Below are 57,472 nucleotides of genomic sequence, written 5' to 3'. Positions count from 1 at the left end.
ACGAGGGCCCGCGCGCCGGCCGCGATCGAATCGGACACCTGCTTGGCGAGTCCGTCACGAACACTCTCGGTGGCGATCGGGCCGATCTGCGTGGCTTCGTCGCGCGGATCCCCGACGCGCAAGGCGCGCATACCGTCCACGAATCGTGCGAGGAATTCATCGTATACGGCGTCGCACACGATGAACCGCTTGGCCGCGATGCACGACTGTCCCGAGTTCACGGTGCGGGCGGCCACGGCGTGGGCGGCCGCCCGCGCGACGTCGGCGTCAGGGAGCACGAGAAACGGATCGCTCCCGCCCAACTCGAGCACGACTTTCTTGAGATACCGTCCGGCCACGGCCCCCACATGACGGCCAGCGCGATCGCTCCCCGTGAGCGTGACGCCGGCGATGCGATCATCCGCGATCACGGCATCGAGCGCTTCCACCTCGATGAACGCCACGTGACAGGGTGCGTCCGGCATGGATGCGTCGGCAGCGCGTGCCGCGGCCCGCGCCTCGGTGAAGCAGCGATCGAGCAGGCGGGCACCACCGGGCACCGAGCCCGCCGGCTTGATCAACACGCCGTTGCCGGCAAGCAGCGTGGGCACGGCAAATCGCAGCGCTTGCCAGTACGGGAAATTCCACGGCATGATGGCCAGCAGTGTTCCCAGTGGAGCGTACCGAAGGCGCACCTCGCTCACGCCGTCCAGCAGAATCATCTCGTCGGCGAGCGCGCGCTCGGCCAGCGCCGGCGCCTGTTCGCAGAGCGACACGCACTTGTCGACTTCTGCGCGGGCTGCCACGATCGGCTTGCCCATCTCGAGCGAGAGCCACTCCGCGAGTTCTTCCCGATGCGCCTGCAACGCCACGCCGAGGGCCAGAACGAAGCGGGCGCGCTGCCCCTGATCGGTGCGACGCCAGTACTGCTGTTCGCGATGCACGCGGTCGATCAGGGCGGCGCGCTCGGACGGCGTGAGCGGCGGGAATTCATGGACGACGATGCCGGTCGCCGGATTGACTGCGCGGAATGTCATGCGCAGAAGCTCGGCGCCTGCCCCCATGAGGGTCAAGCGCCGAGGGCGACGGAGCCGCGTACCCCGTCGAGGTTACGCCGCGTGCGTGGGCCGGAACACCCCCGAAGCGTCGGGCGCCGTGCTCGGCATCGGGGGCTTCAAGGCGGTCACCGTGGCCGATGTCAGCGGCGCGGCGTTTGGGCGGGTTGTCGCCGCGGCACGTGCCATGGCGGTAAGCTCGGCCGGTATGGGAAGCGGCGCCAAGCGCGGCGCGCGGCGTGACGGGTTATGCGATACGCGTTCGCGCTGATGCGATTCGGACACCTTGGTCAGCTGCCGACGACGCTTTCGCGCGTACAGCAACTGGTCGGCCCGGGCCAGCAATTCACTCACCGATGCGGTGTCACTCGGGCGGACCCGCGTATGGCCAACGGTCAACGAGAGCGGCATCGGCAACGCACCCGACGCATTGAACCGGTCGAGGTGTTGCTCGAGACGCCGTTGGATCGCCCGGGCGCCCGCTACGTCGGCGTCGAGCGCGAGGATGGTGAACTCGTCACCCCCCATGCGCCCGACCACATCGCAGTCTCGCACGGTGAGGCGAAGCAGGCGTGACACGGCTACCAGCGCCTGATCACCCACCGCGTGGCCGTGGCGGTCATTGAGCTGCTTGAAGTCGTCCATGTCCACGTACATGACCACCGCGTCGCTGCCTTGTCGGCGTGCGATGCGCAGATGCTGCTCGGCGAGCGTCATGAAGCCGCGACGGTTGTACAGCTGCGTGAGCTCGTCGGTCAGGCAGGCCTTGCGTAAGCGGAGCTCATCGCGCTTGCGCGACGAGATATCGCGCACGGTCACCGCCAATCCTTCAGCGGTCGGCGTGGCCTGATGCATGAGCCAACTGGCAGCGACGGCGCGGCGACTGACGCGAAGCTCCTCCACCACCGGAGTGCGAAACGTGATCGCGTCGACGTAACGTTCGAAGAGCAGGTCGGCCATCGGGGCCGGCAGCACGTCGCGGAGGCGGTGGCCGACGAGTTGCTCGCTGGTGCGATATAAGGTCGCGGCGCCGCTGCGGTTCACGTCGGCGATCGCGAAGTCGGTGATCTCACCGTCCGCCGTGCGAACGGCGCGCAGCAGGAACATGCCATCCACGTTCGCGTGCATGGCATCCTGCAGCCGGCCGACCCGGTCGCGCAGCGCCGCATCCTCCTGCATGCGATGGAGCAACTCGCGGTGCAGCAGACGCCAGCCAGCGATCGCGATGATGAGGGAGGCGGCCGACAACAGTGGTGCCGCGTCCACGAAACTCGGCATGACGCCGGGCACCCTCGTCGCCGACAGGCCGACGGCCGTGAGGGCGAGCAGGGCAATGACGCCCCAAAACGGGGGGCGAAGCGCGAGGCGATCGAACATCAGCAAAGGGGTTGATGCGTGTCGGGATTCCCGAAAAGCAAGCGGTTCGGGAGCACCCGCCTAGGTCGCACGCGGTGTGCGATGTCAGCATCTCCCGCAAAACACATGCCGATGACGGTTGGCCACCCGGTCAGCGGGACGTCGGCTGCGTCATGTGTTCCATAAACATTTACATAGCAACAGTTTACGGAGCTGCGCGACGTTCGGCTCGAGGCCGGCCCTACCGCGAATCGGTACGGCGTCCCGGTCCATCCGACCGGTCCCGAACGGGTATTCCCGCCGGGACCGGTGCGGCACGTCCTGCCGAGCTCGGCTAATCCGCGCCGAGCAGCAAGCGCGTTTCGATCGCCTCGTGCCGGGCTTCACTGGCCCGGTCCGGGCGCAGCAACGACACCAGAATGCCCGTCGCAAACGACAGGGGAATGGTGACCAGCGCCGGATTCTTGAGTGGGAACATGGCGGTCGCGTGGTGCAACAGATCGACCTGCACGGCCGGCGACAGCGCGATGAGCACGAGGGTGGAGGTGGCCCCCACGACCATGCTGCTGGCGGCGCCCGCCGTGGTGGTACGCCGCCAGAAGACGCTGAGCACCAGCGCCGGGAAGTTCGCGCTGGCCGCGATGGCGAAGGCGAGCCCCACCATGAAGGCCACGTTCTGGCCCTTGAAGGCAATCCCGAGCGCCATCGCTACAATGGCCAGCCCGATCGTCGCGATGCGCGCCACCTTGATCTCTTCGCCGGGCTTGGGGTGCCCTTTGCGGATCACACTGGCCCAGATGTCATGCGAAATCGCCGCGGCGCCCGAGAGGGCAAGGCCGGCCACGACCGCCAGGATCGTGGCGAAGGCGACGGCGGCGATGAAGCCGAGGAACGCCCGTCCGCCGAGCAGTTCGGCGAGCATGGGCGCGGCCATGTTGCCGCCGGCATCGATCGCCTTGATGGACTCAGGCGTCACCAGCACCATGGCACCGAAGCCGAGCACGAAGGTCATCAGGTAGAACAGCCCGATGAGCCCCGTCGCGATGAACACCGAGCGTCGCGCCGTCCGGGCATCGGGCACGGTGTAGAAGCGCATCAGGATGTGAGGCAGCCCGGCGGTGCCGAACATGAGGGCCATGCCAAGGGAGACGGCGTCGAGTGGATTGCTGACGAGCTTGCCGGGGGCCAGTACGCCAGCGCCGTACTTGGCGGCCGCCGCCGCGAACAGCAGGCGGGGATCGAACCCGAACCTGGCCAGCACCATGATGGCCAACGTGGCCGCGCCACCCAGCAGCAGCACGGCCTTTACGATCTGCACCCAGGTGGTGGCCAGCATGCCGCCGAACAGCACGTACGCCATCATCGCGCAGCCCACGATCACCACGGCGGTCTCGTACGGGATGCCGAAGAGCAGGCGGATGAGACTGCCGGCGCCGACCATCTGCGCAATCAGATAGAACGCGATCGTGGCCAGCGTTCCAAAGGTGGCGCTGATCCGCACCGGCATCGGATCGAGCCGAGACGCGACCACGTCGGCGAAGGTATACCGGCCGAGATTGCGGAGCGGCTCGGCGATGAGGAACAGCACCACGGGCCATCCCACCAGCCAGCCGGTGGAGTAGATCAGTCCATCGAAGCCGCTGGTGGACACCAGTCCCGCGATGCCGAGGAACGAGGCGGCGCTCATATAGTCGCCGGCGAGGGCGAAGCCGTTCTGGCCGGCGGTGACGGAGCGCCCCGCGGCGTAGAAGTGATCGGCGGTCTGGGTGCGCCGGGCCGCCCAGTAGGTAATGCCAAGGGTGATGACGATGAAGACGGCAAAGAAGGCGATCGCCACCGGATCCGGAGTGCCGAGGGTCATCGGCCCCCTCCGTATGGCGCGCCCTGCGATCCGCGCGCGGCGGCGTCGGCCCCCGGCATGGCGCGGAGGGCAGCCAGGGCCGGATCGTACACCCGGTTCGCCCACTGCACGTAGATCAGCGTGAGCACCCAGGCCGAGAGGATCACCAGGGCGCCGAGGACGATGCCGAGCGAGAGCCCGTCGCTGACGAGGCCTCCCAGCAGGGCCGGGCGATAGGCGACCAGCAGGATGAAGCCGAAGTAGACCCCGACCATCAGGAGGGTCAGCAGCGCGGCCACCCGCCATCGGGTGAGGGCCAGGCTGCGGGTGGCGGCGATCTGGGCCGCTCGGTCAGTGGGAGAAGGCGTCATGGCGCGCGAAGGTACGAGCAGGGCATCTTTCGCGGTAGAGTCCCCGGGTCGTTCGGTCTCCCTCACCTCGGTTTCACGTGACACAGCGCATGGGCATCGCGTTGGGCAGCCTCATCTCGGGGCTGGTCGCGCTCTATCTGCATCTCTGGAAGCTCGGCCTGACCGGCTCACTCGGTTGTAGCAGTGCCGGGGGGTGCGAGTACGTGCAGGGCAGCCGCTACGGCTGGTTTCTGGGCGTCGACGTCGCCCTGATCGGCGCGGTGGGCTACGCGATGCTGTTCGTGGTCGCCACGATCGGCACGATGGCCCGGTACGAAGACGAACGCTGGCCCAACACGCTGCTGCAGCTGATGATCTGGCCGGCGGTGCTGTTCACGCTGCGGCTCAAGTACGGCGAATTCATCGTGCTGAAGGGGTTCTGCTCGTGGTGCGTCGTCTCCGCCGTGACGATCACGCTGTGCGCGATTCTGGTCACCCTCGACCGGAAGCGGCTGGCCAGGCTCGCGTAGCGAGGCTCGGCTAGGGGACGTCCTGGTCGCCGACCATCACCGCAAACCAGTGCTTCATCTCCTCGGGGATCGGGTAGCCGGGGAGGGTGCGGACCACGCGCCCGTTACGATCGATCGCCACGAAGGTGGGGGTGCCGGGGTAGCGGAACGTCAGGAGCACCTGATCGGAGCTGCCCGCCGGCCCGATCAACTGCGCGCCGGTGAGCTGTTCCTTGGCGAGCATGGCCACGCCTTCGCCGGCCCCTTCGAGCGTCAGCAGCTTGAGGCGCGGTAGCGGCCGGCCGGCGGCCATGACGCCCAGGTCCTTCAGCGCACGCTTGCACCAGCTGCAGGTCCGCGAGCTGATCATGAGAATGGCCGGTTCGCCCTTCAGGTGCAGGGGAATCACTTTGCCATTCAACGCGGTCACCTTGAAGGTGCCGATGGCCTGCTCAGCCGTGGGCGCGGTGGACGGCGCGGTGTCGGTGCCGGCCACGACGCCATGGTCGGCCAGTAGATTGACCGCATCCTTCTCCGCGGTCGCGCGCTTGGCGATCAGCACGGTGCAGGCGAGTGCCACCAGCACGAGTGAAAGCGTGCCGAAGCTGATGCTGCCACGAGGAGACCGCGCTGGTGCTGACATCCGTGAAATATACCCCGTCCACGACTGAATGACGCCGCCCGCTGGTTCGCCCGAACGCAAGCTCGGCTCCCTCGATGTGGATGCGTATCTCGCCGATCCGTCGCGCAAGCAGGCGTTCGTCACGCCGATGTTCGACATCATCGCGCCGCGCTACGACGCCTTCACACGGCTGTTCTCGCTGGGGATGGACGCGGGGTGGAAGCGACGCGCCATTGCGGCGGCGATTGCCGTGGCGCCGGGGGCGCGACGCACGCTCGACCTGGCCAGCGGCACCGGCGACGTGGCGGCGCAGCTCGCTCGCGCGCTCCCGCAGGCCACAGTCGAAGCGCTCGACGCGTCGCCGCGCATGATCGACGCGGCGCGTCAGCGGCTGGATTCGGTCGACGCGGATGTCTCCGATCGCGTGACGCCCATGGTGGGCGACATGATGGCGCTGCCGCAGGAACGCGCGAGCGTCGACCTGGTGAGCGCCAGCTACGGTGTGCGCAACGTGCCCGATCCCACGCAGTGCGTGCGCGAGATGGCGCGTGTGCTTCGGCCGGGGGGCGCGCTGGTCACACTCGACTTCTATCGTCCGGGCTTCGGGCCATGGCGCGCGCTGTTTCTGTGGTATCTCGGCGTGGCCGGCAACGTGGTGGGTTGGCTCTGGCACCGCGATCCCATCGTGTACGGCTACATCGCCCGCAGCATCCGCGATTTCATGACGGCCGACGAGTTCTCCGAGCTGTTGCGTCGCGAGGGCTTCGAGGTGGTGCGTGTGCGGCGCTACCTGTTCGGCGGCATCGCGCAGCATGTGGCGCGGCGGGTTGGGTAGCACTCGTTTCGGGGGTGTGCTTGCTGACGGCGCCGTGCTGCGTTGGAGAGTTGGGTCGGTTCACGCGAAGTTCGCGAAGATACGCGAAGTCACGCGAAGAAAAAGCCAAAGCATTTTTTCTTGTTGCTGTTCTTCGCGTACCTTCGCGCATCCTTCGCGAGCTTCGCGTGAACCTGTTGCTTTGTTTAATCGCGGCTTACTCCGTCGTCGCAACCGCCGTCGCCACGATCCAACGATCATCGAGCGAATACTGTGCGCGCACCGTGATCTGACCGGTTGTGAGCTCTGGTAGCAGCAGTGACACCGAGACCAATCCATTGTCGCCGAACTGCAACGCGACTTCGGTAAAGCGCACATACCGCTGCACCGTCGGATCGATCGCCTTGTACACGGCTTCCTTGATCGCGAACGACAGGATCACCCGTTCGCGCTGCGCGAGCGGATCGGCGTCGAGCGCCGAGAGCGCGTCCAGTTCCCCTGCCGTTAGGATGCGCCGCGCGATCGACGGGCGTGTGACGTCACGTTCGGTGGGGCGATGCTCGAGGTCCACGCCGACGTGCATCGATCCACCGGCCACCGCGGCGCGGCGTGGTGCCATCAGCGCGAGCGCCGCATCGTGCTTGTGGCTGACCGAGCCGGCCACGGTGGAGGGCAATACCGGGGCCCCACGGGCGGTGCGGAGGATCGGGGCTGCGGACTCGCCGGGTCCGCGCTCAGCGACGGCAATCCGCATCGCCGCCCGCAGTGCGAGCCGGCCGGCCACGAACGTGGCGCGCCGGACGGCGGGCATCTCGGCTACCAGCGCGGCCTCCTCGGGGTGCAGCCGCGCGTCGGCGACCAGCGCCGGGAGCCAGCTGCCGGTGTCGGCATCCAGCTGCGGCGGCACCTCGACCCGTGCCATCGCGAACGACGACGGCGCGCCACTCGGGGCGGACACAATCTCCGGGGCCGGCCAAGGCAGTGCGGCAGGACGGACGGTCGCTTCGGACATGTCGTAATCTACCGCTGGCACCTCGCACATTTACCTCCACGCGACGTGCGAATCCGGGCGCAGGCGTTCAGATTTACGGCGTGACGACCCCTCTTCGCTCCGAATCAACGGATCGTCCCTCGGCCGGCACGCGTCTGGTGACGCCTGCACAGGCCTGGTACGCCGTCGCGATTCTCACGCTCGCCAATGTGTCGGGCTTCGTCGATCGGCAGATCCTGAATCTGCTGGTCCGCCCGATCAAACGTGACTTGCACGTCACGGACACCGACGTGAGTCTCCTCATGGGACTCAGCTTCGTGGTGTTCTACTCGTTGCTCGGGCTGCCGATCGGCCGATGGGTCGATCGCGGGCATCGTCCGCGCATTGTGGCGCTGGGTGCCGCGGTATGGAGTGTGATGACCATGCTCACCGGCACCGCCCGGAGCTACGCGCATCTCTTCATCGCGCGCATCGGGGTGGGCGCCGGTGAGGCCACGTTGGGTCCGGCCGCCGTGTCGATCATTGCCGAGCAGTTTCCCCGAAAGCGGCTTGGCGTGGCGATGAGCACGTACATGATGGGTACGTTCCTCGGATCGGGCGTCGCGTACGCGCTGAGTGCGTTCGTGGTCGGGCGCGTGGACAAGCCGGGGCTCGTGCATGTGCCGATCGTCGGCGATGTGTTCCCTTGGCAGCTGGTGTTCTTCTACGTGGGCTTGCCCGGGCTGCTCGTTGCGCTCCTGGCGCTCACGATCCGGGAGCCGCGGGTCGTGCGTGCCTCCGCCGAGCCGGATCAGATGGAGGCGAAGGCGCCCTTTGCTGAAGTCATGCGCTACCTGCGGGCCAACGCGCGCACAGTGGGCGCGCTGTCGTTCGGGTTCGCCTGCTCGGCGTCGGTGAACTACGGCGTTGGGGCATGGCTGGCCAGCTTCCTGATCCGCACCCACGGCTTCACGGAAAGCCAGGCCGGACTCCTGCAGGGCGTCCTTACCGCGACGCTCGGTCCACTCGGGGTCATACTCGGCGGTCGGCTCACCGACGCCTTGTCCAAGCGCGGTCAGGTCGATGCGTCGCTGCGGGTGGGCATGCTCGGTGGCCTCGGCATGCTCCTCTTCGCGGGGCTGTACCCACTCGTGCCCACGGGCACGCTCGCGGCCGCCCTGCTGATTCCGGTAAACATCTTCGCCGCCATGCCGTGGGGGGCCGCCAACGCCGCGATCGCTGAAGCGATGCCGCCGCGCATGCGAGGGCAGGGCAGCGCCATCTATCAGCTGGTCGTGAACTTGTTGTCGGGCGTGCTCGGCCCGACGGCCGTCGCGCTGCTCACCGACCAGGTTTTTCGCGACCCGCTCGCCCTGCGCTACTCGCTGTCGCTGTCGGCCGTCGTTGGCATGACCCTCGCCATCGGGCTGCTGGCCTGGGGGCGCCCGGCATTCCGGGCCACCGTACAACGCCTGCGCGACGAAGGCGCTGACGAAACCGCTGGGGCGCGTTAGCGGCGAATCCGGCGGCCGGCGCTGGTGACCACGTTACCCGCCAGCATCCCCGCGGCCAGCGAGATTCCGATGATGGCCACGCGAAACGCGGTGGCGATGCCCATCTCGACGTCTTGTCCAAGGAGCGACTGCATGCTGCGCAAGCCGATGCTGCCAGGCACCAGAATGAGGAGCCCCGGCACCTGCGTCACCATGGCCGTGCGCCGCTTGAATCGGGCGAACAGATTGCTGCCGGCGCTGATCACGAATGCGCCCAGGAACGCGCCAAGCTGCTCGCCCACCGACGCGCCAGCGTATTTGGACACGAGATAGGCGGCCGCGCAGGCCACGACGATGTTGCCGATATCGCGGCGTTTCGCACTCAACAACACGGCGAACGACAACGGCGCAACGAGCAACGCGACCCATTCCGTCCATGATGGCAGCGTCGCACGGGACAACAGCCCCTGTACCTGCGGCATGGCCTCGTGCAGTATCGGGCCCAACGCGCCGCCGGTCTGCACGCCGAGGGCGAGACCGAAGCCGAGTCCGAGGAACACCACGAGTGCACCGCTCAGGCGCGCCGTTCCGGAGGCCAGATGTCGCGTGGAGAGTTCCGTGAGCGCCACGGTGAAGGTGAGCCCCGGCAGCAGCACGACGAGTCCGGCGAGCGACGTGGCGAAGCCGCTGCGCGTGCCCATGAGCCCGTCGATGGTGAACGCCATCGTGGTCACGACGAACGCAACCAGCGGCTCTTTGACATGCCGTGTGCTTTCCCGGTGGCCCGCAAAGATCGCGAGGAGGCCGGTGAGCAGGCCGAGGAGCGACGCGGTGAGCACATCGCCCACGCGGACCTTGAGAAAACACGACACCGCCGCCGACGAGCAGACGAACGCGAACAGCACCAACCACTCCGGATACGGTGGCGGTTGCGTATCGAGCGCCTCGACCTGATGCAGCCCATCGGCCGGCGAGAGCGTGCCCTCGATCACGCCACGGGTAATGTCCCCCAGCGTGGAGAGATGTCCGAGATTCGGCTCGCCCGGCTCCACGCGAATCAGCGAGACGCGCTGGTCGTCGAGATTCCCGATGCCCACCATGATGCTGGTCGGAGTCGAAAAGAACTCGGCCTCGAGCCCGAGTCGTCGGGCGATAATGGCCAGCGCCGTCTCCAGCCGGTGTGCAGGCGTCCCGTGCTTGTGCAGCGCCCTCGCAAGCTGCAGCACGAACCGACGGGACACGGCCGAGTGGCCGCCGGTGGCCCCCATCGGCACGTCCAGCGGGTTCTCACTCATGCTGAGGGCGTCGGGCAGGTTGGGGCGGGCCATGCTGGTGAGCGTAGGGGACGCCGAGGTCGGGCGCAACGGCTTATCTTTTATGAGAATCCTTATTCGCCCTAACTTCGAGACCTATGCTCCGTTCTCTGCCGTCTTTGCCTCGCCGTGCGGCGTCGCTGGTCCGTCATACTCTGCTGGCGCCGGTTTTCGGTGCAGCGGCGCTGCTGAGCGCCTGCGGTTCCGACAGCACGGCCCCGAACATTCCGTCCAATCCCGCCGTCGAGACGTATGCGTCGGCGCTGGGCGTGAACATCGCCAACATGACGAAGAGGAACGACAACCTCTTCGTGCAGGACCTGGTCGTTGGCACCGGCGCTGAAGCGATCGCCGGCCGGACGATTCGCGTGACCTACTCGGGGTTCCTGATCAACGGCAACCGCTTTGATACGAACGTGGGGGGCGCCCCCTTCAGCTTCGCGCTGGGCGCCGGCATGGTGATTCAGGGTTGGGATCAGGGCGTGGCTGGCATGAAGGTGGGCGGCAAGCGGAAGCTCGTGATCGGTTCGTCGCTGGGGTACGGCAATCAGGGGTCGGGCCCGATTCCGCCCAATGCCACGCTGGTGTTCGACGTGGAACTGCTCAGCGTGCAGTAAGCACCAGGCTCATGTGGTAGTGAAGGGAGCGGGAAGGTTCCTGCTCCCTTTTTCATGGCGACCCAAACCGGACGACGCATGATGTCACGACTTCTGCTCGCACTGTCGCTTCTGCTCTCGCCGATGCACGCGCAGGCGCAGCCGGCGGCCGAGCGCTTCGATGTCCTGATCGCCGGCGGCTCGGTGCTCGATGGCACCGGGCGCGCGGCGCAGCGGCTCGACGTTGGCATTCGAGGCGATCGCATCGTGGCGATGGCGCCAGCGCTCTCCCGCGCGAACGCGAAGCGGGTGATCAACGCTGCCGGCCGCACGGTGTCGCCGGGGTTCATCGACTTGCACGCGCACCTCGAGCCACTGCTGCAGTACCCGCTTATGGAGAGCGCGCTGCGACAGGGTGTCACGCTGGCACTGGGCGGCCCCGATGGCGGCTCACCGCTGCCGTTGGCGCCGTATCTCGATTCGGTGCGCACAGCCACGATCGGCATCAACGTGGCGTATCTCGTGGGGCACAACGACGTGCGTCGCGCCGTCCTCGGCATGGCCGCGCGCGCCCCGAATGCCGCCGAGCTGTCGCGCATGAAGCAGTTGGTCGCCACGGCGATGGGGCAGGGCGCGTTCGGGCTCAGCACAGGGTTGTTGTACCTGCCCGGCACGTACTCGAACATCGAGGAAGTGATCGCGCTGTCGCAGGTCGCGAGCGACAGCGGCGGCATCTATACGTCGCATCTGCGCAAGGAAGGCATCGGCTTGTTGGACGGGGTGGCCGAAGCGCTCGAGATCGGACGTCGGGCACACATTCCGGTGGTGCTGACGCATCACAAGGCCGTGGGACAGCAGATGTGGGGGAAGAGCACTCTCACGCTGGCCATGGTGGACAGTGCGCGGAAGGCCGGCACGGATGTGATGATTGATCAGTATCCGTACACCGCCACCGCTACGGGCATCGGCGTACTGGTGCCGAGTTGGGCGATGGCCGGTGGTGATGCGGAGTTCCGGAAGCGGCTGGCGGTACCGGCCATCAAGGACAGCATCACGCGCGGCATCATTGATAACATCCTGAACGATCGCGGCGGCGGCGACTTGGCGCGCGTGCAATTCTCGCGCGTGGCGTGGGACAAGAGTCTCGAAGGGAAGACGCTGAAAGATTGGGCGGTGCGGCGCAAGCTGGCGCCGACGCCGGAGAACGGGGCCGCGCTCGTGCTGGAAGCGATGCTGAACGGCGGTGGCAACGCGATTTATCACGTGCTCGACGAACAGGATGTGCGCCGCATCATGGTGGCGCCGTTCACCATGATCGCCAGCGACGGACGCATTTCGAGCCCCGGCGACGGTCATCCGCATCCGCGGGCGTACGGCACCTTCCCGCGCGTGTTGGGTGAATATGTGCGCGTGCAGAAGCTGCTGCCGCTTGAGTCAGCCATCCACAAGATGACGCAAATGCCGGCCGTGCGACTCGGCCTGACCGGCCGCGGCGTGCTCAAGGTAGGCAACGTGGCCGATGTGGTCGTGTTCGACGCGGCCACGGTGAAGGACATGAGCACGTTTGCGGCGCCGCATCAGTATCCGGTCGGCATCGAGACGGTGATCGTAAATGGCGCGGTCGCGGTGAGCGGAGGCAAGGCGACGGGGGTACGGGCGGGTCGGGTGGTGACGCGGAAGTAAGGGCTACGTGGTGGACCGTTCCGCGATGGAGCCTTCATCCACCACCGGCCTATACCGCAGCGCCTCACCCACATGCAGGCGGTTTACCACCTCGAGGTCATCGAGGTCGGCGATGGTGCGGGCCACGCGCAGTACGCGGTGATACGCGCGGGCGCTCAGTGTCAGCTTGTCGGCTGCGCGCACGAGTAGGGCACGAGCGTCGGGCTCGAGCCGCGCGGCGGGGGCGATGAGTCGCACCGGCGCGGTGGCGTTGGTGAGGGCGGCAGGTGGTTGCGTGCCGGCGGTGTGCGCGTAGCGCGCACGCTGCCGGTCTCGCGCGGCGATCACGCGGGCGCGCACGTTGGCTGAGCGTTCCTGTGGGGTGTGACTGGCGAGGTCGCTGGGCGGCACGCGCTGCACGTGCACATGGAGATCAATGCGATCGGCCAGTGGGCCCGATAGTCGCGCTCTATGCCGCTCGAGGTCGGCCACCGAACACCGGCAGTGCCGGTCATCGCAGCCGGCGTATCCACAGGGACATGGATTGCTGGCCGCGATGAGTGCGAAACGTGACGGGAATCGTACGGCCCGTGCGGCGCGGGCGACGACCACGACGCCATCCTCCAGCGGTTGCCGCAGCGACTCCAGCGTGTGTCGTGGGAACAGCGACAATTCGTCGAGAAACAACACGCCGCGATGGGCGAGACTCACCTCACCGGGGCGTGGCCACCCGCCGCCACCAACGAGTCCGGCGGTGGAGATGGAGTGATGCGGTGCACGGAATGGACGAGCCGGTGTGGCGCTGGTGGGGACCTGCTCGGGGCCGAGCAGTCCGGCCACCGAGTGAATGGCGAGTACTTCCAACGCCTCTTGTTCATCGAGCGGCGGCAGGATGCCCGGCAGACGACGGGCAAGCATGGTTTTGCCGGCGCCGGGCGGGCCCACCAACAGCAAGTTGTGCGAACCGGCCGCCGCGATCTCGAGGGCGCGTACGGCCAGTGATTGACCGACCACATCACCGAGGTCTGGTGTGTCATCGTGGGGCGTGTCGGTGCGTTGCGGTCGCGTATCACTGCGGGCCGAGCCGTCGCGCAGCGCGGCGACCAGTTCGATGAGGGTGCGTGGTGCCATCGCGCGCGCACTCGGCACGCGCAGCGCTTCGGCCAGGTTATCCGGCGGCACGATCAGCAGGGCGTCGCTGGTCGCGGCCACATGCCGCGCCACAGCGAGTACCCCGCGTACGCTCCGGAGTTGTCCGTCGAGGCCCAGTTCTCCCACCGCGCAGATGTGCTGCAGCACGTCGGGCGGCAGTTGCCCGCTGGCGGCGAGGAGGGCGAGGGCGATGGGGAGATCGAACGCCGTGCCGGTCTTGGGTAAGTCTCCGGGCTGGAGATTCACCGTGATCCGTCGCGGAGGAATCGTGAATCCTGAATTCGCCAGCGCCGCGTGCACGCGGTCGCGGCTTTCCTTCACTGCCGTCGCGGCGAGACCGACGAGCGTCCACTGAGGTAGCCCATTGGCTACATGCACCTCGACGAGCACGTCGAGGGCATCGATGCCGAGTACGGCGGCGGAGGGGGCGGCGGCAAGCATGGGGAGAGTGTACGGCGCGGAGCGCCGATCACTGTCATCGGAACTGCGCGCGCGTGGTCTTGCGACCGCATGGACTTCACGTTGCCGCCGCGTGGGCCAGTCATCCCGCTTCGGGGTACAGAGCGGACTCCCCCAAGTCGGGGAGCCACCCGACGCGACCGCTGCCGCTGGGCAGCGGGGAGCCGTAGCTTCCCGTTTCACTTCCCACCCTCGCTCCCTTGGGCTGTCTCTCTCGAATCGGCTGCCTTGCGGTCCTCGCCGTTGGTGGCGTGGGCGCATACTGGCTGTACGGCGATCGGTTGCCGTCGGTGCTGTCACGCGTGGCTTCGGGCGCCGCGAGCCGGGTCACCGATGTGGCGACACAGGCCAGCGAGCGGCTCGACAGCAGTCAGGGGGCGCGCATCGCCGGCGAGAACGCCGCCGCACGACGCGCCGAACGGGCCACGCGTGAGCAGGCCATCGCGTGGGTGCGCCTCTCGCCGGGCGGAACGGCCGGCCGCGAGGCGGTGGCCCGCCTGTCGCGTCGCAACGGACCGGCGTATGTCTCGTTGCGGGCGCCCGAGCTGGCCAGCCTGCTGGCCGCCGGCGTGGCGAAGGCCTTGCCCTCCACCGCATCTCGGCCGGACATCGCGATCGCGGACGAGCAGCTCCTGGTGCGGACCGTCGTGGACTTGCGCGACCTGGCGGGCGACGGCGCCTTGCGGGGCCTGCTCGGCGTGGCGTTGGACGGTCGTGACACGGTGCGCATGGCGGGCACGCTCGATCTCATGCGTCCGGGGCTGACGGCGTATCGGGTGCGCGAGCTGCGCATGGCGGGCATCGATGTGCCGCCCCGGCTGATCCCGTCGTTGCTCCGTGCAATGCGTCGTGCGGCCGCCGCCGACTCGCTACCGTCGGACGCGTTGCCGATTCCGTTGCCGAACGTGGTGGCCGACGTGCGCGTCGCCAACGGCAGGATCACTCTCTACAAGGCGGTGGTGCCATGAGTGCGCGTCGCATTCTCGTGGTGGACGACGAACCGGGTATCCGTCAGGCCCTTGGTCAGCTGCTCGAGTACGAGGGCTACGAGGTCAAGACGGCGACGGGTGGTGCCGAGGGCATCACGATCTACGACAGCTTCCGTCCGCAGCTCGTGTTTCTCGACGTGAAGATGGCGGGGCTCGACGGCCTCGAGGTGCTCAAGCGCCTGCGGCAGGCCGACCCCAACGCCACCGTGGTGATGATCAGCGGGCACGCCACGATCCAAACGGCGGTCGAGGCCACACAGCTCGGCGCGTACGACATTCTCGAGAAGCCGCTCGACACCGATCGCGTGCTGGTGCTGCTGCGCAACGCCTTCGAAACGCGCTTGCTCACGGAAGAGAACGAGCGGCTGCGCGAAACGATCGAATCGCGCTACGAGATCGTTGGGCGCACGTATGGCATTCGCGCGCTGCTCGAGCGCATCGACAAGGTGGCGGGCACGCCGGCGCGCGTGCTCATCACGGGCGAGAACGGCACCGGAAAAGAACTGGTGGCGCGGGCCATTCATCGCGGCTCGCTGCGCGCGAAGAAGCCGTTCGTGGAAGTGAATTGCGCGGCCATTCCCTCGGAGCTCATCGAGAGCGAACTGTTCGGCCACATGAAGGGCTCGTTCACCGGCGCCGTTGCCGACCGGGCCGGCAAATTCGAGCAGGCCGACGGCGGTACGCTGTTCCTCGACGAGATCGGCGACATGTCGTTGAGCGCGCAGGCGAAGGTGTTGCGCGTGTTGCAGGACGGGTTCGTCACGCGTATCGGCGGCAGCAAGCCGATTCAGGTGGACGTGCGCGTGCTCGCCGCCACGAACAAGAATCTGGAAGACGAGATCGCCAACGGCCGGTTTCGCGAAGATTTGTTCTACCGGCTCAACGTGGTGCCCATCACGGTGCCGCCGTTGCGGGAGCGTCGCGAGGACATCGAGCAGTTGGTGGTGTATTTCCTGCAGCAGTTCGCAGCCCGTGACGGCTTGCCGGCGCGTGGCATCACCGATGGTGCGCTCGTGCGACTGTCGGAGCTGGACTGGCCCGGGAACGTGCGCGAATTGCGCAACACCGTGGAACGGTTGGTCATTCTGGCGAGCGCGTCGACCATCACGGCGGCCGATGTGGAGCGCCTGGTGGGGAAGCGGTCGGCCGAGCCGGCGGGGTTGGGCAACCTGGTGGACTGCACGACCTTCGAGGAGTTCAAGGTGGCGGCCGAGCGGGCCTTCCTGCTCGTCAAGCTGCGCGCCTTCGACTGGAACGTGTCGGAGACGGCGCGGGCGCTGGACATGCCCCGGTCGAATCTCTACAAGAAGATCGAGCGTTATGCGTTGACGAGAGAGAGCACCCCTGTCTGACCTTCAACCTGACGTGGCATGAGCGACCGCAACTGGGAAGCCGAACTGGCGAAGATCGATAAGCAGCTGGCGTCGGTCTCGGACGAGGCGCTGCTGGCCGAGAGCAAGGCCGTGGCCCCGACGAAATCGGCGGGTCGCACGATGGCCGCGCCCACGATGGGCGCGCCGGCCCGTTCGGCGGCACCATCAGCGCCCGCGGCCGGTGCGTGGCGTGGTTGGGTCAAGGTGACCGTCGCGGTGGGCGCGGCGGCGGGGCTGATGTTCTGGCCGTGGCCGGCGTCGTGTGGTGCGCCACTGATCGGCTTCACGGCCGCTACCGGTGCGGTGGCGCTGCTCGGGGTATGGAGTGCGGTGGGCACCTGGCGCCACCGACTTGGACTCGCGCACGTGGCGTCGTTGCTGGTGGTGGTGTGGGGGCTCGCGCTGGGCGCCCGCGAGGTGCTGCCCCGCGTGGGGTATGCGGCGCCGACGCCGCAGCGCAGCGAAGGCTGGCGTTGTCCGGCCCCGTCGGTCGCTCCCTCAGTAGGTCCGGTGGCGATTCCGGGCTAAATTTCCGGGATGACGACTTTTCACAACTTCATTGGTGGTGCGTGGGTCCCGCCGTCCACCGCCGACTATTTCGAGAATCGCAATCCGGCCAACCAGCACGACCTGATCGGCCGCTTTCCCGCGTCTGGCGTGGCCGACGTCGAAGCCGCCGTGGTCAGTGCGCAGCGTGGGTTCGAGCGCTGGAAGCGCACCCCGGCACCGGCGCGCGGTGATGTGCTGCGCCGCGTCGGCGATCTGATGGCGGCGCGCAAGGAAGAAATCGCCAACCTCATGACGCGCGAGATGGGGAAGCCCCTCGCGGAAACGCGCGGCGACGTGCAGGAAGGCATCGATACCGCGTACTACGCCGCCACTGAAGGACGACGGCTGTTTGGGCACACGGTGCCGAGTGAACTCGCCAGCAAGTGGGCGATGAGCATGCGCCGTCCGATCGGCGTGTGCGGGCTGATCACGCCGTTCAACTTCCCGCTGGCGATTCCCACGTGGAAGGCGTTCCCGGCGTTGCTGTGCGGCAACGCGGTGATCCTCAAGCCCGCCGAAGATGTGCCGCACACGGCCACCGTGCTGGTGGAGATTCTTCTCGAGGCCGGCCTGCCGCCCGAGGTGATTCAGCTGGTCCACGGCATGGGCGAGGTCGTCGGTAAGGCGCTGGTGGAGCATCCGCAGGTGCCGGTGATTTCGTTCACGGGCTCCACCGAAACGGGACGCTTCGTGGGCGAGACGTGCGGCCGGATGCACAAGCGGTTGTCGCTCGAAATGGGCGGCAAGAACGCGCAGATCGTGCTCGACGACGCCGACTTGGATCTCGCGATCGACGGTGTGCTGTGGGGCGCCTTCGGCACGACGGGTCAGCGGTGCACGGCGACGAGCCGATTGATTCTGCAGCAGGGCATCCACGACACGTTCGTGGAGCGTCTCGTGGCGCGGGCACAGGCGCTCGTGCTGGGCGACGGGCGGGTGAGTGGTCATGACGTGGGGCCGCTGGTGAACGAGGCCGCGCGCGAGAAGGTCGAGCGCTACGTGCAGATCGGGAAGGAGCAGGGGGCCACGCTGCGCTGCGGCGGCGCGCGGGCCACCGGTGGTGCACTCGACCACGGATTCTTCTTTCAGCCCACGATCTTCACCAACGTGACGGCCGGCTCACGGTTGGAGCAGGAGGAAATCTTCGGCCCGGTGTTGTCGGTGATCCGGGTCGCGACCGTCGAGGAGGCCTTCGCGGTCAACAACGGCGTCCGCTACGGACTGTCGTCGTCGGTGTACACGAGCAACGTGAATGTCGCGTTCCGGGCGCTGCAGGATCTCGACAACGGCATCACGTACGTGAACGCCCCCACGATCGGAGCCGAGGCGCATCTGCCCTTCGGCGGCGTGAAGGAAACGGGCAACGGCCATCGCGAAGGCGGCTGGGAAGTGTACGAGTTCTACTCGGAGACCAAGGTGGGCTACGTGGATTACTCGGGAGCGCTCCAGCGCGCCCAGATAGACAATTACTGAGTGCTGTACCACATCGCGCCTGGCGCGACGAGGCCTTGGTGATCGCCTGATGGCGCCGGAGAAGGATCCCCGCGCGAACGCCCTCCGGGCGGCCAATGGCCGCTCGCAGCGGCGTACGTGGTCGCTTGGCTGGCTCTGGGACTGGGCCAAGGTGCTGCCACCCGCGTTGCTGCTCTTCCTGGTCCTGCGCACGTTCGTCGTGGAGGCGTACAAGATCCCGTCGGGGAGCATGGAGCGTACGCTGCTCGTCGGGGACTTTCTCCTGGTGAACAAGTGGCGCTATGGCGCGGAGGTCCCGTACCTGCACCGGCGGTTGCCGGCGGTACGGGCACCGCAGCTTGGCGACATTCTCGTCTTTCAATGGCCGACCGACCCGTCGAAGAATTTTGTGAAGCGGTTGGTGGGACGTCCGGGCGATACCCTCGCGATGCAGAGTGGGTCGCTGCGGCGGAATGGGGTCCTGCTGCGGGAGTCGTATGTCTCGCACACCGAACCCGACGTCGATCCGATGACCGACGCGTTCCGCTGGCAGCGGGGCTACCTCACCAACACGGCCGCCGCCGCCGACGTGAGCGTCGGTATGCCGCCGATCTATCGCCCGTCGCGGGACAACTGGGGGCCCATCGTGGTGCCGCCAGCGCATTTTTTCGTTCTTGGCGACAACCGCGACAATTCCCTCGACAGCCGCTACTGGGGGTTCGTGCCAGACAGTCTGCTGCGTGGGACGCCGTGGATCGTGTATTACAGCTTCACGCCGGACTCCCTCGCGCGTGCGCCGTGGCTGACCCGGATCCGGTGGGGTCGCCTCGGGTCGTCCGTTCGATAGAATGGGCGCTCGCAAGACCGCGGTTGATCGGTGGGACCGATTTCGCGGCGGCTTGCGTTGACGAGGAGTGCTCCGGAGTTCACAGTTAGGTGATTACCAGTTACTTGTTGTAGGCAGGACGCCGCGCGCCCCCCTCCCGCCGTGCGGTTACAGGTCCAGTCTCTCTGCCACGTGAGCCGCGCTGCTATGGCTGTGACGCCCCAGAAAAAGAAGGTGTCGAACGAGGAAGGCTCCCTCGATCAGTACCTGCGTGACATCAGCGCGTATCCGTTGATTTCGCGGGAAGAAGAAGCCGAGCTTGCACGACGCATCCGGGTTGGCGATCAGGAAGGGCTGGACAAGTTGGTGCGATCGAACCTGCGCTTCGTGGTGTCGGTGGCGAAGAAGTACCAGAATCAGGGCGTGTCGCTGTCCGACCTGATCAACGAGGGCAACCTTGGCCTCATTCGCGCCGCGCACAAGTTCGATGAGACGAAGGGCATCAAGTTCATTTCCTACGCCGTGTGGTGGATCCGGCAGGCGATTCTGCAGGCGCTGGCCGAGCAGTCGCGCATCGTGCGCGTGCCGCTCAACCGGGCCGGCACGCTGCATCGAATCGGGAAGCGCGCGAACACGCTGCTGCAGGAGTTGGGGCGCGAGGCGACGCACGCCGAGATCGCCGAAGGGATGGACATCACCGAGGAAGAAGTCGCCAAGACGATGTCGATTTCGCAGGTGCACCTGTCGCTCGACGCGCCGCTGACCCCGGGCGAGGACAACCGCCTGTTGGACTATCTGCCCGACACGAACCACGCCACGCCCGACGAGCAGACGTTCGAGAAAGCGCTCACCGAAGCGATCGAGGATTCCCTCGGCAGCCTCAAGGAGCGCGAGTCGAAGATCCTGCGCCTGTACTTCGGGATTGATGGGGCGGAGCCGATGACGCTCGAGGAGATCGGCACGCAGCTTGGCATCACGCGCGAGCGGGTGCGTCAAATCAAGGAGAAGGCACTCTCGCGTCTCCGGCATGTTTCACGATCCAAGTCGCTGGAAAGCTTCCTGGGCTGAGCTCCTCTGATTCTATGGCTTCAACGTATTCCTTCGACGTCACCACCAGCGTCGATCTGCAGGAAGTGGACAACGCGGTCAATCAGACGCAGAAGGAGATCGCGCAGCGATTCGACTTCAAGGGTGCACTGGTCGAGATCGAGTTCAAGCGCTCTGACAGCATCGTGAACCTGGCGACCGACAGCGATATGCGCATGGAGGCCTTGTTCGATGCCCTGCGCGGCAAGCTGATCAAGCGTGGCGTACCGGTGAAGAATCTCGACATCGGCGACGTGAAGCCGGGGGGCGGCGACGTGCTGCGCCGTGAGATCAAGCTCAAGATGGCGCTCGACTCCGATCAGGCGAAGAAGGTGTCCGCTACCATCAAGGACGCGAAGCTCAAGAAGGTGACGGCCAGCATTCAGGGCGATCAGGTGCGGGTGTCGAGCCCCGACAAGGACGCGCTGCAGGATGCGATCGCCGTGCTCCGGAAGGCGGACTTCGAAGTGGAGCTGCAGTTCGGGAATTTCCGCTAGGGAGCTGCTCCACTAGCTTTCCGGCATGCTCAAGTTCGGTTTGGTCACCCTCGGGTGCGACAAGAACACGGTAGACTCCGAGCGGTACCTGGCCGATCTCGTCGCTCATGGCGGCGAGCAGGTCACCGACTTGCGGGAAGCCGAGGTCCTGGTGGTCAACACCTGCGGCTTCATCGATGCCGCCAAGGCCGAATCGATCGAGGCGATCGTGGCCGCCGCACGTCTGAAGGACGACGGCAAGTGCCAGGCGGTGTTCGCCATCGGCTGCATGGTCGAACGGCATAAGGCGGAGCTCGAAGAGGCGCTGCCCGAGGTGGACCTGTTCCTCGGCAACTCCGAAACGGACCGCCTCATTCCCGAGCTCGTGGAACGGGGATTGTTGGGCGGGTCGCTGGTAGAGCATCCCGGTGTGCGCCTGTTCGGCGGAGACCTCCCGCACGTGCGCTACCTGAAGATCTCCGAAGGGTGTGATCACGGCTGCGCGTTTTGTGCAATCCCGCTCATGCGCGGGAAGCATCGGTCGTTCGCACTCGACGATCTGGTGCAGGAAGCGCAGTTGCTGGAAGTGCAGGGCGCCCGTGAGATGAATCTCGTAGCGCAGGACCTCGCGCATTACGGCCGCGACCGACGCGATGGCGTGGCGCTGCCCGAGCTGCTCGAAGCGCTCGTGCGCGAAACGTCGATTCCGTGGATCCGCAACATGTACCTCTACAGCACCGGCATCACGCCGCGGCTGCTGGAGGTCATCGCGGCCAATCCGCGCATCGTGCGCTACCTCGACACGCCCATGCAGCATGGCTCCGATGCGGTGCTGGCGCGCATGCGCCGCCCCGAGCGTCAGAAAACCATCCGGGAACGCCTCGCGCAGTATCGTGCGATCGTGCCCGACTTGGCCGTGCGGACCTCGGTCATCGTGGGCTTTCCGGGCGAGACCGAAACCGACTTCGAAATCCTCTGCGATTTTCTCGAGGAAATGCAGTTCGATCGCGTCGGTGTCTTTACCTATTCGCCGCAGGAAGGGACGCGCGCGAACCGCATGGACGACGACGTGGCCGATTCGATCAAGCAGGAGCGCAAGGAGCGCATCGAAGAGTTGCAGCGTGCGATCACGTCGGAGCGCTACGAGCGCTTCCTCGGCGTGGAAGCACGCGTATTGGTGGAGCGCGCGTCGGACGTGCCCGGGGAAATGCTCTGCCGCGCCCCGTGGCAGGCCGATGACATCGACGGGCTGGTGCACGTGCCGATCAGTGCCGCCGCCGGCATCATGACACCCGGCGCGTTCATCGACGTGCGCATCGAGCAGGTGGTGGACGACTACGATTTCCGTGCCATGCTGTTGCGCGTGGCCGAGCAAGCAGCGGCGCCGATCCGCCGCGCGTCGCGCACGTTGCCGCTGGTGGGCAGTGGCATTCCTGACAGTTCTTCCGTGGGGAGTTTCGGCCGATGAGCAGTCCGACAGAACTCGCAGCCATGTTGACGTCGCGCCCCAGCGCGCGTTCCGCTGACATCATGGCGCGAGCGCGCGCGCGTTTTCCGGGCGGTGTGAATTCGCCCGTCCGCGCTTTTGGTGGCGTCGGTGGTGAACCGTTCGTGGCCAAGCGCGGCAAGGGTGCGCGGGTATGGGACGCCGACGGCAATGCATATCTCGACTACATCCTGTCGTGGGGGCCGTTGGTGTTGGGCCATGCGCCTGACGTCGTGCTTGACGCGGTTGCGCGGGCCATGCAGGACGGCACGAGCTTCGGCATGCCCACCGAACGGGAAGTGGAGCTGGCGGACAAGATCGCCGAACGGATGCCGCACATGGAAATGGTGCGCTTCACGTCCAGCGGCACCGAAGCGGCGATGACCATCGCGCGGCTGGCCCGTGCCATCACTGGCCGCGAGTACATCCTCAAGTTCGAAGGCTGCTATCACGGCCACGCCGACGCGTTTCTCGTGCGCGCGGGATCGGGCGTCGCCACTCTCGGGCTCCCCGATTCGCCGGGCGTCCCGGAGGCGCTCGCCAGGCTCACGCTGACCTGCCGCTACAACGACCTTGAGGAGGCGGCCCGCATCGCCCGCGAGTTCCCGCTGGCGGCCATCATGCTCGAGCCGATCGTCGGCAACAGCGGCTTTATCGAGCCTCTCCCCGATTTCATCCCCGGTTTGCGCCAGATCGCTGACGAAACCGGGGCGTTGCTCGTCTTTGATGAAGTCATGACCGGTTTCCGTATCGCCTTCGGCGGCGCTCGCGAGCGCTTTGGTGTCACCCCCGATCTCACCGCCTTGGGCAAGGTGATCGGCGGGGGGCTGCCGGTGGCGGCCTATGGTGGCCGTCGCGAGCTCATGCAGAACGTGGCGCCCACGGGCAAGGTGTATCAAGCCGGCACGCTGTCGGGCAATCCGTTGGCGATGGCGGCCGGACTCGCCACGCTCGGCGCGCTCACGCAGGAAGTCCACGACGGGATCACCGCGCAGACCGGCGTGCTGGTGCAGGGGATGCGCGACATCGCGGCCCGACACGGAGTGCCGTTCTCGGCCAGCCATGCCGGCTCGATGTGGGGCTTCTTCTTCCGTGACGAGCCGGTGCACAGCTACGACGACGCCAAGTTGTCGGATACGACGCTCTTCAAGCGGTTCTTTCATGCGGCGCGTCGTCGTGGCGTGTCGCTGGCGCCGTCCGCGTTCGAGGCGGCGTTCATGTCGTCGGCGCATGGCGATGCGGAAATCGCCGACACACTGACCCGACTCGACGACGCGCTGGGCGCGGCTGTCGCGCACCGGGACTAGCACAGGAGACCATGCGGGCGCTCATCGCGGGTGCATTCGGGACGCTTGTGGTGGCGGCTGCGCTCACGGTGGCGTGCGCGCCACGTGGGGGGAGCGGCGGGCTTCGCTCATCGACACCGGTGGGTGAAGCGCTGGTCACCGGCGAGGCCCATGGGCGACTGGATGGCCGCGACCGGATGGCGTGGATTGCGCTGGCTGGTAAGGCGCGGCAGGCACCGGTATCGGCCACCGGCCGCTGGCGCATCGACGAGCAAGGTGGGCGTACGAAGCTGGTCACGGGTCAGGGCGCCGAGAACTGGCGCGTGGAACAGCAGGGCGGACTGCTGCGGGTGGCCGGTGACAACGGAGACGCCACGCCGTGGCGCGAGGGGCCGTTCGTGGCCCGCGCGTCGGATGGCGGCTCCACCCTGCGCTATGACAACCGTCGCTATCGCGGCGAACTCTGGTTCACGCCTACCGACAGCGGCATTCTGGTGGTGAATCGCCTGCCGGTGGAGGACTATCTCCGCGGCGTGGTCCCGATCGAACTGGGTACCCGGCAGGCGACGGATCGGGCGGCGCTCGAGGCGCAGGCGATCGCCGCACGCAGCTACGCATACATCCGCGTGCCGGCCGACGCCTCGGCGGAGCCGCGGTCGGGGTGGCACATGGTCGCCACCGTCCAGAACCAGGTGTATGCCGGCCTCGATGTGGAGGCGCCGATCGTGAACGAGGCGATCGACCACACGGCGGGGCTGGTGATTCGCTACGGCGGGCTGCTGGTCGATGCACCGTACTATTCCTCGTGTGGCGGACGCACGGCCGCGCCCAAGGAATCGTGGCGGGATGCGCGCGAGGAGCCGTATCTGCAGTCGGTGGACGATACCGATCCGCGGACCGGGCGCCCGTACTGCGACCTGTCGCCCGGCAATCACTGGACGGCGGAGTTCGATGAGGGGCAGCTGAACGAGACGGTGCGACGCGTGTTGGTGGCGTCCGGGGCGCGCGATCCACGCCCTGGCGTTGTGACCGATGTCCGGGTAAACGGCCGGACGGCGTCCGGGCGGGCCACGGCGCTTGTGCTGCGCACCGAACGCGGCGATGTGACCGTGCGCAACAACGAGATTCGCAGTGCGCTGCGCGGCGCGCGTGGCGCGATTTTGTCCAGTACATACTTTTCAGTGGACCGCGAATCCCGCGCACGTGGACACCTCTCGGGGGTCAGCCTGCGCGGCCACGGCAACGGCCACGGAGTGGGGATGTGTCAGTGGGGCGCGATCGGCCGGTCACGGGCCGGCATCGACGCGCGCAGCATCCTTCGTCATTACTATCCGGGGACCGTCGTCGGGTTCGCCGACTGATCTGTCATCTCCGGAGGCGTGAATGAAGGACGGCGTGCGCATTGCCGTCGTCGGCACGGGGGCCATCGCCCAGCTGACGCACATCCCAGTTTTGTCCAAGCTGCGCGGCGCAAAGCTTGTCGCGCTGTGCGACAACGATGCCGCCAAGGCGCGCGCGCTGGCCGATCGCTTCGACGTGCCCGACGTGTTCACCGATTTCGAGGAATTGCTCGACAGCGATGAGCTCGACGCGGTGGTCATTGCCACTCCCAATCACCTGCACGAGCCGCACGTGCTGTCGGCGCTGCGCAAGAAGCTGCACGTGCTGTGCGAGCGTCCGCTGTCACTCTCCACGCGCGGCATCGAACGGTGCATTGCCGCCGCACAGAAGGCTGATCGCCGGCTGGTGGTGGGGCACAATCACCGGTTCCGCTCCGACGTGCAGGCGCTCGATCAGTTCATCCGGAATGCGGAGCTTGGGCAAGTCACCTCCATTCGTGCCGGCTCACTGCATGTGAAGCGCACGGCCGACGGGTGGCGCAATCGTCGCGCCGAATCGGGCGGCGGCGTGTTTCTCGAACACGGGTTCCCCCTGCTCGATTTGGCCATGTGGCTGGTCGACGGTCCGAATCCGGTCCGCGTGGTATCGTCGATGCGCCGTGGTCGCGCCGCCGGTTCGGTCGAAGACGCGATGCAGGTCTTCCTCGAGTGCGAGAACGGCCTGATACTCAACCTCGACGTCGCCTGGTCATACGTCGGCGATGAAGATCGGTGGTGGTTTGAAGTGCATGCGACGCGCGGCTCGGCGCGATTGGCGCCATTGCGCGTCACCAAGGAGCTCAACGGACGCGCCGTGGACGTGTCGCCGTCGGGCGCCGCGGCGCGCGAAAGCCCGTTCCTGCAGAGCTACCGGGCTGAGATCGCGCATTTTCTCGCGGTGATCAACGAAGACGCCCCGTATGAGCTGCCCACTGATCAGGTGCTCGTGCAGAAAGTGACCGAGGCGATCTACAAAGCCGCCGACGACGGGAAAGAGTACCGGTTCTGATGGTGATGATGGCAATCCGGCGCGCCGTCGCGACGGCGACGCTGCTCGCGTCATCGGCGCTCCCGTTTGCGGCGCTCGCGTCTTCGGCGCTCGCAGCACAAACCATGGAGCTGGCACCCACGCCGCCGCCGCCAGCACCGGGCGTCTCGGCGGCGCTCGACAGTGCACGCGCTGAGCGCGGCGCGCGCATGTCGGTGGCGATCCTCACGTATGGGCCGGGCGACTTCGTGTTCGAGAAGTTCGGGCATGTCGCCGTGGCGCTCACCGACAGCAGCACCGGCCAGGAGATCGCGTTCAACTGGGGGATGTTCGACTTTAATCAGCCGAACTTTCTCGCGCGGTTTCTCACCGGCGATACGAAGTACTGGATGGCGGGCTATCGCACGGCGGATTTCAATGCCGCCTACATGGCGGACAATCGCACGATTCGGAAACAGCAGCTGCAGCTCACGGCCGTGCAGCGCGGCGCTATCGCCGACTTCGTCAGTTGGAATGCGCTCGAGGCGAACAAGTACTACCGCTACGACTACTACGCCGACAACTGCGCCACGCGCGTGCGCGACCTGCTCAACTGGGCGCTCGCGGGGCAACTGGACGCGCCGTTCCGCCTGCCTGGCGGCGACCGGACGTGGCGCAGTGAAACGGCGCGAATCACCGCCAGCGATCCGCTCGTGTATGCCGGCATTCAGGTCGCGCTCGGTCGGAACGCCGATCACCGGCTTACCAAGTCGGAAGAGTCGTTCCTCCCCGATCTGCTGGCCAATCATCTCGCGGCGCTCACCGTGTCGAGTGCGACCGGCGCGCCGGTGAAGCTGGTTACCAGCGACTCCGTGCTGTTCACCGCGGATCGCCTGCCCGTACCCGATCAGGCGCCGTCGCGTGTGCTGATGGCGCTGGCGATTGGGACCGCGCTGGCCGCCCTCGTCCTGCTGCTCGCCGGTGTGCGTTCCGTCCTGGCACGGGTCACGCTCGGAGTCTTCTCGGCGCTCTGGTTCGGCGTCGGTGGCCTGCTCGGTGCCGCGTTGCTGCTGGCGGGCACCATCACCAAGCACAGCCCGTACATGGGCGCCAATCTCACCGTGCTCCAACTGCACCCGCTCATGCTGCTGGCTGCCGTGGTGATCTCGATGGCCGCGTGGCGCGGTACGCGTAGCCGCGTCGCGGATGGCGTGTCGGCGTTGGTCGCCTTGCTGTCGGTGGTCGGGTTGGTGCTGCAGCTTGTGCCGTCGCTGTCGCAGCAGAGCGGCGTGGTGCTGGCGGTCGTCGTGCCGGTCCATATTGCCTTTGCCGTGGCCGTGCGGCGATTGCCGGCGCGGGCCGGCACGGCGGATGCGACGCCATGAGCGCGCCGCGCATTGCAGTCGGGATCGATGTGGGCGGGACGTTCACCGATCTCGCCGCGTTGCACGCCGATGGCACGGTGCACACCTCGAAGGTGCTGAGCGTCGCCGCCGATCGAGCGGCCGGGGTGCTGGAGGCGCTGCGGATTGCGTCGCTCGATGGTGCCCAGCTCGCACACATCGCACACGGCACCACCGTGGTCACCAATCTGCTGCTCGAGCGCGCCGGTGCCCGCGTGGTGGCCTGTGCCACCGCTGGGTTCACGGATGTGCTCGAGCTGCGCCGACAGGAACGCGCCGCGCTGTACGATCTGGCCCGCCATCACCCGCGCCCGCTGGTGGAGCCGGCGCAGGTGATTCCGGTGCGCGAACGTATCACGCCCGATGGCGTCACGATCGCGCTCACCGAGGAGGCCATCGCCGAGGTCGTGCGCGCCGTCGTCGCCCAGCAGCCGGAGACGGTGGCGATCACGCTGCTGCACGCCTACGGCGATCCCTCGCACGAACGGGCGTTGCGCGAGGCTCTGCGTGTGGCGCTGCTGGAGGCCGGGCTCGCCGCTGACGTGGTCTGTTCGCACGACGCGTTGCCCGAGATCCGCGAGTACGAGCGCATGGCCACGACGGTGGCCGAGGCGTACGCGCGTCCAGCGGTGCGTCGGTATCTGTCGGGGCTCTCCGCGCGGCTTGCCGAGCACGCGTTTCCGTCACCGCGCGTCATGACGTCGGCCGGTGGCACGCTGTCCGCGCACGACGCCGCCTCGCATGCCGCCGCGCTGGCGTTGTCGGGGCCTGCGGGTGGCGTTACCGGTGCGGCGGCGATCGCGCGCGCCCTCGGCGTGTCGCGGGCGCTCACGATCGATATCGGTGGGACGAGCGCCGACGTGGGGCTGGTGGACGACGGCGAGCCGCTGGTCGAGCGCGGTGGCAACGTAGCCGGTGTGCCGATCGCGTTGCCGCGTGTGCTGGTGGAAGCGGTCGCGGCCGGTGGTGGCAGTATCGCGTGGCTCGACGACGGCGGCGCCCTGCGCACCGGGCCGATGAGCGCTGGCGCGTCGCCCGGTCCGGCCGCCTATGGACGCGGCGGGGAGCGTCCGACGGTCACTGATGCGCACGTCGTACTGGGAACGATCGCGCCGGGCGAGTGGAGTGGCGGTGTGCACATCAGCCTCGAGCGGGCGCGCGTCGCTGTCGACACCATTGCGGCGCCATTGGGCGTCTCGCTGGAGCGAGCCGCGGACGCGATCATCGCCACCGCCGACGCCACCATGGCGCGCGCGCTACGGCGGGTGTCGGTTGAGCGCGGCGTCGATCCGCGCGACGTGCCGCTTATCGCGTTCGGCGGCGGCGGTCCGCTGCACGCCTGTGGATTGGCCGAGCGGTTGGGGATGACGCAGGTCATCGTGCCGCCGCACGCCGGCGTGCTCAGCGCGGTCGGACTGGCGCTGGCCCCGGAACGCCGCGAGTCGCTGGTGAGCGTGATGCAGCGGGCCGATGCGATGAGCGCGGACGCCTTGGCGGCGCTGCTGCAGCAGGAGGCGGACGCGCTGCGTCTCGATGGCGACGACGCATCGTCGCTCGAGGTGCGCTGGTGGCTGCGCACGCGTTACGAGGGCCAAGGCTACGAGCTCGACATCATGGCCCAGCCCGGAGATACGCCGACGGCCGTGGCGGACCGGTTCGTGGCACGACATGACCAACGGGCCGGGTTCGTGCTCGATCGCCCCGTCGAGTTCATCAGCGCCCGGACCACCCTCAGCAGCGCGCCGTGGCCGGTGCACTTTGCGCGGCCCGTTCGAAACGGATCGTTGGCGCCCGACGTAGACGATGGACGCGCCATGGCGCGGGTAGTGCAAGGTCCGGCCGTCGTACGGCTGCCGGATGCGACCATGCGCATCGCGCCCGGCTGGACGGCGCGGTCGCTGGAAACCGGAGGGTGGATGCTGGAGCGGCACGCATGACCATCGCGCAGTCGACGACCCACAATGTCGGACGCATTCTCGGCACGCCGGTGCCGATGCTGGTGCCCCTGGACGGTCCTGTGCACGTGCTGCTGGTGGGCGAAGCGCCCGGCCCGCGCGGCGCCGACAAGAGCGGCGTGCCGTTCCTCGGTGATGCGGCGGGCAAGGTGCTCTACGATGTGCTCGTGCGCGTGGGGGCGATGACGCTGCCACCGGAGATCGCGCCGTTGGCGTGGGATGGCTCCCTCTTCATCGCCCACGGCATCATGCCGGTCGCCAAGGGGGTGGCCTTGGGCAATGCCTTCGACTGCTGCCCGACGGATGATGGGGCGACGTTTCGCGCTCCGCTGCGCGCCGAGCTCGAAGGCGCGGCGAATTTCGCGCGGCTCACACGCGACATTACCCACCTGCGTGCGCGTGGACTCAAGGGCATCGTGACGCTCGGTCGGGTGGCGACGCGGACGATTGACGTGCTCTTCCGGAAGACACCGATGCCGGAGATCGCGCGCCGGGCCCTGCCGCATCCGTCGGCGCAGGGCTTGTTGTCGATGGCGCCGGAGCGTGGGCGGGGGGCGAAGATGGCCGATTTGCAGGAGGCATGGATGGTCCGCTGCCAGTACGCGGTGATCCAAGCCGGCTATCCCGCGTCGTCGCCGTCGCCCGACGCGTCGTGACCTCGCGGCGCGCGCGCTTCGACGCGCTCGAGCTCACGGTCTTTTCGCAGGGCGTCGCGATGCTGGCCGAGGAGATGGGCGGGCTGCTGGAACGCAGCAGCATTTCACCGAACATTCGTGAACGTCGCGACGCCAGTTGTGCGCTGTTCGACGCCGACGGGCGCATGGTGGCGCAGGCCGCGCACATCCCGGTGCACCTCGGGGCGATGCCGGAGTCGGTCGCCGCGGTGCGGGCCCGTGGCGCGGCACCGGGCGACGTGTTCTTGCTGAACGACCCGTCGCATGGCGGCTCGCATCTGCCCGACCTCACGATGGTCGAGGTGATCGCTGACGCGCATGACGCACAGCGCATCATCGGGTACGCCGCGGTCCGCGCGCATCACGCCGATGTGGGCGGCATGAGTCCGGGCAGCATGCCGTTCGGTGCCACGGAGCTGTTTCAGGAGGGCCTCATCGTGCCGCCGGTGCGTATCGAGCGCGGCGGCGTGGTGCAGGATGACGTGATGCGCCTGGTGCTGGCCAACGTGCGCACGCCGGAAGAGCGCGAGGGTGATCTGCGCGCGCAACGGGCGGCGTGCGCAGCGGGACGCACGGGGTGGCAAGCGTTGCATGCGCGACTGGGAGCGGAGCTGTTGGGCGACGCCGTGAACGCGCTGCTGGACTACACCGAGCGTCGCGTGCGGGCACGCTTGGAGCTGTTGGAGGGCGCTGAAGGGCGCGCCGCTGACGCGTTGGAAGGCGACGGTGTGAGCGATGCACCGATTCCGGTCGTGGTACAGGTGCGCGTGAAGGACGCCACGCTGCATCTGGATCTCGCGGGTTCGTCACCAGCCGTGCGCGGTAATGTGAATGCGCCGCCGGCTGTGGCGCGCGCGGCCGCCGTGTTCGTACTGCGCGTGTTGTGCGACGACGATGTGCCGGTGAACGACGGCGTCGCCCGTGCGTTGGCGCTCACCATACCCGACGATTGCGTCGCGAACGCGAAGCGGCCAAGCGCCGTGGCGGCCGGGAATGTGGAGCTGTCGCAGCGCATGACCGACGTGTGTTTTGCGGCGCTGTCAGCCGCCGCCGCGAGTATCGGCGTGCACGATCTGCCCATCCCCGCCTGTGGCCAAGGCACGATGAACAACGTGACGTTGGGTGCGCCCGGCTGGAGCTTCTACGAAACGCTCGGTGGCGGGCAGGGTGGCAGCGCGCGTGGAGATGGACCGGATGCCGTACACGTGGGCATGAGCAACACGCGCAACACGCCGGTGGAATCGCTCGAGCGCGCGTATCCGCTGCGCGTGGTGGAGTATGCGGTGCGTCGCGGCAGCGGTGGCGCCGGCGCCAGTCGCGGCGGCGACGGCATATTACGCCGCTATCAGGCGCTGGTGCCCTGTACCGCCACCCTGCTCACTGAACGTCGTCGCGTGGCGCCACCGGGAGCGAACGGTGGGCACGCGGCGCAGGCAGGACGGAACCTGTTGAACGGCGAGCTGCTGCCGGCGAAGTGTCGCGTGAGTATGAACGTAGGCGACGTGCTGACGATCGAGACGCCAGGCGGAGGAGGGTGGGGCGTGCGGAATGGCTCGGAGTGCCGGGGATGAACGGCGCTAAGAGTGAACGGCGCTAAGAGTGAACGGCGCTAAGAATAAACGGCGCTAAGAATGAACGGCGCTAAGAGTGAACGGCGGTGACACCGCGCGGTCTTCATTCTTTGCGCTTTTCATTTTTCGCGCGGTTTACTTTCGCGCCGTTGACTCTTGGCGCCGTTTATTCTTAGCGCCGTTCACTCTTGGCGCCGTTCCCCCAAACGTGTCTCTCACATTCGCCCGCTGCTCTGCCTTGTCGCACGGACTCAGCCGCGCGACCGCGCGCGGGCTTCGAGTGCGGCGCGATCGACGATGGTGACCACGCGTCGGTGCACCGAGATCAATCCCTTCTCCTGAAAGTCGGCCATCGCGCGCGACACCGTCTCGCGGCTGGCGCCGATCATCCGCGCGGTTGTCTGGTGTGTGAGCGGCTTCACGAGAGTCGCCGGCACTCCCACGGCGGCCTGCTCCAGCAGCACCTTGGCCACCCGCCCCGGTACGTCGAGCAACACGAGGCTGCCGATGGTCCCGTTGGCCTGACGCAGGCGGCGTGACAGCTCGACCATGAGGCGCCACGCGACCTGCGGGCTCGCTTCCACCTGACGGCGGAAGTCGTCTCGGCGAAGCACCAGCACGCTGGAGGGCTGGGTGGCCACGACGTGGGCCGAGCGCGGACGTCCGTCGATGAGCGATAGCTCGCCGAAGTGGGCGCCGACGGTGAAGACGTCGAGGATCACTTCGCGGCCGTCGTCGCGGCTGAGCACCGCTTTGACCTCGCCGGAGCGCACCACATACAACGCATCACCGGGATCGCCTTCGGTGACGATGACCGCTCCCTTGGCGAAGCGCTGCTCGCGCGTGAGCTCGGCAAATGCACGGACGACTGACCGTTCGAGCTCACGGAACAGGGGAACGGTGGCGAGAAAATCCGTGATCCGATCGAGCGAGACGCTCGTCGTGGGCGGAGCGATTCGCGGGGGCGTTGTGCCGAACGTGACCATCGTGTGTGTCCTCGGGGCGGGTGCCGACACGGGGAGGCTGTGCCAGCACCACGGGAGAAGCAGGCGGCAAGCTCACGGCGGAGGCCTTCGAACCTGCTCTGGAGCGGATGACGCGTTATCTTCCGGTTATACCCGCCATGGCGGTTTGCGGTTCGGTCGATGCTGTCGACCGAGCCGACGAGCAGGATGCCGTTCACGTGCCTCGCCGTGATCGACATCGCGACGCCTTCCGAACTCGAGCACACCCACTCCATGCTGACCCATCTTCGCGACCGTATGGCCGACGCGCTGCGTCGCGCCACCGAAGTGGAGCAGCTGCTGGCCGATCCGGAAACGGTGAAGGACGCGCCGCGGCTTGCTGCACTTGGTCGCGAGCACCATCGTCTGGCCGAGGTCGTTCAGAAGGTGAACCGCTACACCAAGGCCGAGGCTGAGCTCGCCGATGCCCGCGAGATGGCCAACGGGGACGACCCCGATTTTGCGGCTGAAGCCAAGGCCGAGGTCGAGCGGCTCGAACAGGAGTGCGCGGCGCTGGAGAAGGCGCTCCTCCCGTTGCTCATTCCGCGGGATCCGCTCGACGATCGCCCGGCCATCTTCGAACTGCGGGCCGGCACCGGCGGCGATGAAGCCGCGCTCTTCGCCGCCGATCTCCTCCGCATGTATACGCGTTTCATCGAGCGGAGAGGGTGGCGCATCGAGGGGATTTCCTATTCCGATGGCACGCTGGGCGGTGTGAAGGAGGCGGTGTTCAAGGTGATCGGCGATGGCGCCTTCGGCGTGTTGCGCTGGGAGTCTGGCGTGCATCGCGTACAGCGCGTGCCGGCCACCGAATCGCAGGGACGCATCCATACGTCCGCGGCCACGGTCGCGGTGCTTCCTGAAGCCGAGGAAGTCGATGTCAAGATCGAAGACAAGGACCTGCGCATCGACGTCTTCCGCTCGTCGGGACCGGGTGGCCAGAGTGTGAACACCACCGATTCGGCGGTCCGCATCACGCACATTCCCACCGGCTTGGTGGTCTCGCAGCAGGACCAGAAGTCGCAGCTGCAGAACAAGGCCAAGGGCATGGAAGTGCTGCGGGCGCGCTTGCTCGACCTCCGGTTGTCGGAGCAGGAGGCGGAGCGCTCGCGCATGCGGAAGTCGCAGGTCTCCACCGGCGACCGGTCGGCCAAGATTCGCACGTACAATTTCCCGCAGGGCCGCGTGACCGACCACCGCGTGGGCGTCACGCTGTACGACATCGACCGCGTGCTCGACGGCGACTTGGGACCATTCCTCGAAGCGATCGCGCTGGCGAATGCGGAAGAGAGCCTGAGTGACTGACGGTGGTCGGCTGCTCCGCGACGTGCTGCATGAGGTCGCGCGGTTGCTGTCGGCGTCGGCGTGGCTGGCCGAGGACGCCCGGGCGGCGGGGGCGGAATTCACCGGGGGCGACGCGGATCGCGAGGCCCGCTGGCTCGTAGCGGCGGTGCTGGATGTGACGCCGGGGGAGCTGGGGCGCCTGCTGTCGGATGGCCGGCACGCGTCGGGCATCGAGGCGGCCTCGATCGATCGGGCGGCGCGACGGCGGGCGCTCGGGGAGCCGATGGCGTACTGCGTCGGCACCGCGCCGTTCCGCCAGCTGGTGCTACAGGTAGACCGCCGGGTGCTCATTCCGCGCCCCGAGACCGAAATCGTGGTCGGTGAGGCGCTACGCCTCACGGCCAATCATCCCGGTGGCATCGCGGTCGACATCGGCACCGGCTCCGGTGCGATTGCCCTGAGTCTGGCGACAGAAGGCCGGTTTTCGCGGGTCATCGCGACCGATCTCTCCGACGAGGCGCTCGCGGTCGCCGCCGCGAACGCCGCGTTGGTGGCGGCCGCAGCGCCCCACGCGTCGCCCGTGGAGTTCCGTCCCGGGGCCGATCTGGCGCCGCTCCGGGGTATCAGGGCCCGTGTCATTGTGGCCAACCCGCCCTACATTGCGTACAGCGAAACGGCCGCCCTTCCCCGCAGTGTGCGGGACTGGGAGCCCACCGTGGCGTTGGTGGCGTCCGATCAGGGCATGGCCCGCTACGCGGCTATTCTGGCCGGCGCACACGAGCTGCTGGAGCCGTTCGGCTGGGTGGTGTTCGAGGTCGATGCCCGGCGCGCGCAGCAGACGGCGGCACTGGCCACGACTCAGGGGTACCAACAGGTCACGGTGGGGCGCGATCTCACTGGTCGCGACCGCGTCGTCCTCGCGCAGCACGTCCCGGCGTGATTCTCACTCCATTGCTCCTACTCGGCCGAGGAGGCCGATCTTCATGCTCGAAAGCAAGGCGAAGGACCTAGGCCGCACGATCGGTCAAAGCGACGAGTACAAGGCCGTGAAGCGCAGCAGCGAGGCCCTCAACAACGATCGTGACGCCACCACGGTGCTGCGTCAGATGGAGAAGATCCGTCAGGACGCGCAGGCGATGATCGATCGTGGCGAGGAGCCGACGAACGAGATGGAGCAGCAGCTCGATACGCTGCTGCAGCAGGTGCAGGGCAACAGCGCCTACCAGGCCGCGATCTCGGCGCAGGACAATTTCGACAAGCTCATGCTGCGCGTGAATCAGTGGATCGCCGACGGCATTCGCGCTGGTGCCACCAGCTCCATCATCCTTGGCTGATCGCTCGGCGATGTCGGGCGCGACCGGCGGGTGCTTCGTCGTGCTGGAAGGCGGAGAGGGGGTCGGCAAGACGACGCAGTGGCGGCGCCTCGCCGATCGGCTTCTGGCGGCCGGTCACGACGTTGTGGCGTTGCGCGAGCCCGGTGGTACGCCGACCGGTGATGCGTTGCGCGCCGTGTTGCTCGATCCCGCTTCGGCGCTCGCCGCGCAAACCGAGGCGCTGCTGTTCGCGGCGTCGCGTGCGCAGTTGGTGCGCGACGTCATCGCCCCGGCGATGCATCGAGGCGCGGTGGTGCTGGTCGACCGCTTCCTGTTGTCGACGTACGCGTATCAGGGGCGTGGCCGCGGCCTGTCGCTGACGGCGCTGCGCGAGGTGAACGCGTTCGCCACGGGCGGATTGGCGCCCGATCTCACCCTGCTGCTGTCGTTGCCGCTCGACGAGTCGATGGCGCGCATGCATGCGCGTGGCGGCGCCGATCGCATGGAACGCGAGGATGCGGCGTTCCACCAGCGCGTGCGCGCGGCGTTCGATGAGGCACTGCAGCCGGCATGGCAGGCGGAGCATCCCGAGACCGGTCCGGTCGTTGCCGTCGATGCGGGGGGCGACGTCGAAGTGGTGACGATGCGCTGTTTAGCGGCGCTGGCGGCCACGTGGCCCGATCGTTTTTCCGAGGGGCCAAAGGAGGAGGGGCGGATGTCGGCGATCGAGGTGACGCATGGCTGAGCAACTGCCGGATTCGCCGCCGCCGACGCGGCGCCGTTCGCGCGCGCTGGCGGCGGCCGCGCTGTTCGTGGGGCTGTTGTCGCTTGGGGGCTGGTGGGCGGGGCGTGATCTCACCGCCGCCTCGCGGCAGACGCGGGCGCCGCTGGGTGGCGCGCGCCTGTTCGATCAGGTGGTCGCGGCCGTGGCGAGGAAGTATGTGGACTCGCTCGATGGCAGCGCGATCTACGACAAGGCGGTCGCCGGCTTGCTGCGCGAGCTGAAGGATCCGTACACCACGTATCTGGCCGAAGACCGCCTGCGTCGGTTGAACGAGCAGATCAGCGGCACGTACGCGGGCGTCGGGTTGCAGATCGATGTGCGTGATGGCTGGCCGGTGGTCATCGAGCCGATTGTCGGTGGCCCATCGGAGCGCGCCGGTGTCCTGGTCGGCGACCGGGTGGTGCTGGTCGGGACAGAATCGACGCGCGGCTGGTCGCGCGACGAAACGTCGAAGGCGATGCGTGGCCCACCCGGATCGCGCGTGACCTTCACGGTCGAGCGCGGCGATGCCCGTGTGAACTTCACGCTGCTGCGCGACAAGGTGCATCTGCGAGCCGTGCAGCGGGTGCAACTGCTGCAGAACGGTGTGGGCTACGTGGACGTGAACGTGTTCAGCGCGCAGACGGCGGCGGAGCTCAGTGAGGCGGTCGATTCCGTGGTGAAGCTCGGGGCGCGTTCGCTCATCATGGACTTGCGTGGCAATCCCGGCGGCCTGCTCGAACAGGGCGTGGCCGTGGCCGAACTGTTCCTCGATGGCGGCCAGAGCATCGTGCAGTTGCGCGCGCGTCCAGGGTCGCAGCCACAAGTGTTCACCGACAGTCTGCCGCAGCGCTGGCCCACGTTGCCGCTGGCGGTGCTGGTGGACCGCGCCAGCGCGAGCGCGTCGGAGATCGTGGCCGGTGCGTTGCAGGATCACGATCGTGCCATCGTGTTGGGCGTGACGTCCTTCGGGAAGGGCAGTGCCCAGAACGTGTACCCGCTGTCGAGCGGTGGTGCATTGCGTCTGACGACGGCGCGGTGGTACACGCCCGTGGGGCGGAGCATCAATCGCCCGGCGCCGCGCGACCGTGACGCCGAGTTCGATGACAGCGCCGAGGTGTCGCTGCCCGATACCATCCGTCCGCGCTTTCGCACGGATGCGGGGCGCACCGTGTTCGGTGGCGGTGGGATCACGCCGGATGTGATCGTCGGTGATACTACGACGCCGATGCAGGTGCAGGCGTTGGCGCGGGCGATGGGCAAGAATGCCGGGGCGTACCGTGATGCGCTTGCCAAGCAGGCACAGTTGCAGAAACGCACGATGAACGGTCCCGGTGATCCGGTCACACCGGCTATGCTGGACGCGCTGTATGCCGATCTGGTGTCCCGCCGCGTGGCCCCGCCACGCTTCATCTTTGACAGTGCCTCGCCGTGGATCTCGCGCTCGCTGGGCTACGAGATGACGCGGATCGCCTTCGGTGCCGATGCCGACTTCGTGCGTCGCACCCAGGATGACAGCGCGCTGCAGCGCGCAACGGAGCTGTTGCAGGGCACGCGCAGCCCACGCGACGTCTTCGCGAAGCTCGAGCAGCGCGCCATCGACGTGCCGCCGGCGATTCGTTAGCGAGCCACGTGAGCGTGTCGCGCTAACGACTGCCGGGGATCTTCGTCGAGACTTTCACGCCCTTGGGCGTGACGAACACGAACGCGTCCTTCGGCAACACGGCGTTGGGCGACCAGCTGGTGAGCGTGATGGTGCGATCGACGCCCTGCTGGTCGAGCACTTGCACGCGCACCGGGCGCGCGTCCTTGTCGTCGAGCCACAGCGTGGCCTTGCTGAATGGCACCGTGCTGGGGTTCTTCGGCACCAGCTGGACGCGACGAGTGCTGCGTCCGTCAATGGACGCGCTTTCGCCGCCGGTGATGGTGAACGCGCGGCGCGGGGTGTCGAGCAGCTGCCCAAGCAGGTCCGCCACAATTGCCCCGTCCGCATCGGCCGGCAGCTTCAGCACCTGCCCCGGGGTGCTGCTGGGTAGATACACCCAGAGGCTCTTGCCGTCTCCGACAATACGATCGCCGGCCGGGTCGATGAAGGTGATCGACACGCGGTTCGGTCGCTCCTGCACGAACACCCCGCGCGAGGTCACGGTGCGACCGAGGATCGGATTCGTGATCGATTGATCGAAGTTGGCTTGCAAGGTGCGCGTGGTGGACCACGACGTGGCCACGCGCGCGTAGGCCGCCTCCGCCTCGGCGGTGCTCTGCGCCGCCAGAGGAGCCGACGCCGGCAGGGCCACAGCGACCATGAGGATCGCGCGGGCCGTGAATTGATTCAGAGTGCTCATAGGAGGGACTACACGCAGGGGCAGTGCCGGTGCCCTCGCGGGTCCCGGCTGAACGTCGTGAGGGACGGCGCGTCGACGGTGGTCCGCAACGGGCGACGGCGCGATGCGGGCGGTTACGCCCGCGCCGCCGGCATCGGCGGCGTGGGGGCCAGCTGTCGGTCGATGGCGCCCGCGATCAGGCGCAGTTGCCGAACGAGCTCGGTGAACTGCTCGGGATACAGCGACTGCGCACCATCGGAGAGGGCCTTGTCGGGCGTGGGATGCACTTCCACGAGGATCCCGTCGGCACCTGCCGCGACTGCGGCGCGCGCCATCGGTGTGACCTTGTCGCGCAGCCCCGTGCCGTGGCTCGGGTCAGCCACGATGGGCAGGTGCGACAGCTTCTGCACCACCGGGATCGCCGTGAGATCGAACAGGTTGCGTGTGGCGCTGTCGAAGGTGCGCACCCCACGCTCGCACAGGATCACGTTCGGGTTGCCTTCCGACAGCACGTACTCGGCGCTCAGCAGCAAATCGTTAATGGTGGCCGCCATGCCGCGCTTGAGCAGCACGGGCTTGCCGAGTTTGCCCACGTGACGCAGCAGCGAGTAGTTCTGCATGTTGCGCGCACCGATCTGGATGCAATCCGCATACTCGGCCACCATGTCGGCTCCGCGCTCGTCCATCGCTTCTGTCACGATGGCGAGTCCCGTTTCGTTTCGGGCGAGCGCGAGCAGCTTGAGCCCCTCGAGGCCGAGCCCTTGAAACGCGTACGGCGATGAGCGGGGCTTGAAGGCACCGCCGCGCAACGCGTGCGCGCCGGCACTCCGTACCGCATGCGCCGACGCGAGAATCTGTGCTTCGGTTTCCACCGAGCAGGGGCCGGCGAACACCACGACATCACGGCCGCCCACGCGCACACCCGGGGCGATCTCGACGATGGTGTTCTCGTTCTTCCATTCACGCGAGGCCTGTCGATATGGCTTCTGCACGATGAGGACATTCGCCACGCCGGGGAGCCCCTCGATGTACGACCAATCCACCTGTGCGTCGTCGCCCAGGAGACCGATCGCCGTGCGCACCGCGCCCGGCATGGGGAGGGGCTTGAAGCCCTGCCGCACGATCTCATCGCAGACCTTGTCGATGTCGGCGGCGCTCGCGTTGGGCTGCATTACGACCAGCATGGCACGTCCTCAGAATTCGATGGACCAGCCGTCGGTCGCCAGGACCGCCGGGCCGGTGTAGCACTCCGCCACTTCACCGAGAATGCTCGCGGCTTCTACCGGCGGATAGAAATGCGTCAACACGAGTCGACGCGCGGCGGCGCGAGCGGCGAGCTGTCCGGCCTGTCGCGGGGTGAGGTGCTCGCGAATGGCCATCGACTCGGGCAACGAGCACTCGGCCAGCAGCAGGTCGCACCCGGCCGACCACACCCCGAGCGCCTCGCTCACCCCGGTGTCGCCGGTGTACACGAGACGGCGTTCCCCGTCGCTCACGGAATATGCTACGCTCTCCGCCGTATGGGGTACCGGCTGCGACATCAGCGTCACGGGCCCGCCCAGTTTCACGATCTCGTCGGGAAGCAGTTCCCGGACCGTGAACGGGAAGCCGGGCGCCAGCATCCAGGCACCGTACACGCTGGCCATGCGCTCGATCAGGGCGCCGGTTCCGGGCGGCCCGTACAGCGTCACCGGGGCGCTGCGCGGCGGCAGCTGGCCCCATCGCCAGCCCATCAGCAGCAACGGCAGATCACTGATGTGGTCGGCATGGAAGTGCGTGATGGCCACATGCGTGATCGTCGTCCAGTCCACGCCAAGCGAGGCCATGCGATGCACCGAGCCACTGCCGCAGTCGAGCAGCAGGCGGACGGTGTCGGCGACACCACCGCATTCCACCAGATGCGCCGCACTGACCCGGTTGGCGTGCGGCGCAGCCGTGCCCGTACCCACTGTGGTGAGCTTCATGGTGAGCCGCTCGTAAGGTTCATGCTCAGCGTCCCTTGAACAGCATGCGCCGGAAGGTCGGCGCGCCGGTTCCACTCTGAAACCGCGCCACGTACACGCCGGGGGCGACGGTGCGGCCGTCGCTGGCCGTGCCATCCCACACGAACCGATTGTCGCAGTTGCTGCCGGCACCCGGCGCGCCGCGGCCGTAGCGGCCAGCGGCGAACTGGGTGACGCCGTCGAGCGCGGGGACGATCGTGCGCACCACGTTCCCGCGAAGGTCGAGCACGTCCAGCGACACCGCGCCGCCGGGCTCGCCCACGTCAAACCAGAAGCACGTGCTGAACGCTGTGGCCGATGGAAACGGGTTCGGGAAGTTCTGATATAAGATCGTGGTGGTCGGCAGCGGCGGATCGACGATCAGGAACGACGCGAGACTCGCCACGCGCACGAAGTCCCCGTTGGGGAGCGTGGCGCGCACACTCCACCGGTACGACGTGTTGGCCTGCAGGTTGGTCGCGGCGCGAAAGGTGGTGTCGCGCAGACCCGTGGTGGCCTGTTCCGGACGCCCCGCATTGGTGATCTCTACTGCGTAGGTCCACGGGCCGGCGGCGGGGGTGACACGCGCACTTTTCCAGACGAACAGCGGACGCCGGAGATCAAAGATGTCGCCCGTTGGCGAATTCGGCGTAATGAGGGTGAGCCACGTGGGCACGGTGCGCGGACCGGTGACCGGCGAATCGGCCGACAGGCCCGACGCACCCTGCACGCCGGCTCGCCAGAACACCGTCCCGTCGCTGGGAAGGGCGCGCGTGATCTGCACGGCGATGGTCGTGTCCGACGTGGTGAACGTCGAATCCACCGCGATCGACGCGGCACCGAAATCGGCCGACGTCGCGATCTGCACCCGCACGCGCAGCGGGCGCGCGTTCGCGAAGCCGAGCGCACGGACCACGAGCGACGGGGTGATCGATGGCAAGAGCGCGGCCGTAGGGCCGTCCACGATGACGGTCTGCCCCGCGAGGATCCGGGGCAGGGTTGTCAGCGCCGCGCCGCAGCACAGCGCGGCGGCACCCCACCAACGCCGCCGCGCGTCGCCCATCACGCTGGTGACGGTTCCGCGGCGGAGTCTTCGTCGGGGACGACGGTCTCGTCCACCTGCTGACCACCCCGCAGGCGTACGCTCACGATCGACGACACCCCCGGCTCCTGCATGGTCACACCGTACACCGCATCGGCGGCTTCCGAGGTGGTTCGCGGGTTGTGGGTAATCACGATGAACTGGGTCCGCGTCTTGAAGTCATTCAGCATCTTCACGAAACGGCCGATGTTCTGGTCGTCGAGTGGCGCGTCCACTTCGTCCATGAGACAGAAGGGGCTCGGCTTGGTGAGGAAGATGCCGAACAGCAGCGACAGCGCCACCAGCGCACGCTCCCCGCTGGACAGCAAGTGGATGCGCTGCGTCTTCTTTCCGCGCGGTGATGCGTGGATTTCGATGTCGCAATCGAGCGGCGCGTCGGGGTTCTCGAGCCGCAGGTCGCACTCGCCGCCGCCGAACATGCGCAAGAAGATCTGCCGGAAGTTCTCGCGGACCTGCGAGAACGTGGCCAGGAACAGCTCGCGGGCCGTACTGTCGATTTCGCGGATGGCCTGATGCAGCGACTGCTTGGCCGCCACGAGGTCATTGCGTTGACCGGTCAGGAACTCCAGTCGGCGCTGCTCTTCCTCGTGCTCCTCGATGGCCAGCGGGTTGACCGGGCCCAACTCGTCGAGCGATTCGCGCAGCTGCTTCGCTTCGGTTCGCAAGGCGTCGGTCTCGAGGTCCAGCTCCTCGAATCCGGCCAGCAGATCCTCGAGCGTACGACGCCATTCGGTTTCCGTACGCTGACGGATGGCTTCGCGGCGACCCGACAGTTCGGTGTGACGCAGCTGTGCCCCGTGGAGCTGTTCGCCGAGTGCCGAGGCGCGACGGCGTGCCTCGTCGAGCATGCGCTCGGCGTCGGCGAGCGCGCCGGTGGCGGCGGCGACCGCACGCTCGGCGTCGGCGAGTCGCGCGTCGGCATCGGCGAGGGTCTTCTGTTCCGTTTCCAACTCGGAGCGCCAACCGTCGAGCTGCTGCGCCAGTTGTTGGTCGGCGTCGGAGAGGTTGGTGAGTTCGCGCGCCAGCGACTCGAGACGAGCCGCCGCCGTGGAGTCTTCTTCGTTGAGGCGCTTCTCACGGTCGATCGCGACCGAAAGACGCGCCTGGGCCTGGGCCTGCGCGACCTGCCACGTGGCCCGTGCCTCACGCGCCTGCTCCTGATCGCGCTCGGCCACCGACATCGCTTCGCGGGCGTCGGTGATGTCGGCGTCGGCTTCACCGGCGCGCGCGTGCAGCGCCTCGGCCTGCTGGGCCAGCTGCTTCGTGCGCGCGTCGAGCTCCTCGAGACGCGAGACGAGCCGTTCGGCCAGGGCGCTCGACTGCTGCAGTTCGCGCTCAGCCCGTTCGCGGCGCCGTTCGACCTCTTGCTGCACATCGGCCGCGCGACGCGATTCCTGCTGCGCACGATTCGACGTTTCCATACAGGCCTGCTGCGCACGCTCGGCGTCACCGAGCGCCAAGCGGGCGGCTTCGGCCGCCAGCACGCATTCATCGCGACGCGCATCGGCCGCCGCGAGATCCGACTCGAGCCGCGTGATCTCGGCGCGACGCTGCAGCGGGCCGGGGCCCGTGGCCGTCCCCGGCAGGAACACCGCCCCACGTTCGTCGACGAACGCTTCACCGCTGTCGATGGCGCGCACCTTGCCCAACAGGGCGCGCACCCAACGCGACGCCGCCCCCGACGACTGAACGCTCCCTGCGAGGGCATCGGCATCGGCACCAAGGTCGGTGACCACATCGAGCGGCAGCAGCAGCAGCGGACCGGGCTGCGTGTCGGCGTGCCAACGGCGCACGGCAGCTGCGGCATCGGCATCCCGCACGACGATCGCGTGCATGGTGGCGCCGAGGTAGCGCTCCACCAGCTTCGCGGCCTCGCCATCGGCGGTGAGGAAGTCGGTGAGCGGACCAAGCACGGCGCCGTCGCCGAAGCGCGCGCGTTCCTTCAGCAGCTTGGCGGCAGAGGGGGCGAGCCCCACGCGCTCACGTTCGAGCGCGGCCAACGCATTTAAGCGGCCTTCCAGTGCCGTACGCGCCTGCACGGCACTGGCGAGGGCACTGCGCGATTCGGCGTCGGCGGTTCGGGCGGTGGCGGCAGCCAGACGGGCCCCTTCCAGCGCATGCAGCGCATCCTGCGCATTCGCCTGCGTGATCGCGACCTGCTCGCGCGCGGTAATCAGCTCCCGTTCGGTGACGTCGAGCGCGTCGGCCAGCTGCTGACGTTCGATCTCAAGCGCCTCGCGGCGGTTCTGCGTGTCGAGGTGCTCGCGCGAGGCACCGTCGCGATCGAGCTCGAGGCGACGGGCCTGGTCGCGATGCTCGCGCACCTGGCGCTCGAGCTGTTCGAGCACCGCACGGGCCTGCTGCACGGCTTCACGCGTGGTCTGTTCGGCGGCGAGGCGCTCCCGCAGGGCCTCGCCGGCGTCCGCCAGTTCCTGCTCGAGCGTCGTGCGATCACCGACGGCGCGCTCACGGTCCTCGCGCAGACGACGGCCAAACGCTTCGTTCTCTTTCCGCTCTTCCTCGGCGCGCTGCTTGCGCATGGTCGTGCTGCGCTGGCGCTCCTCGCTGACGGCGAGTTCGCGCTCCAGCCTCTGCGTCTTGTCGCGCTGCTCGGCGGCGAGGCGCGCGAGTTCCAGGCGGCTCGCTTCGGCGGCGGAACGCGCACCGTGCGCTTCCTCGCGCAGCCCCTCGGCGTGGGCGATGGCTTCTTCCCCGCCTGGGACGTCCAGCTGCAGTGCTTCGAGACGGCCATCGAGCGCCGCGAGTTCGTCGCGCCACGCCGCCATTTCGCGTGTGGCCAACGAGATCTCGACCTGGAAGCGGCGTGTCGTCAGCTCGGCGTGCCGTTCAGCACGACGACGCTGACGCGCGAGTGACCGTACCTGACTCTGCACCTCGTTGATCAGGTCGTCGAGGCGCGCCAGATCAACCGTGGTTTCTTCGAGTCGGCGCTCCGCACTGCGACGGCGATCGCGATACAGGCCGACGCCAGCCGCCTCCTCGAAAAGTTCGCGACGTTCATCCGGGCGATCGGAGAGCAAGGCATCGATCATCTTGCTTTCGATCACCACGCCGGAGTCGGCACCGAGGCCGGTGCCGCGCACGAGATCCTGAATGTCACGCAACCGGCACGGCGCGCGATTCAGGAGGTACTCGCTTTCGCCCGACCGGAGCAGGCGCCGCGTGATCACGACTTCCTTGAACGGGACCGGAAGTTCGCCCTCCGTGTTGTCGAAATGCAGCGACACTTCCGCCATGTTGACGGCCTTGCGTGCCGACGAACCGTGGAAGATCACGTCTTCCATCTTCGCGCCGCGCATCGCGCGCGCACGCTGCTCGCCCAGCACCCACCGCACGGCGTCGGAGACATTCGACTTGCCGCTCCCGTTGGGGCCCACGATGGCGGTCACACCCTTCTCGAACACAAACTCCAGGTGATCGGCAAAGGCCTTGAAGCCATGGACTTCGAGCTTCGTCAGACGCACTAGAACGCTCTCCCAGTTCGATAAACCAGCACAGGCGCGACGCGCAGGGCGCGCAAAGAATCCGCAAGCAGCGTCGCTTGCGTCGGCGATTCGAACGCGCCGGTATACACGATGGCGCTGCCATCCGGCTGCAGCAGCGCGTACGCCATGATGCCGCGATCCGCCAGTTCGGCGAGTTGCGTCGGGATGTCGGTCGGTGTGACGTTGCGCGCGAGACGCAGCGCATACGGGACCGATACAATGCTCCCTGATCCAACGATCTTTTGTGTGCGCAGCTTGGTGAGCAAGGAATCGGCCTGCGCGCGAGTCGCTGCCGCCCCAACCGTGACGCGGAACCACTGCTCATCGCCTTCTGCGACGGGCGAGAGCGCCACGGCATCGAGGGCGCGCACGCGGGCGTCGGGCATGGCGGCCGCCCGCGTGTTGGCGGTCGCGAAATACACGGCATACCGCGACGCCGAGGCCGAATCGGCCGCGTTTTCCACGGTGAGCGGCAGGCCGGTCGGACGCACGCTGTCCAGCGCGGAAAGAATGGCGCCCGTGGTGTCGCGCAACAGTGAATCCCGCTGGGCGCTGTCGCCGCGCACGGCGGTGTCCATCGGCGTGGGTGGCACGACAATGGCCGTGCTGTCCGGCCCCCGCTGCCCTCCCAGGATGAGCGACGCGACCGGCTCCGGCAGTCGCGCCAGCAGCTGTGGCCAGAAGGCGCCGGCGGCAACGGCAACGGCGCCGAGCACCGCGATGATCGCGATCGCGCGACGGCGGCGGCTCGGCTCGTCTTTCCCGGCGGCCTCGCGCGCGCGCGCGGCGGCTGGACGCGGCGCCGCGCGCGGTGGTTCGGGAGCGGGCGCGGCCGGTGCGGCAATCAGCGGGATGCCTGGCGGCGTGGGGAAGACGGTGTCACCCACCGGCAGCAGCGCGCCGACGTAGGCGCACAGTTCGTCGAAACCGGGAGCGGTTGGATTCGCGATCACAACCAGAAGCGCGCCGACTTGATGAAAGCCGGCCGCCAGACGGCGCCACCGCTCGTTCGCATAGACCGCGTGGTGTGCTACCGCCTCGGTCCCACTGGGCATCAGAAAGACGTTGTCGGCCCCGGCCATCGGCCGCGCGATCTTGTTGAGCGACACGCCGTAGAGAAAGCTGTCGGAGATGCCGTGCGGATCGTCACCGGTGAGCAGCGACTCGATGGCCGGTGCTTCACCGATCAAGTCGGCGACCGCCACGCGACGGCGCTCTCCCTGGGCCCGGGCCAGACCCAGCGCCGTCGACGCCGCAACGGCGGAGTCGGTCGCGGCGATCACCACGGAGCAAAGGCCGTCAACCAACGGTGCCAAGCGTCGACCCTCCATCTCCCACGATGCAGACTGGCTCAGCGGCGTCACGGGGCCCCCTCGAAGATCCAGAAACTCTGTCCCGACGATTTCCCGACGCGCTCGGCGTCGGCGCGTGTCGGGTACGGACCGAGCACGACGCGATAGACGGTTTTCCCTGCACGGTCGGCCGTCGTAATACGCGGCGATTCGCCGTTCACACGAACGCGCGACGCCACCTGACGCGCCTGCTGCTCGTCGAGCACGGCCGCGAAGGAGACGGTGAACACTGCACTGGTTGCCGTGTCACGCCGCGTGCTGTCACGCCGCGCGCTGTCGGGCGCCAGGCCGCGCGCCGCAGCGCTGTCCGCATAGTCCGCCGAATCGCGCGGGGCACTGGTGCGGAACTGCACGGGCTGATCGAGGCCGGCCGCGCGCGGGCGGAAGCCGTTCCACCGCAGCGTATACCAGAACTGCTTGGCGCCGCCAGCTACGGTACGCATGTCGGTCAGCGACGCCGGATGGGCGAATACCACGTCGTCCCCGCGCGTGGTGGCGATCGCCCCGTCGGGGAGCACCAGCGGCAGATCACCGCGCCACTCACTGCGGACCACGCCGAGGACCTCGTCGCTGCCCAGGCTGATCACGTACACGGAATCGGCACCACCGCGCGCGAGCAACACGCGACCCAATGGGTCCATACGCAGCGCCCGTGGCACGCCGGGGAGCTTGATCTTGCTCGTGACACCTTCTTCGAATCGATCGACCACGCGCAGTCGCTCGTCGTCGGTAATGGCGACAAACAGGCGGTCACCGCTTGGTGTGGCGGCGATCGCCGCGACGGGGTCGCCGATGTCCACCTCCAGCGCCTTCGCGAGATCGCGCGTGCGGACCGCAATGACTTCTTCATTCCCGCCGAAGAACACGCGATCACCGACGGCGCCAGCGGTGGCGCCGAGCGACCGGCGCAATGTGGCCTCATTGCCGCCGATGTCGAACGACAGACTGTCGGTGACCTGCTGTCCGGGGGGACGCACGCGCCACACGATGGCACGGTCGCCCTTGGCACCGGCCACGATCAGGGAGCCGTCGGCTTGCGCGTACAGCGCGTGCGCCGGCAGGGTGGGCCGGAAGCGCCAGTCGCCACCGCTCGGAGTATAGCGCGTGATCTCACCATCGGTCGTGAGGGCATAGATCGCGCCGCCGTCGGCCGAGGACGCCACGGCCACGTCGTCGGTACGCGACGTCGTGACGGTGCCGAGGCGGAGATCGATGCGGAGTGGCGCACCCGTCGTGTCGACCGCCGCGAGGTATCCATCTTCGGCGCCGAAGGCGATGACACGATCGAGGGCCGGGACGCGCGCGCTCGATCGCCACAGGGTCGCCTCAAGGTCCGGATAGCGCGTAGCGCTCACCACGCCGCCGTCGCGCGAAACGCGCAACACGATCGGATCCGGACCACCGGGAATGCTGGGAGGGGCGTCGGCTCCGGAGGGGCGGGACGAGCGATCGGCACAGCCGCCGGCAACACCGCACGCGAGGAGCACGAACGCCGTCACAAGGAGCGTGCGCACGAGCGAAAAGTACCTGCCGGAGGCTGGAGCAGGGAGGGGGGACGGGCGGGGAAATCCCCCCGCGGTCCCCCGTGTGCTCAACCCTCGGCTCGACGGGGGCGGCCGCTCAATAGCTCGCCCCGAAGAACCACGTTCCGAAGCCCTTCGTGCCGGGGCGGCTGACCGGGACCGCCCAGTCCCAGCGCACGATGGCGATGTTGAACAAGTTCAGGCGGATGCCGAACCCATAACTCTGCAGGAGCGCACGCTGGCGGGCGAAGTCGTACCCTTCGGGGCGGCTCGCCACCACCTGCTGCCCCTTCGACCAGGCCACGCCCGCGTCGTAGAAGAACAGGCCGTCGATCGGCGGGAGACCGATGGGCACGCGAGCGCCCAAGCTCCGGATGATCGGGAAACGCAGCTCCGCATTGGCGAAGGCCACCCGGCTGCCGATCAGTTCGACGGAGTTGCACGAGGTGCCGTCGTCGGTGGGCAGACCGGTGCAGGTGATCGAGCCGAGATTCTCGCGGTTGTACCCGCGGATGAAGTCGGGACGACCGATCCACTTGGGGAAGCGCAGCTCGTCGCGCCCGACGGACATGCTGCCCGTAAATCGCGTGGCGAACGTGACGTAGTTGAAAAGAATGGGGTAGTAGGCCCGGATATCAGCGAGATATTCCGTCCATTTCCACGTGCCGATGCTCGGCTCCGCTTCCAGGCGCAGTCGGCGCCCCGTGATCGGGCCGGTGTTCCCGAACAGGGTATTGTCGGTGACGAACGCGAGGTACGGCGAGATGGTGTTGGCCGACGCCACGTTGCGCGTGCGACCGCGCTCGAAACCCGTGGCGTATCCCTGCTGGTAGTCCACCAGGCGCGTGAAGGGGAACACCTGCTGGTCGATATTCTGGAAGCGCGCGCCCAACTCGAATCGCGTGAAGCGATTGAGCGGATACAGACCGGCCGCGAACGCCTGCCGCACCACGAGCCGCGTGATCTCCTGGGATTCCGCGTACTGGTTGTTGCCGAGGTTCTCCTGCACGTAGTTCGACAACAGGTAGACCGGCTGTTGCACCACACCGGTGGTGTACTGCAGCCGGCGTCCGAGGCTGGTGTAGCCCACGAACACCTGCGCATCGCTGAGCTGCCCATTGATGGCACCGGACAGTGCGAGTCGCCGGTCGCCGAGCAGGTCGCTGAGCACGACGGTGGTGCCGCCGAATGTCCCTTGGCCGAATCCACCCTGCTGGTACCCGATGGACGGCTGCGCCACATACTCGGGCGTGAGGCGCGCCTTGTAGCGGTAGTCGCGGAACTTGGTGGAGTCGGGAAGGTTGAAGTCGAAGCTGTCCATCAGGGCGCGTACGCTGACCGTTTCGGCGAGCCGTGCCGCCACGGACACGGGCAGGTCGTCCGACGCGCGCGCCGAGGCACCGACCGTGGGCCGGTAGAACGACTGGCGGGCCGCGGCGGTGTCGCTGAGCGTGGCGCGATTCAGGTGCGCGGTGGGATCGACCTTAACCGGTGCAATCGGCGCGACGGGCCCTGTGGTCGGCTTGGTCGGCATGCCACCCTGCGCCACCACGACTGGATCGCGATACGGTGCCTTCTTCAGCGACCGCGGATTCTTGAGCTTCCAGATGGCGTGGTCGGTCTTCTCGTAGTACACGAAGGCCAGCACGTCGGCGCCGCGCGCCCACGTGATGGCGGGCGACTGTTCGGCCACGGCCGTCACGGCCCCCAGCACGTTCGTGAGCTGGTAGTGTTCCTTCGACTCCAGGTCGTACAAGAAGATGTTGGCGATGCCCGTGCGGTCGGTGATGTACGCCAGCGACTTGCCGTCGGGGGCCCACTGCGGATTGAGACTTCGTCCGCCTTGTCCCTCGACGATCGTGACCTTCTGCGTCTCGAGATCGAGCAGCGACAGCTTCCACTTCCCGATCTTCAGGATATCGAGATCCATGTCGTCGCCGCGGTCGCTGGTGAAGGCGATCGTGCGCCCATCGGGAGACCACTGCGGCTGCAGGTCGCCGTAGGGATCCTTCGTGACCTGCGTGTACCCGTCGGTGTCGAGCGACGCAATGTAGAGATCGCTCGCGCCGTGCCGCATGCCGCTGAACACGATGCGACGACCGTCTGGCGAGAAGCTCGGGCTCAGCACCTGATCGAGTTCGAAGTCGAACCTCTTCAGGATGCTGCGGCTCTTCACGTCCATCACGTACAGCACATCGCGTCCGCCGCTCTGACCGGTGAAGGCCAGCAGCTTCGCGTCCGGAGAGAACGACGGCTGCGAGTAGATGAAACGCAGCTGCTCGAAGTCCGGATTCGTGGTCGTCTTGACCAGGCGGGCAATACGTTTCCCCGTCTCGGCATTCGCGAGGTACATGTCGGGGAACACTTCGCCGCGCAGGAAGCTGCCGTACGCGATGTACGTGATGTACTTGCCGTCGTCGGAGAGCGCCGGCGCCACGAACAGGCTGGCGATGCTCCCCGAGCGCTTCTGCGACAGCAGCGGTTCGGCGAAGCTGCGCGGACGCTGCAGCTCGGCCACGGTCGGCAGATACTTGCTCTGCATGGCCTGCTTCCACTCGGCGCTGAGCTCGTCGAGTGAGAGGCCGATTTCGCGACGGAAGGCGCGGTCGATGCCGAGGCTGGGCACGGCGTTCATGATCTCGCCAATGACTTCGTCGCCCCACCGCGCGCCCACGTACTGCCACACGGACAACCCGTAGCGGTACGGGAAATACTTGTCGGGGCGCTCCGTCATCTGCTGGATGGTGGGGAGCGCGTTGTTGGTCACGGCATCGCGCACCCAGGCGTCGGTCCACGGGTGCTGTTCGCCGATCGAGAAGTATTCGGCGAGTCCTTCCATGAACCAGAGCGGTGGGTTCACCATCGCCAGGTTCTGCAGCCCTGCGCCGGCCCGACCGCGCGAGAAGATGTCGAACTGGAACACGTGCACCATTTCGTGCTGGAGCACGTGTTCGAAGCTCGCCCAGTCGCCGCTGAAGAACTGCGCCATGCGCTGGCGCAGCGGGTCGGTCACACCGCCCGTGCCTTCGCCGAGATCGCCGAACACGTTGCTCTGCGCGAAGTCGCCCGACGAGCCGAAGATCAGGACCGGCTTCTTCTCGCGAAACTGATGCGCCATGAGGCGCGAGAGCCGCGCGTACGACCGTTCGGCCATGCGGGCGGCATCCGGCGCCACATCGGCGATTTCCGGATAGTAGTGAATCTGGAAGTGTTCGGTTTCGATGACGCGCCAGCGCAGCCGATCGTACTGGACCTGATTCTGCCCGAAGTACTGGGCATGAAGCGGCGACGCGATCGAGACGATCGCGAAGACGAGAGCCGCTCCCCATCGTGTCCAACGCTGCGCCTGCGGCATTTACCGGGCTCCCTGCATGGATTCGGTGTTCAGAGATACCGGCGTTGCGTCGCCCCACAGCCGCTCAAGCTGATAGTACTGCCGCAACGTCGGATGAAAGACATGGATGACCGTGTGCGCATAGTCCAGCAGCGCCCATCGTCCTTGTGTGAGGCCTTCCGTCATGGTGGTAGACACGCCACCCTCTTTCAACCCTGCCTGGATGTGCTCCGCCACGGCACGGACGTGCGTGTCGGAGGTCCCACTGGCAATAACAAAAAAGTCGGTCATATCCGTCACCCCGCGCAAATCGAGGACGAGGATATCGTTGGCCTTCATGTCACTGGCGAGGGCAGCGGCGCGGCGGGCGATGGATTCGCCGGGACTTGGCGGACGTTCAGCCATGTATGGAGTCGGGAGGATTCGAAAGATGGAATGCGGCGGTCCTACTGCTGTACCCCAGCGCATCTGGGAACGTTGCGTGCTGGACAGCGAGTCGGACAGGGGCAAAAAAAGGGGAGTCCGAGTCCGGACTCCCCCAATGCCGGCGACGCGGTGCCGGTTACTGCTTGATGATCCAGACCTTGATCTCGGGCTTCACGTCGGCGTGCAGGCGGATGCCCACGCGGTAGACGCCAAGCGCCTTGATCGGCTCGTTGAGTTCGATCTGGCGCTTTTCGATGTGGAAGCCCTGCGCCTCCAGCTGGTGGGCGATATCGGCCGTGGTGACGGAGCCGAACAGCTTGCCTTCTTCGCCCACGCGCGCGGCGAAGGTCACGGAGACCTCGGCCAGCTTGTCCGCGATGGCTTGGGCGGCGGCGACGCGCTCGGACTCGAGCGCCTCGAGACGCCCCTTTTCCAGCGCGATGCGCTTGCGATTGCCGGTCGTGGCTTCAAACGCGAAGCCGCGCGGAATCAGGAAGTTGCGGGCGAAGCCGGCGGACACGGAGACGATGTCACCAGGATGTCCGAGCTTGTCGACGGCGTTACGAAGGATGACTTCCATGGGAGCTCCGGGTCCAGCGAGAAAAGGTGTGAGAAGTCAGCGCAGCGACGAGCGGCGCGGCGGCGCGCCGGCTCGGAAGTCACGCCAGGTGTCACCTAGCCCCAAGCCGAAGGTGACCGCCAGCACGGCGAGCACGCCCCAGACCGGACCTAGGATCGGGACCAGCACCACCAACACAAGCAACGCCGGAACGGCGAGCCGGTCGGGGATCCACCAAGTGAGTACGCCAGCGCCCCGGAAGGCGTACAGCGACCCGAAAAAGCACAACAAATTCGCACCGATCGTTCGCCACTCGGCGAGAGTCGGCAACAGCAGCACGGTCACACCGACCACGATCCCCCATACCAACTGGTCGTTGAATCGCACGTCGCGCAGCGCCCCCAGCGGTGGACCGATACGCACCCGCGACAGCCGGTGATACGCGGCCCACCCCAACCCCAACGCCAAGAGCGACTCGAGCGCCAATAACGCCGGCGCGATCGAGACCAGTGGCCCCGGGATCAACCCACGTGCCGAGCCGGCGCCGGAGATTGGCTCCGTGAGGGCGACCAGCAGGTTTTCCATCCGCGTGGCGCGGTCGGCGGCCTCGGGGTAGCGTTCCGCGAACCCGCGCCACGCCTCCGTGTCCGACCGACTGCGCCAGCTTTGCAGCGACTCACCGAGACGGCGCTGATACTCCTGAGAGAGCATCTGCGCCGGCCCGTCAAACAGCGTACTGCCACCGGTGGCGCGGGTGGTGAAGCCGGCGGTCGTGACGAGCGCCGCTACGCCGATCGTTCCCAGCGCGCGCGTGAGTAGCGATTGACGCGGCGACGCCAGACCGACCAAGCCGAACGACGCACCCAACGTGAGCGCCCACCCGCGTCCGAACGCGCCGTACCCCGTAAACGGGAGGGGCACCTTCCAGATCACGTAGCCAGCCACCACCACCCAGAGCAGGGCCATCTCAAGCCGCCCGCCCGACCACCAACCGATGATCGCACAGGAGGCGATCGCCACGAGGACGAGCAGCGCGAACTGCTCAATGGGCAGCAGCAGCCGAATGACCGCGGAGAGGAGCGACAGCGACGCGGGCCACGCCGGCGCGGCCGTGACGAGCACCATCAGCACCAGCGCAAACACAAACCACCGCCACCCACGCTCCTGAGGAGCGGTCGCGGCGACCTCCGACGCGACCGCTCCCATCATGCTCAGCCCGTCTGCCCCTTCACGTACGGCAGCAGCGCGAGGAAACGCGCCTTCTTGACGGCCTTCGAGAGTTGACGCTGGTGACGCGCGTCGACACCGCTCAGGCGGCTCGGCAGGATCTTGCCGTAGTCCGTGATGAAGCGGGCGAGCAGACGGTCATCCTTGTAATCGACGTAGCGGATGCCCGCTTCCGTGATCGGGCAGGGCTTCTTTTGGCGGCGCATGATTTAATCCTCGTCGTCGTCGTCGTCATCGCTCGCGCGACGGCGCGAAGCGAGCTCTTCATCGCTGAGCTTCGGGGCACCCAACTCATGCTCGGCGAGCGAGATGAGATAGCGGATGATCCCTTCATCGAGCTTGAGCGCACGCTCGAACTCGGGAAGCACGGCGGGCGTCGTTTCGAAACGGGAGATGGCGTAGTAGCCAGTCTCGTGACGACCGATCTTGTACGCGAGCTGGCGACGGCCCCAATGCTCGATCTCAGCCGGCGCGGCGAGATTCAACAGGCTCTGCAGCTTGTCCAACTTTTCCAGAATGGCCGCATCTTCGATCGCACTATCGATGATGTACACGGCTTCGTAGCGCCGCGTAGGGTTGCGGCGGATTTTGAGCTTTGCCACTCGGCAATCCTCCCTGTGGTCTAAGGTGCCCCCCGCAGTGCCGATCCGCGGGAGGAGGGTCAGAGGAACGGTGATCCGTTCCAGATGAGCCGTTAAGCCTAGCCCGACCGGGGTTGGAAGGGAAGGGAGGCCCTCCGTACATTGCGAGCATGTGTGGCCGATACGGACTCAGCAACCCCGCGCGACTCGCGACGCTCCCACTGGGCGTCACCGTTCCCGCGCTCGCTCCCCGCTACAATGTCGCACCGTCCCAGTCGGTGCCTTTGGTGGTGCAGGAGGGGGGCGCCCGCGCGCTACACATGGCGAAGTGGGGGCTGATCCCGTTCTGGGCCGATGACCCCGGGATCGGGCAGAAGCTCGCCAACGCCCGCGCCGAAGGCATCGGGGCCAAACCGGCGTTCCGCGCCGCCTTCAAGCAACAGCGCGGGCTCCTACCGGCCGACCTCTTCTACGAATGGCAGGTGGTCCCCGGGCATCAGGGGAAGCAGCCATGGTGCATCCGACTGCCCGACGACGCGCCGTTCGTGATCGCGGCCCTGTGGGACCGATGGCAGCCGAAGCATGATCCCATCGCCGATCCCGTGCTCACGTGCTGCATCATCACGACGGAGGCGAACGCGACGATGGAGTCGATTCATCATCGCATGCCGGTCATTCTGCCGCTCAGCGACGTGGAGGCATGGCTCGATCCCGAGACGCCCCCCGCCGATGCGGCCCGGCTACTGCGCCCATATGACGGACCGCTGCACGCCTATCAGGTGAAAACGTGGGTCAACGCCACCCGCAATGACGATCCGCAGTGTGCCACCCCGCTCGTGCGCTCGGATGCGCAGCGCAGCGAGCAGTACTTCGACGACTGACGACCGATTCGAACGGCTACTTGGTACCGCTCGATCGGCGAAGGTACAGGTTAAGCGACCCGAAGCTCAGCTTCGATTTCATCTGCACCATCAGGCGGCGCTCGTCGTCGGTGATCCACACTTCGGCTCTGCCGTTTTTGCTGAAGATGCCCTTCGTCTGAAACGTGGGCTGCAGCACGACGGTCTTGTAGGTCCCCCCCGGCACCGTGATCGTCTCCTTGCGGAGTACGCGGATACGCACCGGATTGCCGGCGGCCTTGAAGTAGCGCGGGAATTCGTACGACTTGCCCACGTCCAGGGGAACCGTGCGCACGAAGTACAGGAACGACCCATCGTCGAGCGGATTCGCGACGGTCGGCTCCTCGGGGGACTCGTTCTCCCGGAACATGCCGCGCTCGGGGAAGATCTCGTAGCGACGCGTCCGTTCGTAGCTGCCCTCGTCGACATCCTGATGGTAGCGGAGCGAATTGAGCGTGGTCACGTCGAACCACGATTCGTACAAGTCATTCACGCGATATAACGGCATACCGCCGGAGATCGTGAACACCGTATGCCATGCGGCACGCCCACGCACCTCTGCGATCTCGCGCACCTCCATGCTGCCATTGCCCACCTTCAATGAGCCGAAGCGCACTTCATAGTCGAGCCGTTCGCCGACCATGAATGGCACGGCCACCGCGTTGGCGGGAAGTCGCTGGACGGCACGACTGCCCGCCGCATCCGGTGCTTGCGCGGCGAGCGGCAACGACCCGCTCGCGATCGCCAGCGCGGCCATCACCGCCAAGGTCCTGGAACCGATCATCATGGCGACCTGCTACCCGCCGCGGGCGAAAAGGGTCGGCTAGACGTTGAAACGGAACAGCAGCACATCGCCGTCCTGCACCACGTACTCCTTCCCTTCCGAGCGCACCGCCCCCTTTTCTTTCGCCGTCTTCCAGCCGCCGTGCGTGATGAAGTCCTGGTAGGCCACCGTCTCGGCGCGAATGAAGCCCTTCTCGAAGTCGGTATGGATGACGCCGGCGGCCTTCGGTGCGGTGTCGCCACGATGAATGGTCCAAGCGCGCACTTCCTGTTCACCCGCCGTGAAGTACGTCTGCAGGCCGAGCAGGTGGTAGCCACCCTGAATGAGACGGTCGAGGCCGGCCGTTTCGATGCCGAGCGAGGCGAGGAACTCGCTCCGCTCTTCGGGCGGCAGCTCCGACAGTTCGGCTTCGATCTTGGCTGAGAAGGCCACGATCTCGGCGTGTTCGCCGGTGGCCGCCACGGCATCGCGCAATGCCTTGAGATACGGGCCCTCGTCGCCCGCCAGCTCGGCGTCGGTGACATTCGCGGCATACAAGACCGGCTTCGCGGTGATGAGCTGCAGTCCGGCCAACGAGAGCATGTGCTCCGACGACAGTCCGCCGCGAAGCAACGGCATCCCTTCAGACAGCGTCGCGAAGGCGGCTTCCAGCGCCGGCAACTCCGCCAAGGCGTCCTTGTCGTTCGCCTTGGCCGCGCGTTTCACCTTGTCGAGGCGCTTTTCCACAACAGCCAAGTCGGCGAGGGCGAGCTCGAGCTCGATGGTTTCCTTGTCGCGCGCCGGGTCGGGCGAGCCCATCACGTGCGTCACGTCATCGTCGGCGAAGCACCGGATCACGTGGACGATCGCGTCCGTTTCGCGGATGTTCTGCAGGAACTTGTTGCCCAGCCCCTCGCCCTGCGACGCCCCCTTCACGAGCCCGGCGATGTCGACGAACTGCACCGCCGCCGGCAGCGTGCGCTTGGGCTGCACGATCTCGGTCAGCTTCGCCAGTCGCGCGTCGGGCACTTCCACCATGCCGACATTGGGATCGACGGTGCAGAAGGGATAGTTCGCCGCTTCTGCCTTGGCCGAGGTCAGGGCGTTGAAGAGCGTGGATTTGCCGACGTTGGGGAGTCCGACGATGCCGAGTTGAAGCACGATGAAAAACGAAGGAGGGAGTACGGAGGTGGGGGAAGGGAGTCGCGACGCGCTCCGCCCGCGGTGAAATGTAGCGGGGGGCGGAATTCTGGTGACAATCTGGTGGGTGCTCCCTGCCAGGTTCTCCGGATGCAAGACTTCAAGAAGCTCAAAGTCTGGGATCGGGCGCAAAGCTTTGCCGCCACGGTGTATGGCGCGACGGCGGCCCTCAGCGGGCGAGATGTCGTGTCGCTGAGAAGCCAACTGCGGAGAGCCGCGCAATCCATCGCCGCAAACATCGCCGAGGGTGCCAATGCCGCCGGCTCACGTGATTTCGCGCGATACCTGCAAATGGCGATCGCCTCCGCGTCGGAAACGGAGAGCCACCTCGATCTCGCGCTCCGCACCGCCGTGATGCCAGCTGAGGCCGTCATGCCATTGATCGACGACGTCATTGCCGTCCGGAAAATGCTCATCGTGCTCCGGCGGCGCGTACTGGAAAACGGTGCCTGACGTCGCCCACCAGCCGGGACTACCCATGACCCTGGACTCGAACTCGTGACCCGAGACTCACGTGAGTCTCGCGTTGCGAGTCAGCGTTTGGGGTTGTGAGTTACCCACGACCCGGGACTCGAACTCGTGACCCGACACTCACGTGAGTCTCGCGTCGCGAGTCAGCGTTTGGGGTGGTGAGTTACCCATGACCCGGGACTCGAACTCGTGACCCGAAACTCACGTGAGTCTCGCG

51 protein-coding genes (1 of these 51 cut by a window edge) are annotated in these 57,472 nt (G+C 67.3%); 27 read left to right on the top strand and 24 right to left on the bottom strand.

The annotated features are described in order from the left end of the window. The 4 genes from ACIRA7_RS02975 to ACIRA7_RS02960 form a co-directional block, all read right to left on the bottom strand. Window positions 1-1,016, bottom strand: partial view of an aldehyde dehydrogenase family protein gene (locus ACIRA7_RS02975; protein WP_396219312.1) — the 5' portion only. 400 nt of this gene lie to the left of the window's left edge; the window shows 1,016 of its 1,416 coding nt (coding positions 1-1,016); its start codon is at window positions 1,014-1,016; its stop codon lies off the left edge, out of view. Window positions 1,017-1,088: 72 nt separating this feature from the next. Next, a complete protein-coding gene (locus tag ACIRA7_RS02970; RefSeq protein WP_396219311.1) occupies window positions 1,089-2,411 on the bottom strand; it encodes a diguanylate cyclase domain-containing protein in 1,323 nt (440 codons plus the stop codon). Between the two features lie 313 nt (window positions 2,412-2,724). Beyond that, window positions 2,725-4,251: a sodium/solute symporter gene (locus ACIRA7_RS02965; protein WP_396219310.1), complete on the bottom strand. Its 1,527-nt coding sequence runs from the start codon at window positions 4,249-4,251 to the stop codon at window positions 2,725-2,727. Beyond that, complete coding sequence (locus ACIRA7_RS02960; RefSeq protein WP_396219309.1) at window positions 4,248-4,601, bottom strand: DUF485 domain-containing protein; 354 nt, start codon at window positions 4,599-4,601, stop codon at window positions 4,248-4,250. The genes ACIRA7_RS02965 and ACIRA7_RS02960 overlap by 4 nt, the downstream gene beginning before the upstream one ends. Before the next feature lie 77 nt (window positions 4,602-4,678). Between ACIRA7_RS02960 and ACIRA7_RS02955 the strand changes: the two genes are divergently transcribed. Further along, window positions 4,679-5,110, top strand: a complete 432-nt coding sequence (locus ACIRA7_RS02955; RefSeq protein WP_396219308.1) for a vitamin K epoxide reductase family protein — start codon at window positions 4,679-4,681, stop codon at window positions 5,108-5,110. A gap of 10 nt (window positions 5,111-5,120) precedes the next feature. Here the strand turns inward: ACIRA7_RS02955 and ACIRA7_RS02950 are convergent, their stop codons facing one another. Further along, on the bottom strand, window positions 5,121-5,732 hold the full coding sequence (locus tag ACIRA7_RS02950; RefSeq protein WP_396219307.1) for a TlpA family protein disulfide reductase: 612 nt from the start codon (window positions 5,730-5,732) through the stop codon (window positions 5,121-5,123). A gap of 28 nt (window positions 5,733-5,760) precedes the next feature. On the opposite strand from ACIRA7_RS02950, the gene ACIRA7_RS02945 reads away from it, so the two are divergent. Beyond that, the gene (locus ACIRA7_RS02945; RefSeq protein WP_396219306.1) at window positions 5,761-6,546 is read left to right on the top strand and encodes a ubiquinone/menaquinone biosynthesis methyltransferase; all 786 of its coding nucleotides are present in this window, start codon (window positions 5,761-5,763) and stop codon (window positions 6,544-6,546) included. Between the two features lie 196 nt (window positions 6,547-6,742). On the opposite strand, the gene ACIRA7_RS02940 is transcribed toward ACIRA7_RS02945, so the two are convergent. Then, window positions 6,743-7,537 (bottom strand): 4'-phosphopantetheinyl transferase, encoded by a 795-nt coding sequence (locus ACIRA7_RS02940; protein ID WP_396219305.1) that lies wholly within the window; start codon window positions 7,535-7,537, stop codon window positions 6,743-6,745. Window positions 7,538-7,617: 80 nt separating this feature from the next. Between ACIRA7_RS02940 and ACIRA7_RS02935 the strand changes: the two genes are divergently transcribed. Further along, window positions 7,618-9,009: a spinster family MFS transporter gene (locus ACIRA7_RS02935; protein WP_396219304.1), complete on the top strand. Its 1,392-nt coding sequence runs from the start codon at window positions 7,618-7,620 to the stop codon at window positions 9,007-9,009. Here ACIRA7_RS02935 and ACIRA7_RS02930 read toward each other — a convergent pair. After that, window positions 9,006-10,316 carry a threonine/serine exporter ThrE family protein gene (locus ACIRA7_RS02930; RefSeq protein ID WP_396219303.1) on the bottom strand — a complete coding sequence of 437 codons (1,311 nt, stop codon included), beginning with the start codon at window positions 10,314-10,316 and terminating at the stop codon, window positions 9,006-9,008. The genes ACIRA7_RS02935 and ACIRA7_RS02930 overlap by 4 nt on opposite strands. Before the next feature lie 83 nt (window positions 10,317-10,399). Here ACIRA7_RS02930 and ACIRA7_RS02925 point away from each other — a divergent pair, with 83 nt between their 5' ends. Next, window positions 10,400-10,918, top strand: a complete 519-nt coding sequence (locus ACIRA7_RS02925) for an FKBP-type peptidyl-prolyl cis-trans isomerase (protein WP_396219302.1) — start codon at window positions 10,400-10,402, stop codon at window positions 10,916-10,918. Window positions 10,919-10,996: 78 nt separating this feature from the next. Next, window positions 10,997-12,580 (top strand): amidohydrolase family protein, encoded by a 1,584-nt coding sequence (locus ACIRA7_RS02920; protein ID WP_396219301.1) that lies wholly within the window; start codon window positions 10,997-10,999, stop codon window positions 12,578-12,580. 3 nt (window positions 12,581-12,583) lie between these two features. Here the strand turns inward: ACIRA7_RS02920 and ACIRA7_RS02915 are convergent, their stop codons facing one another. Further along, a complete protein-coding gene (locus tag ACIRA7_RS02915; protein WP_396219300.1) occupies window positions 12,584-14,152 on the bottom strand; it encodes a YifB family Mg chelatase-like AAA ATPase in 1,569 nt (522 codons plus the stop codon). Between the two features lie 269 nt (window positions 14,153-14,421). Between ACIRA7_RS02915 and ACIRA7_RS02910 the strand changes: the two genes are divergently transcribed. From ACIRA7_RS02910 to ACIRA7_RS02840, 15 genes are all read left to right on the top strand, one after another. Continuing rightward, a complete protein-coding gene (locus ACIRA7_RS02910) occupies window positions 14,422-15,138 on the top strand; it encodes a hypothetical protein (protein WP_396219299.1) in 717 nt (238 codons plus the stop codon). Then, window positions 15,135-16,511, top strand: coding sequence for a sigma-54-dependent transcriptional regulator (locus ACIRA7_RS02905; protein WP_396219298.1), 1,377 nt, complete (start codon window positions 15,135-15,137; stop codon window positions 16,509-16,511). Before ACIRA7_RS02910 ends, ACIRA7_RS02905 begins: the two co-directional genes overlap by 4 nt. Window positions 16,512-16,529: 18 nt before the next feature. Continuing rightward, window positions 16,530-17,060, top strand: coding sequence for a hypothetical protein (locus ACIRA7_RS02900; protein WP_396219297.1), 531 nt, complete (start codon window positions 16,530-16,532; stop codon window positions 17,058-17,060). 9 nt (window positions 17,061-17,069) lie between these two features. Further along, window positions 17,070-18,554: an aldehyde dehydrogenase family protein gene (locus ACIRA7_RS02895; RefSeq protein WP_396219296.1), complete on the top strand. Its 1,485-nt coding sequence runs from the start codon at window positions 17,070-17,072 to the stop codon at window positions 18,552-18,554. 49 nt (window positions 18,555-18,603) lie between these two features. Then, on the top strand, window positions 18,604-19,380 hold the full coding sequence (gene lepB / locus ACIRA7_RS02890) for a signal peptidase I (RefSeq protein WP_396219295.1): 777 nt from the start codon (window positions 18,604-18,606) through the stop codon (window positions 19,378-19,380). A 186-nt stretch (window positions 19,381-19,566) separates the two neighbouring features. Further along, on the top strand, window positions 19,567-20,427 hold the full coding sequence (locus tag ACIRA7_RS02885) for an RNA polymerase sigma factor RpoD/SigA (protein WP_396219294.1): 861 nt from the start codon (window positions 19,567-19,569) through the stop codon (window positions 20,425-20,427). Between the two features lie 14 nt (window positions 20,428-20,441). Beyond that, complete coding sequence (locus tag ACIRA7_RS02880) at window positions 20,442-20,942, top strand: YajQ family cyclic di-GMP-binding protein (protein ID WP_396219293.1); 501 nt, start codon at window positions 20,442-20,444, stop codon at window positions 20,940-20,942. Between the two features lie 25 nt (window positions 20,943-20,967). Further along, complete coding sequence (gene rimO / locus ACIRA7_RS02875) at window positions 20,968-22,389, top strand: 30S ribosomal protein S12 methylthiotransferase RimO (RefSeq protein ID WP_396219292.1); 1,422 nt, start codon at window positions 20,968-20,970, stop codon at window positions 22,387-22,389. Continuing rightward, complete coding sequence (hemL, locus tag ACIRA7_RS02870) at window positions 22,386-23,714, top strand: glutamate-1-semialdehyde 2,1-aminomutase (protein WP_396219291.1); 1,329 nt, start codon at window positions 22,386-22,388, stop codon at window positions 23,712-23,714. The genes rimO and hemL overlap by 4 nt, the downstream gene beginning before the upstream one ends. An 11-nt stretch (window positions 23,715-23,725) precedes the next feature. Then, window positions 23,726-25,054, top strand: a complete 1,329-nt coding sequence (locus tag ACIRA7_RS02865) for a SpoIID/LytB domain-containing protein (RefSeq protein WP_396219290.1) — start codon at window positions 23,726-23,728, stop codon at window positions 25,052-25,054. A gap of 22 nt (window positions 25,055-25,076) precedes the next feature. Beyond that, on the top strand, window positions 25,077-26,081 hold the full coding sequence (locus ACIRA7_RS02860) for a Gfo/Idh/MocA family protein (protein WP_396219289.1): 1,005 nt from the start codon (window positions 25,077-25,079) through the stop codon (window positions 26,079-26,081). After that, on the top strand, window positions 26,081-27,424 hold the full coding sequence (locus ACIRA7_RS02855; protein WP_396219288.1) for a DUF4105 domain-containing protein: 1,344 nt from the start codon (window positions 26,081-26,083) through the stop codon (window positions 27,422-27,424). Before ACIRA7_RS02860 ends, ACIRA7_RS02855 begins: the two co-directional genes overlap by 1 nt. Further along, on the top strand, window positions 27,421-29,379 hold the full coding sequence (locus tag ACIRA7_RS02850; protein ID WP_396219287.1) for a hydantoinase/oxoprolinase family protein: 1,959 nt from the start codon (window positions 27,421-27,423) through the stop codon (window positions 29,377-29,379). Before ACIRA7_RS02855 ends, ACIRA7_RS02850 begins: the two co-directional genes overlap by 4 nt. Then, complete coding sequence (locus tag ACIRA7_RS02845) at window positions 29,376-30,053, top strand: uracil-DNA glycosylase family protein (protein ID WP_396219286.1); 678 nt, start codon at window positions 29,376-29,378, stop codon at window positions 30,051-30,053. The genes ACIRA7_RS02850 and ACIRA7_RS02845 overlap by 4 nt, the downstream gene beginning before the upstream one ends. Next, complete coding sequence (locus ACIRA7_RS02840) at window positions 30,050-31,642, top strand: hydantoinase B/oxoprolinase family protein (RefSeq protein ID WP_396219285.1); 1,593 nt, start codon at window positions 30,050-30,052, stop codon at window positions 31,640-31,642. Before ACIRA7_RS02845 ends, ACIRA7_RS02840 begins: the two co-directional genes overlap by 4 nt. A gap of 251 nt (window positions 31,643-31,893) precedes the next feature. On the opposite strand, the gene ACIRA7_RS02835 is transcribed toward ACIRA7_RS02840, so the two are convergent. Continuing rightward, on the bottom strand, window positions 31,894-32,628 hold the full coding sequence (locus ACIRA7_RS02835; RefSeq protein ID WP_396219284.1) for a Crp/Fnr family transcriptional regulator: 735 nt from the start codon (window positions 32,626-32,628) through the stop codon (window positions 31,894-31,896). Between the two features lie 252 nt (window positions 32,629-32,880). On the opposite strand from ACIRA7_RS02835, the gene prfA reads away from it, so the two are divergent. Genes prfA through ACIRA7_RS02810 form a run of 5 tightly spaced genes read left to right on the top strand, consistent with a single transcriptional unit; the run spans window position 32,881 to window position 37,630 of the window. Beyond that, window positions 32,881-33,951: a peptide chain release factor 1 gene (prfA, locus tag ACIRA7_RS02830; RefSeq protein ID WP_396219316.1), complete on the top strand. Its 1,071-nt coding sequence runs from the start codon at window positions 32,881-32,883 to the stop codon at window positions 33,949-33,951. After that, window positions 33,944-34,870 (top strand): peptide chain release factor N(5)-glutamine methyltransferase, encoded by a 927-nt coding sequence (gene prmC, locus ACIRA7_RS02825; protein WP_396219283.1) that lies wholly within the window; start codon window positions 33,944-33,946, stop codon window positions 34,868-34,870. Before prfA ends, prmC begins: the two co-directional genes overlap by 8 nt. A gap of 43 nt (window positions 34,871-34,913) precedes the next feature. Continuing rightward, window positions 34,914-35,264 carry a YlbF family regulator gene (locus ACIRA7_RS02820; protein ID WP_396219282.1) on the top strand — a complete coding sequence of 117 codons (351 nt, stop codon included), beginning with the start codon at window positions 34,914-34,916 and terminating at the stop codon, window positions 35,262-35,264. After that, on the top strand, window positions 35,257-35,988 hold the full coding sequence (gene tmk, locus ACIRA7_RS02815) for a dTMP kinase (protein WP_396219281.1): 732 nt from the start codon (window positions 35,257-35,259) through the stop codon (window positions 35,986-35,988). The genes ACIRA7_RS02820 and tmk overlap by 8 nt, the downstream gene beginning before the upstream one ends. Continuing rightward, window positions 35,981-37,630, top strand: coding sequence for a S41 family peptidase (locus ACIRA7_RS02810; RefSeq protein WP_396219280.1), 1,650 nt, complete (start codon window positions 35,981-35,983; stop codon window positions 37,628-37,630). Before tmk ends, ACIRA7_RS02810 begins: the two co-directional genes overlap by 8 nt. Before the next feature lie 22 nt (window positions 37,631-37,652). Here ACIRA7_RS02810 and ACIRA7_RS02805 read toward each other — a convergent pair whose 3' ends face one another. The 13 genes from ACIRA7_RS02805 to rpsF form a co-directional block, all read right to left on the bottom strand. Then, entirely contained in the window at window positions 37,653-38,351 is a 699-nt protein-coding gene (locus ACIRA7_RS02805) for an outer membrane lipoprotein carrier protein LolA (protein ID WP_396219279.1), read from the bottom strand. A gap of 113 nt (window positions 38,352-38,464) precedes the next feature. Then, window positions 38,465-39,514, bottom strand: a complete 1,050-nt coding sequence (gene aroF, locus ACIRA7_RS02800) for a 3-deoxy-7-phosphoheptulonate synthase (RefSeq protein ID WP_396219278.1) — start codon at window positions 39,512-39,514, stop codon at window positions 38,465-38,467. Window positions 39,515-39,523: 9 nt separating this feature from the next. Further along, complete coding sequence (locus ACIRA7_RS02795) at window positions 39,524-40,294, bottom strand: MBL fold metallo-hydrolase (protein WP_396219277.1); 771 nt, start codon at window positions 40,292-40,294, stop codon at window positions 39,524-39,526. A gap of 25 nt (window positions 40,295-40,319) precedes the next feature. Further along, window positions 40,320-41,378 (bottom strand): hypothetical protein, encoded by a 1,059-nt coding sequence (locus tag ACIRA7_RS02790; RefSeq protein ID WP_396219276.1) that lies wholly within the window; start codon window positions 41,376-41,378, stop codon window positions 40,320-40,322. After that, window positions 41,375-44,899: a chromosome segregation protein SMC gene (smc, locus tag ACIRA7_RS02785; protein ID WP_396219275.1), complete on the bottom strand. Its 3,525-nt coding sequence runs from the start codon at window positions 44,897-44,899 to the stop codon at window positions 41,375-41,377. The genes ACIRA7_RS02790 and smc overlap by 4 nt, the downstream gene beginning before the upstream one ends. Continuing rightward, window positions 44,899-46,206 (bottom strand): SPOR domain-containing protein, encoded by a 1,308-nt coding sequence (locus ACIRA7_RS02780; protein WP_396219274.1) that lies wholly within the window; start codon window positions 46,204-46,206, stop codon window positions 44,899-44,901. The genes smc and ACIRA7_RS02780 overlap by 1 nt, the downstream gene beginning before the upstream one ends. Before the next feature lie 74 nt (window positions 46,207-46,280). After that, complete coding sequence (locus ACIRA7_RS02775; RefSeq protein WP_396219273.1) at window positions 46,281-47,786, bottom strand: SPOR domain-containing protein; 1,506 nt, start codon at window positions 47,784-47,786, stop codon at window positions 46,281-46,283. Window positions 47,787-47,892: 106 nt separating this feature from the next. Continuing rightward, window positions 47,893-51,150, bottom strand: a complete 3,258-nt coding sequence (locus ACIRA7_RS02770) for a hypothetical protein (protein ID WP_396219272.1) — start codon at window positions 51,148-51,150, stop codon at window positions 47,893-47,895. Further along, window positions 51,151-51,534: a ribosome silencing factor gene (gene rsfS, locus ACIRA7_RS02765; RefSeq protein WP_396219271.1), complete on the bottom strand. Its 384-nt coding sequence runs from the start codon at window positions 51,532-51,534 to the stop codon at window positions 51,151-51,153. Window positions 51,535-51,691: 157 nt separating this feature from the next. Beyond that, a complete protein-coding gene (gene rplI, locus ACIRA7_RS02760; protein ID WP_396219270.1) occupies window positions 51,692-52,135 on the bottom strand; it encodes a 50S ribosomal protein L9 in 444 nt (147 codons plus the stop codon). Window positions 52,136-52,171: 36 nt separating this feature from the next. Beyond that, the gene (locus ACIRA7_RS02755) at window positions 52,172-53,323 is read right to left on the bottom strand and encodes a DUF2232 domain-containing protein (protein WP_396219268.1); all 1,152 of its coding nucleotides are present in this window, start codon (window positions 53,321-53,323) and stop codon (window positions 52,172-52,174) included. 2 nt (window positions 53,324-53,325) lie between these two features. Further along, the gene (rpsR, locus tag ACIRA7_RS02750) at window positions 53,326-53,547 is read right to left on the bottom strand and encodes a 30S ribosomal protein S18 (RefSeq protein ID WP_171224949.1); all 222 of its coding nucleotides are present in this window, start codon (window positions 53,545-53,547) and stop codon (window positions 53,326-53,328) included. A 3-nt stretch (window positions 53,548-53,550) separates the two neighbouring features. Further along, window positions 53,551-53,943 carry a 30S ribosomal protein S6 gene (gene rpsF / locus ACIRA7_RS02745; RefSeq protein WP_396219267.1) on the bottom strand — a complete coding sequence of 131 codons (393 nt, stop codon included), beginning with the start codon at window positions 53,941-53,943 and terminating at the stop codon, window positions 53,551-53,553. Between the two features lie 149 nt (window positions 53,944-54,092). Between rpsF and ACIRA7_RS02740 the strand changes: the two genes are divergently transcribed. Next, window positions 54,093-54,803, top strand: a complete 711-nt coding sequence (locus tag ACIRA7_RS02740; protein ID WP_396219266.1) for an SOS response-associated peptidase — start codon at window positions 54,093-54,095, stop codon at window positions 54,801-54,803. A gap of 16 nt (window positions 54,804-54,819) precedes the next feature. Here ACIRA7_RS02740 and ACIRA7_RS02735 read toward each other — a convergent pair whose 3' ends face one another. Both ACIRA7_RS02735 and ychF read right to left on the bottom strand, forming a co-directional pair. Beyond that, window positions 54,820-55,608 carry a DUF3108 domain-containing protein gene (locus tag ACIRA7_RS02735; RefSeq protein ID WP_396219265.1) on the bottom strand — a complete coding sequence of 263 codons (789 nt, stop codon included), beginning with the start codon at window positions 55,606-55,608 and terminating at the stop codon, window positions 54,820-54,822. A 36-nt stretch (window positions 55,609-55,644) separates the two neighbouring features. After that, on the bottom strand, window positions 55,645-56,748 hold the full coding sequence (gene ychF, locus ACIRA7_RS02730) for a redox-regulated ATPase YchF (protein WP_396219315.1): 1,104 nt from the start codon (window positions 56,746-56,748) through the stop codon (window positions 55,645-55,647). Between the two features lie 126 nt (window positions 56,749-56,874). Here ychF and ACIRA7_RS02725 point away from each other — a divergent pair, with 126 nt between their 5' ends. Then, complete coding sequence (locus ACIRA7_RS02725; protein WP_396219264.1) at window positions 56,875-57,237, top strand: four helix bundle protein; 363 nt, start codon at window positions 56,875-56,877, stop codon at window positions 57,235-57,237. Window positions 57,238-57,472: the final 235 nt, after the last annotated feature.

This window comes from Gemmatimonas sp. (genome assembly GCF_044376735.1).
GTDB lineage: Bacteria > Gemmatimonadota > Gemmatimonadetes > Gemmatimonadales > Gemmatimonadaceae > Gemmatimonas.
This window is presented reverse-complemented; position numbering and strand designations above follow the sequence as displayed.

Coding starts and splice junctions, on each gene's coding strand:
- ACIRA7_RS02950 (WP_396219307.1), bottom strand. CDS start 5,732: ATGTCAGCACCAGCGCGGTCTCCTCGTGGCAGCATCAGCTTCGGCACG.
- ACIRA7_RS02945 (WP_396219306.1), top strand. CDS start 5,761: ATGACGCCGCCCGCTGGTTCGCCCGAACGCAAGCTCGGCTCCCTCGAT.
- ACIRA7_RS02860 (WP_396219289.1), top strand. CDS start 25,077: ATGAAGGACGGCGTGCGCATTGCCGTCGTCGGCACGGGGGCCATCGCC.
- ACIRA7_RS02925 (WP_396219302.1), top strand. CDS start 10,400: ATGCTCCGTTCTCTGCCGTCTTTGCCTCGCCGTGCGGCGTCGCTGGTC.
- prfA (WP_396219316.1), top strand. CDS start 32,881: ATGCTGACCCATCTTCGCGACCGTATGGCCGACGCGCTGCGTCGCGCC.
- rplI (WP_396219270.1), bottom strand. CDS start 52,135: ATGGAAGTCATCCTTCGTAACGCCGTCGACAAGCTCGGACATCCTGGT.
- ACIRA7_RS02905 (WP_396219298.1), top strand. CDS start 15,135: ATGAGTGCGCGTCGCATTCTCGTGGTGGACGACGAACCGGGTATCCGT.
- ACIRA7_RS02770 (WP_396219272.1), bottom strand. CDS start 51,150: ATGCCGCAGGCGCAGCGTTGGACACGATGGGGAGCGGCTCTCGTCTTC.
- rpsR (WP_171224949.1), bottom strand. CDS start 53,547: ATGCGCCGCCAAAAGAAGCCCTGCCCGATCACGGAAGCGGGCATCCGC.
- ACIRA7_RS02900 (WP_396219297.1), top strand. CDS start 16,530: ATGAGCGACCGCAACTGGGAAGCCGAACTGGCGAAGATCGATAAGCAG.
- ACIRA7_RS02970 (WP_396219311.1), bottom strand. CDS start 2,411: ATGTTCGATCGCCTCGCGCTTCGCCCCCCGTTTTGGGGCGTCATTGCC.
- ACIRA7_RS02865 (WP_396219290.1), top strand. CDS start 23,726: ATGCGGGCGCTCATCGCGGGTGCATTCGGGACGCTTGTGGTGGCGGCT.
- ACIRA7_RS02880 (WP_396219293.1), top strand. CDS start 20,442: ATGGCTTCAACGTATTCCTTCGACGTCACCACCAGCGTCGATCTGCAG.
- ACIRA7_RS02725 (WP_396219264.1), top strand. CDS start 56,875: ATGCAAGACTTCAAGAAGCTCAAAGTCTGGGATCGGGCGCAAAGCTTT.
- rsfS (WP_396219271.1), bottom strand. CDS start 51,534: ATGGCTGAACGTCCGCCAAGTCCCGGCGAATCCATCGCCCGCCGCGCC.
- ACIRA7_RS02795 (WP_396219277.1), bottom strand. CDS start 40,294: ATGAAGCTCACCACAGTGGGTACGGGCACGGCTGCGCCGCACGCCAAC.
- ACIRA7_RS02835 (WP_396219284.1), bottom strand. CDS start 32,628: ATGGTCACGTTCGGCACAACGCCCCCGCGAATCGCTCCGCCCACGACG.
- ACIRA7_RS02960 (WP_396219309.1), bottom strand. CDS start 4,601: ATGACGCCTTCTCCCACTGACCGAGCGGCCCAGATCGCCGCCACCCGC.
- ACIRA7_RS02820 (WP_396219282.1), top strand. CDS start 34,914: ATGCTCGAAAGCAAGGCGAAGGACCTAGGCCGCACGATCGGTCAAAGC.
- ACIRA7_RS02810 (WP_396219280.1), top strand. CDS start 35,981: ATGGCTGAGCAACTGCCGGATTCGCCGCCGCCGACGCGGCGCCGTTCG.
- ACIRA7_RS02920 (WP_396219301.1), top strand. CDS start 10,997: ATGATGTCACGACTTCTGCTCGCACTGTCGCTTCTGCTCTCGCCGATG.
- ACIRA7_RS02755 (WP_396219268.1), bottom strand. CDS start 53,323: ATGATGGGAGCGGTCGCGTCGGAGGTCGCCGCGACCGCTCCTCAGGAG.
- ACIRA7_RS02965 (WP_396219310.1), bottom strand. CDS start 4,251: ATGACCCTCGGCACTCCGGATCCGGTGGCGATCGCCTTCTTTGCCGTC.
- hemL (WP_396219291.1), top strand. CDS start 22,386: ATGAGCAGTCCGACAGAACTCGCAGCCATGTTGACGTCGCGCCCCAGC.
- ACIRA7_RS02915 (WP_396219300.1), bottom strand. CDS start 14,152: ATGCTTGCCGCCGCCCCCTCCGCCGCCGTACTCGGCATCGATGCCCTC.
- ACIRA7_RS02855 (WP_396219288.1), top strand. CDS start 26,081: ATGGTGATGATGGCAATCCGGCGCGCCGTCGCGACGGCGACGCTGCTC.
- rimO (WP_396219292.1), top strand. CDS start 20,968: ATGCTCAAGTTCGGTTTGGTCACCCTCGGGTGCGACAAGAACACGGTA.
- lepB (WP_396219295.1), top strand. CDS start 18,604: ATGGCGCCGGAGAAGGATCCCCGCGCGAACGCCCTCCGGGCGGCCAAT.
- ACIRA7_RS02805 (WP_396219279.1), bottom strand. CDS start 38,351: ATGAGCACTCTGAATCAATTCACGGCCCGCGCGATCCTCATGGTCGCT.
- ACIRA7_RS02885 (WP_396219294.1), top strand. CDS start 19,567: ATGGCTGTGACGCCCCAGAAAAAGAAGGTGTCGAACGAGGAAGGCTCC.
- ACIRA7_RS02940 (WP_396219305.1), bottom strand. CDS start 7,537: ATGTCCGAAGCGACCGTCCGTCCTGCCGCACTGCCTTGGCCGGCCCCG.
- ACIRA7_RS02845 (WP_396219286.1), top strand. CDS start 29,376: ATGACCATCGCGCAGTCGACGACCCACAATGTCGGACGCATTCTCGGC.
- ACIRA7_RS02850 (WP_396219287.1), top strand. CDS start 27,421: ATGAGCGCGCCGCGCATTGCAGTCGGGATCGATGTGGGCGGGACGTTC.
- ACIRA7_RS02735 (WP_396219265.1), bottom strand. CDS start 55,608: ATGATGATCGGTTCCAGGACCTTGGCGGTGATGGCCGCGCTGGCGATC.
- aroF (WP_396219278.1), bottom strand. CDS start 39,514: ATGCTGGTCGTAATGCAGCCCAACGCGAGCGCCGCCGACATCGACAAG.
- ACIRA7_RS02740 (WP_396219266.1), top strand. CDS start 54,093: ATGTGTGGCCGATACGGACTCAGCAACCCCGCGCGACTCGCGACGCTC.
- ACIRA7_RS02895 (WP_396219296.1), top strand. CDS start 17,070: ATGACGACTTTTCACAACTTCATTGGTGGTGCGTGGGTCCCGCCGTCC.
- ACIRA7_RS02930 (WP_396219303.1), bottom strand. CDS start 10,316: ATGGCCCGCCCCAACCTGCCCGACGCCCTCAGCATGAGTGAGAACCCG.